The 43,146-nt window shown below is 65.8% G+C and carries 43 protein-coding genes and 2 riboswitches; of the genes, 19 read left to right on the top strand and 24 right to left on the bottom strand.

Features of this window, described 5'->3' with window-relative positions; genetic code table 11:
* A partial coding sequence (locus tag PSV33_RS05305; protein WP_300559608.1) for a putative zinc-binding metallopeptidase occupies positions 1–566 on the top strand: 566 nt, incomplete at its 5' end.
* A gap of 77 nt (positions 567–643) precedes the next feature.
* Here PSV33_RS05305 and PSV33_RS05300 read toward each other — a convergent pair.
* The 7 genes from PSV33_RS05300 to PSV33_RS05270 all read right to left on the bottom strand — a co-directional run bounded on the left by PSV33_RS05300 (position 644) and on the right by PSV33_RS05270 (position 9,926).
* Positions 644–922, bottom strand: a complete 279-nt coding sequence (locus PSV33_RS05300; RefSeq protein ID WP_300559606.1) for a hypothetical protein — start codon at positions 920–922, stop codon at positions 644–646.
* Positions 923–1,217: 295 nt separating this feature from the next.
* A complete protein-coding gene (locus PSV33_RS05295) occupies positions 1,218–1,988 on the bottom strand; it encodes a transferase (RefSeq protein WP_300559605.1) in 771 nt (256 codons plus the stop codon).
* Positions 1,985–2,737 (bottom strand): YoaK family protein, encoded by a 753-nt coding sequence (locus tag PSV33_RS05290; protein ID WP_300559604.1) that lies wholly within the window; start codon positions 2,735–2,737, stop codon positions 1,985–1,987. The genes PSV33_RS05295 and PSV33_RS05290 overlap by 4 nt, the downstream gene beginning before the upstream one ends.
* 126 nt (positions 2,738–2,863) lie before the next feature.
* Positions 2,864–5,452 (bottom strand): DUF1631 family protein, encoded by a 2,589-nt coding sequence (locus tag PSV33_RS05285; protein ID WP_300559602.1) that lies wholly within the window; start codon positions 5,450–5,452, stop codon positions 2,864–2,866.
* A gap of 515 nt (positions 5,453–5,967) precedes the next feature.
* Entirely contained in the window at positions 5,968–6,537 is a 570-nt protein-coding gene (locus PSV33_RS05280; RefSeq protein ID WP_300559600.1) for a fasciclin domain-containing protein, read from the bottom strand.
* 377 nt (positions 6,538–6,914) lie between these two features.
* Complete coding sequence (locus PSV33_RS05275) at positions 6,915–9,140, bottom strand: malate synthase G (RefSeq protein WP_300559598.1); 2,226 nt, start codon at positions 9,138–9,140, stop codon at positions 6,915–6,917.
* A 78-nt stretch (positions 9,141–9,218) separates the two neighbouring features.
* Positions 9,219–9,926 (bottom strand): haloacid dehalogenase type II, encoded by a 708-nt coding sequence (locus tag PSV33_RS05270; RefSeq protein ID WP_300559597.1) that lies wholly within the window; start codon positions 9,924–9,926, stop codon positions 9,219–9,221.
* A 159-nt stretch (positions 9,927–10,085) separates the two neighbouring features.
* Between PSV33_RS05270 and PSV33_RS05265 the strand changes: the two genes are divergently transcribed.
* The 3 genes from PSV33_RS05265 (at position 10,086) to PSV33_RS05255 (ending at position 12,835) form a co-directional block, all read left to right on the top strand.
* Positions 10,086–11,306 (top strand): CaiB/BaiF CoA-transferase family protein, encoded by a 1,221-nt coding sequence (locus PSV33_RS05265; protein ID WP_300559594.1) that lies wholly within the window; start codon positions 10,086–10,088, stop codon positions 11,304–11,306.
* A gap of 78 nt (positions 11,307–11,384) precedes the next feature.
* Positions 11,385–12,368 carry a LysR family transcriptional regulator gene (locus PSV33_RS05260; protein ID WP_300559591.1) on the top strand — a complete coding sequence of 328 codons (984 nt, stop codon included), beginning with the start codon at positions 11,385–11,387 and terminating at the stop codon, positions 12,366–12,368.
* 17 nt (positions 12,369–12,385) lie between these two features.
* Positions 12,386–12,835, top strand: coding sequence for a DUF2214 family protein (locus PSV33_RS05255; protein ID WP_300559588.1), 450 nt, complete (start codon positions 12,386–12,388; stop codon positions 12,833–12,835).
* 8 nt (positions 12,836–12,843) lie between these two features.
* Here the strand turns inward: PSV33_RS05255 and PSV33_RS05250 are convergent, their stop codons facing one another.
* Positions 12,844–14,151 (bottom strand): D-amino acid dehydrogenase, encoded by a 1,308-nt coding sequence (locus PSV33_RS05250; RefSeq protein ID WP_300559586.1) that lies wholly within the window; start codon positions 14,149–14,151, stop codon positions 12,844–12,846.
* A 110-nt stretch (positions 14,152–14,261) separates the two neighbouring features.
* A riboswitch (glycine riboswitch) is annotated at positions 14,262–14,360 on the bottom strand.
* 7 nt (positions 14,361–14,367) lie between these two features.
* A riboswitch (glycine riboswitch) is annotated at positions 14,368–14,460 on the bottom strand.
* Between the two features lie 60 nt (positions 14,461–14,520).
* On the opposite strand from PSV33_RS05250, the gene argS reads away from it, so the two are divergent.
* The 8 genes from argS (at position 14,521) to PSV33_RS05210 (ending at position 22,906) form a co-directional block, all read left to right on the top strand.
* The gene (argS, locus tag PSV33_RS05245) at positions 14,521–16,197 is read left to right on the top strand and encodes an arginine--tRNA ligase (protein WP_300559583.1); all 1,677 of its coding nucleotides are present in this window, start codon (positions 14,521–14,523) and stop codon (positions 16,195–16,197) included.
* A gap of 55 nt (positions 16,198–16,252) precedes the next feature.
* Entirely contained in the window at positions 16,253–16,876 is a 624-nt protein-coding gene (locus PSV33_RS05240; RefSeq protein WP_300559581.1) for an SPOR domain-containing protein, read from the top strand.
* 63 nt (positions 16,877–16,939) lie between these two features.
* Positions 16,940–17,593: a thiol:disulfide interchange protein DsbA/DsbL gene (locus PSV33_RS05235; protein ID WP_300559578.1), complete on the top strand. Its 654-nt coding sequence runs from the start codon at positions 16,940–16,942 to the stop codon at positions 17,591–17,593.
* A gap of 271 nt (positions 17,594–17,864) precedes the next feature.
* Positions 17,865–18,491 carry a lipopolysaccharide transport periplasmic protein LptA gene (gene lptA, locus PSV33_RS05230; protein ID WP_300559575.1) on the top strand — a complete coding sequence of 209 codons (627 nt, stop codon included), beginning with the start codon at positions 17,865–17,867 and terminating at the stop codon, positions 18,489–18,491.
* A 10-nt stretch (positions 18,492–18,501) separates the two neighbouring features.
* Complete coding sequence (lptB, locus tag PSV33_RS05225) at positions 18,502–19,269, top strand: LPS export ABC transporter ATP-binding protein (protein ID WP_300559572.1); 768 nt, start codon at positions 18,502–18,504, stop codon at positions 19,267–19,269.
* A gap of 124 nt (positions 19,270–19,393) precedes the next feature.
* Positions 19,394–20,932, top strand: a complete 1,539-nt coding sequence (locus PSV33_RS05220; RefSeq protein WP_300559569.1) for an RNA polymerase factor sigma-54 — start codon at positions 19,394–19,396, stop codon at positions 20,930–20,932.
* A 118-nt stretch (positions 20,933–21,050) separates the two neighbouring features.
* Positions 21,051–22,454, top strand: a complete 1,404-nt coding sequence (locus PSV33_RS05215; protein WP_300559566.1) for a THUMP domain-containing protein — start codon at positions 21,051–21,053, stop codon at positions 22,452–22,454.
* Between the two features lie 11 nt (positions 22,455–22,465).
* The gene (locus PSV33_RS05210) at positions 22,466–22,906 is read left to right on the top strand and encodes a putative toxin-antitoxin system toxin component, PIN family (RefSeq protein ID WP_300559564.1); all 441 of its coding nucleotides are present in this window, start codon (positions 22,466–22,468) and stop codon (positions 22,904–22,906) included.
* A gap of 12 nt (positions 22,907–22,918) precedes the next feature.
* On the opposite strand, the gene PSV33_RS05205 is transcribed toward PSV33_RS05210, so the two are convergent.
* Entirely contained in the window at positions 22,919–24,502 is a 1,584-nt protein-coding gene (locus PSV33_RS05205) for an FMN-binding glutamate synthase family protein (protein WP_300559610.1), read from the bottom strand.
* Between the two features lie 183 nt (positions 24,503–24,685).
* On the opposite strand from PSV33_RS05205, the gene PSV33_RS05200 reads away from it, so the two are divergent.
* Positions 24,686–25,513 carry a UPF0149 family protein gene (locus tag PSV33_RS05200; protein WP_300559561.1) on the top strand — a complete coding sequence of 276 codons (828 nt, stop codon included), beginning with the start codon at positions 24,686–24,688 and terminating at the stop codon, positions 25,511–25,513.
* A gap of 48 nt (positions 25,514–25,561) precedes the next feature.
* Here PSV33_RS05200 and PSV33_RS05195 read toward each other — a convergent pair whose 3' ends face one another.
* The 7 genes from PSV33_RS05195 to PSV33_RS05165 form a co-directional block, all read right to left on the bottom strand.
* Positions 25,562–25,951, bottom strand: a complete 390-nt coding sequence (locus PSV33_RS05195) for a hypothetical protein (RefSeq protein WP_300559559.1) — start codon at positions 25,949–25,951, stop codon at positions 25,562–25,564.
* Positions 25,952–26,209: 258 nt separating this feature from the next.
* Positions 26,210–26,554 (bottom strand): hypothetical protein, encoded by a 345-nt coding sequence (locus tag PSV33_RS05190; protein ID WP_300559556.1) that lies wholly within the window; start codon positions 26,552–26,554, stop codon positions 26,210–26,212.
* A 299-nt stretch (positions 26,555–26,853) separates the two neighbouring features.
* Complete coding sequence (locus PSV33_RS05185; protein WP_300559609.1) at positions 26,854–27,315, bottom strand: GNAT family N-acetyltransferase; 462 nt, start codon at positions 27,313–27,315, stop codon at positions 26,854–26,856.
* A gap of 20 nt (positions 27,316–27,335) precedes the next feature.
* Positions 27,336–28,352: a hypothetical protein gene (locus tag PSV33_RS05180; protein WP_300559554.1), complete on the bottom strand. Its 1,017-nt coding sequence runs from the start codon at positions 28,350–28,352 to the stop codon at positions 27,336–27,338.
* A complete protein-coding gene (locus PSV33_RS05175) occupies positions 28,349–28,825 on the bottom strand; it encodes an OsmC family protein (RefSeq protein ID WP_300559552.1) in 477 nt (158 codons plus the stop codon). The genes PSV33_RS05180 and PSV33_RS05175 overlap by 4 nt, the downstream gene beginning before the upstream one ends.
* 5 nt (positions 28,826–28,830) lie before the next feature.
* Positions 28,831–29,742 (bottom strand): alpha/beta hydrolase, encoded by a 912-nt coding sequence (locus PSV33_RS05170; protein ID WP_300559549.1) that lies wholly within the window; start codon positions 29,740–29,742, stop codon positions 28,831–28,833.
* 2 nt (positions 29,743–29,744) lie between these two features.
* Positions 29,745–30,245 (bottom strand): nuclear transport factor 2 family protein, encoded by a 501-nt coding sequence (locus tag PSV33_RS05165; RefSeq protein ID WP_300559546.1) that lies wholly within the window; start codon positions 30,243–30,245, stop codon positions 29,745–29,747.
* A gap of 108 nt (positions 30,246–30,353) precedes the next feature.
* On the opposite strand from PSV33_RS05165, the gene PSV33_RS05160 reads away from it, so the two are divergent.
* Positions 30,354–31,337, top strand: coding sequence for an LLM class flavin-dependent oxidoreductase (locus PSV33_RS05160; RefSeq protein ID WP_300559544.1), 984 nt, complete (start codon positions 30,354–30,356; stop codon positions 31,335–31,337).
* A gap of 69 nt (positions 31,338–31,406) precedes the next feature.
* On the opposite strand, the gene PSV33_RS05155 is transcribed toward PSV33_RS05160, so the two are convergent.
* Both PSV33_RS05155 and PSV33_RS05150 read right to left on the bottom strand, forming a co-directional pair.
* Entirely contained in the window at positions 31,407–31,844 is a 438-nt protein-coding gene (locus PSV33_RS05155; protein ID WP_300559542.1) for an FKBP-type peptidyl-prolyl cis-trans isomerase, read from the bottom strand.
* A gap of 172 nt (positions 31,845–32,016) precedes the next feature.
* Positions 32,017–32,757: a hypothetical protein gene (locus tag PSV33_RS05150; RefSeq protein ID WP_300559539.1), complete on the bottom strand. Its 741-nt coding sequence runs from the start codon at positions 32,755–32,757 to the stop codon at positions 32,017–32,019.
* A gap of 279 nt (positions 32,758–33,036) precedes the next feature.
* Here PSV33_RS05150 and arsA point away from each other — a divergent pair, with 279 nt between their 5' ends.
* Complete coding sequence (arsA, locus tag PSV33_RS05145; protein WP_300559536.1) at positions 33,037–34,848, top strand: arsenical pump-driving ATPase; 1,812 nt, start codon at positions 33,037–33,039, stop codon at positions 34,846–34,848.
* Here arsA and PSV33_RS05140 read toward each other — a convergent pair.
* Positions 34,845–35,729 carry a LysR family transcriptional regulator gene (locus PSV33_RS05140; RefSeq protein ID WP_300559534.1) on the bottom strand — a complete coding sequence of 295 codons (885 nt, stop codon included), beginning with the start codon at positions 35,727–35,729 and terminating at the stop codon, positions 34,845–34,847. The genes arsA and PSV33_RS05140 overlap by 4 nt on opposite strands.
* 96 nt (positions 35,730–35,825) lie before the next feature.
* Here PSV33_RS05140 and PSV33_RS05135 point away from each other — a divergent pair, with 96 nt between their 5' ends.
* Both PSV33_RS05135 and PSV33_RS05130 read left to right on the top strand, forming a co-directional pair.
* Entirely contained in the window at positions 35,826–36,866 is a 1,041-nt protein-coding gene (locus tag PSV33_RS05135) for an epimerase (protein WP_300559532.1), read from the top strand.
* A complete protein-coding gene (locus tag PSV33_RS05130; protein ID WP_300559529.1) occupies positions 36,863–38,023 on the top strand; it encodes a nitroreductase family protein in 1,161 nt (386 codons plus the stop codon). The genes PSV33_RS05135 and PSV33_RS05130 overlap by 4 nt, the downstream gene beginning before the upstream one ends.
* 9 nt (positions 38,024–38,032) lie before the next feature.
* On the opposite strand, the gene PSV33_RS05125 is transcribed toward PSV33_RS05130, so the two are convergent.
* From PSV33_RS05125 to PSV33_RS05110, 4 genes are all read right to left on the bottom strand, one after another.
* Entirely contained in the window at positions 38,033–38,548 is a 516-nt protein-coding gene (locus tag PSV33_RS05125; protein WP_300559527.1) for a CinA family protein, read from the bottom strand.
* Between the two features lie 5 nt (positions 38,549–38,553).
* The gene (locus PSV33_RS05120) at positions 38,554–39,102 is read right to left on the bottom strand and encodes a phosphatidylglycerophosphatase A (RefSeq protein WP_300559525.1); all 549 of its coding nucleotides are present in this window, start codon (positions 39,100–39,102) and stop codon (positions 38,554–38,556) included.
* A gap of 107 nt (positions 39,103–39,209) precedes the next feature.
* Entirely contained in the window at positions 39,210–40,097 is an 888-nt protein-coding gene (locus PSV33_RS05115; RefSeq protein WP_300559523.1) for an alpha/beta fold hydrolase, read from the bottom strand.
* Positions 40,097–41,026, bottom strand: coding sequence for a LysR family transcriptional regulator (locus tag PSV33_RS05110; RefSeq protein WP_300559521.1), 930 nt, complete (start codon positions 41,024–41,026; stop codon positions 40,097–40,099). Before PSV33_RS05110 ends, PSV33_RS05115 begins: the two co-directional genes overlap by 1 nt.
* Before the next feature lie 137 nt (positions 41,027–41,163).
* On the opposite strand from PSV33_RS05110, the gene PSV33_RS05105 reads away from it, so the two are divergent.
* Together PSV33_RS05105 and PSV33_RS05100 are read left to right on the top strand one after the other, a co-directional pair.
* Positions 41,164–41,334: a hypothetical protein gene (locus tag PSV33_RS05105; protein WP_300559518.1), complete on the top strand. Its 171-nt coding sequence runs from the start codon at positions 41,164–41,166 to the stop codon at positions 41,332–41,334.
* A 1-nt stretch (position 41,335) separates the two neighbouring features.
* Positions 41,336–41,740: a tautomerase family protein gene (locus tag PSV33_RS05100; protein ID WP_300559515.1), complete on the top strand. Its 405-nt coding sequence runs from the start codon at positions 41,336–41,338 to the stop codon at positions 41,738–41,740.
* Here the strand turns inward: PSV33_RS05100 and thiL are convergent.
* Entirely contained in the window at positions 41,728–42,702 is a 975-nt protein-coding gene (gene thiL / locus PSV33_RS05095; protein ID WP_300559512.1) for a thiamine-phosphate kinase, read from the bottom strand. The genes PSV33_RS05100 and thiL overlap by 13 nt on opposite strands.
* Between the last annotated feature and the right edge of the window lie 444 nt (positions 42,703–43,146).

The raw sequence follows: 43,146 nt of genomic DNA, 5'->3' as shown, positions 1-43,146 counted from the left end.
CCTTGCTGGGCCACTTCCGCCACGAGGTCGGCCACTACTACTGGGACCGCCTGGTCGCGGGCACACCGTGGCAGCAGGGTTTCCGCGAGCTGTTCGGCGATGAAAGCCAGGACTACCTGGCCAGCCTGCAGACCAACTACGAGCAGGGGCCGCGGCCGGACTGGGCCCTGCACTACGTGAGCGCCTACGCCAGCGTGCACCCGTGGGAAGACTGGGCCGAGTGCTGGGCCCATTACCTGCACATGCGCGACACCGTCGATACGGCCCTGAGTTTTGGCCTGTCGGCCGAAAGCGCCCAGCTGGAATTCACGCCTTTTACACTGGATGCCTTGTACCAGCCGGACTACCCCGAGGCACAGGTGTTCCTGGACTTCCTGAACCAGTGGACGCGGCTGACCACGCTGCTCAACGAAATGTCGCGCGCCATGGGTCAGCCCGATTTTTACCCCTTTGTGCTGCCACGCGAAGTTGTGGCCAAGCTGCATTTCATCCATCTGGTGGTGACTGCCGTCCGTGACGGGGCGGGTCAGGAGCCGGAGCAGCACCCGTCCCAACGCCCGTTCTGATCAAAAAACGGTCCCAGCCCAAGAGCGGCGGGCGCCAGCAGCTCCTGATTCAGTAGCGTCTTGCGAACCACAGCCTCTTATTCGAGCGCCTGCACGGACAGCCCGTGTTGTTCGGAAAACGCCTTCAGGATGGCGGCAATTTCCATGTCCGGCAAGGTGGTCACCAGCTCGACGATCTTGTGGCCGCTGCCCTTGTGGCTGTCGCTGACGACCACCGTGGCCGCGCTGTCGCCAGCGGCAAACAGCGCCTGCAAGGTCGGGCCCAGCGAGGCCATCAGCTGCGTGCGTTGGGCCTCCGGCACGCCGGCAAGCGCCGGGTAGTGCAGCTCAAAGGAAAAATTGGTTTTCGGGCTCATTCTTGTCTTCCATGTTTGTCGGAAAACGTCCAGTGTGGCCGGGCGGCGGGTGTGCTGGCGTCGGACAGGGGCGCGCGATACCGTGGGCGGCCTGGCCCCGCTTGGCCCAGGAATGCTGACTTGACCGTTCGGGCTGAGCCTGGCCTGCCCTGAGACTGTCGAAGGGGCGCAGCTTGTTCGCGGTTTGCAGTTTGCAGTTTGCAGTTTGCAGTTTGCAGTTTGCAGTGTGCAGTGTGCGAGCCTTCGACAAGCGCAGGGCAACCGGGTGGCGACGCTCCAATGAACCGTATGGCTCCTAGACATCCCCGGCGAGGTCCTTCATTTCCCAGGCGATGCGCGCGAGCTCGGCTTTGAGCTGCAGACGCGCCGCGTCGTCCAGCCCGGCCAGGCTTCTGGCCAGGTTCAGCTTGCGCGGTGAAATCGCCGGGCCGCGGCAGGCAAACACAATCGCGTTGCTTTTTTCGGCGGACATGACTTCGACCGCGTTGCCGCTGAAACTGCGGTGGATACGGTCGGCCAGCAGCGGGTAGTCGGGGTGGTCGTGGTGCAGGTTGACCACCAGCACGCCGCGCTCGCCCAGGGCGGCGAAGCAGTCGTCATAAAAACGCTGCGAACACAGCGCTGCGGGCTGGCCGTCCTGGTCAAAGCCGTCGACCAGCAACACATCGAAGACCGGCGCTGCGGTCTGCAGGTAGCGTGCGCCGTCGGCGGCGATCACCGCAAACCGCGCGTCGTCGTCGGGAATCTGGAACTCGCGTCGCAGGGCGATCACATGCGGGTTGATCTCGAGCACCGTCATGCGCGAGGCCGGCAACTGCCGGTAGCAGAACTTGGCCAGCGAGCCGCCGCCCAGGCCGATCATGCCGATGTGGGCCGGCGCGGGCTGGAACAGCAAAAAACCCATCATGGTTCGGGTGTAGTCCACGTCCAGCCGCCAGGGCTGGTGCAAAAGCATGCGGCTTTGCAGTTCGCCCAGCGTGAAATGCAGCGACCTGGATGCGCCGTCTTCCCGCACAAAGGGCACGGTGTACTGCAGCGACTGAAAATCGCCGGGTGCCAGTGTCACGGCGACCTCGCGAGCTTGCGCAGGTCCAGCACGACGGCGGGCAAGGCCATGGCCACCAGCAGCAGGGCGATCGGCAGCGTGGCGCTGAAGCCCAGGGCCTTGAAGGCGACGGCGCCAAAAATGCCGCCGGAGAAAAACAGCCCCAGCAGGGTGGCATGGATGAACAGCTTGTCGGTGTTGGCCTCGACAAACTGGATGCTGTTGGCCTTCTTCGACTGGTTCCAGTAGATCAGCCGGCCCAGCTCGATGCCCAGGTCGGTGATGACCCCGGTCATGTGGGTGGTGCGGATCTCGGCGTGCGAGATCTTGGTGATGATGGCGTTTTGCAGGCCCATGATGAAACACAGCAGCAGCACCGCCGTCGGCACCAGCAGGGTGGCAAAAGACTTCAGGTTGGCGCCCACCAGACCGAACAGCAGCAGCAGCAGGGCCTCCAGCAACAGGGCCAGCGCGTACTTGCTGCGCAGTTCCTGGCGCCTGGCCCAGCTGATGAGTAAGGTGGTGGTGATGGCCCCGCCGATAAACGCGGCCAGGCTGACCAGGCCGGCCAGCGCCAGGCCGATGCTGCCCACCACCAGGTCATCGGCGATGGCCGAGACGATGCCCGTCATGTGCGAGGTGTAGCGCTGCACCGCCAGAAAGCCGCCGGCATTGATGGCGCCCGCCACAAAAGCCAGGATGCCGCCAAACTGCCGGTTGCTGCGGCGCGTGCGTTCCCTGGCGGTGAGTCGAAGCAGAAATTTGAACAAGAGGGTCCTCTGCCAGGCAAGAAGCATGACACAGGACATTATGGTGCCGGGAAACGGGCGTGCCGTTGCCGCCATCAAAATTCGTGATGACATCGGCTGTAGCCCGCCAACGGTGGGCGCAAGACGCTATTGAAGTTGTAGCGACCCGGTGTGGTGTCCGGATGGCGTCTGCCGCCCGGACTCGGGGGCGGTGCTGCCCTGCGGGTCCTGCGGTGCGGCCCGATTGACGAGGTGGTCCAGCGCGTGGGCCACCACGTCGTGCGTCTCGACCGGACGCAGCAGACCCTGCGTGATCAGGCGCACGCAGCTGCGTTTGGTCATGGAGTGCGGCTGGCCGCCGTGGCTGACGAACATGAAGAGTGTGCCGCGGGTGCTGGCCCAGATCAGCTGCGCGCGCAACCAGTGGCGCCGTGAATAAAGATCGACCCAGCTGCCTTCGCGCAGGCCCATCAGGATGTCTTCGGGCTGACGGACATCTTCCCCGGCGTTGTCTGGCGGCGTGTCATCAGCGCCGCAGGCGGGCGCTTCGCCCACCGGTGCGGCCTCCTGCGGCGTGGCGTCCAGCGCCGCGGGTCCGGACGGCAGGGTGTCTTCAAAACCGGCCCTGTCCAGCTCCCCCTGCGCCAGCCAGGGCTGGCCGGCGGCCTTGGCCTTGCGCTGTTCGGGCGTGGCGGGCAGGAGGTCGCTCAGGTCGGAGAGGTCGGTTTCGACCGTGGCCACTTCCAGCGGGGCATTGTCCGATTCGACGGCGTCGCGCCGGCTGCGCACGCGCCGCAGTTTGAGCACCGGGCGGTGCAGCCTTTCCATGGCGTTGAAAAAAGCCTCGGTCTCGCCCGGCTCCAGCCCCAGCGATGTCAGGCCGGCCTGCAGCTTGGCCAGCAGGCCGGGAATCATGGCGATGAGTTTGCCCGGCCGCCTGAGCGTGGCCTGGCGCTTGACGCTCCACAGCAGGTCGGTGACCAGTGATCCGTAACCCTGGGGGTCGATCTGGTGCGCGGTGTCGGTGAGCCGGGCGTGCGCCATCACCAGCGCCCAGGGGCCGAACAGGAAGTCCAGCACCACGCCGGGCACATGGTCCAGGTCGGCGCGCAGGCTCATGTCCAGGGCAATCTGGTCGGCCTGTGCCTGCCGCTCTTCGGCAAACTGCATGGTCTGGCGCATGTTGCCGCGCACATTTTTCTCGTGCCGGTCCTGCTCGTCCCACAGTGCCTGCAACTCGCCCAGGGCGGCGTCAAAAGGCCGGGCGTCCTCGATCTCCAGGGCGTTGAGCCCGTTGAAGGCCTCGGTCAGTGAATGGAAAAAAACGTCGAACGCCGGGCTGCGCTCGTCGTTGTACTTGAAACTGCGCTGCGCCACGCGCTCCATCAGGCGGCGTGCGGGGTGACCTTCCTCGCTGAAAAAGCGCGAGTCCACCATGGCCAGGCGCAGCAGCGAAGGCTCCAGCGCCACAATCGCCTCGCGCACCGGCACCAGCAGGCGTGGGTCCTGCGCGACCTGGTTGACCAGTTTCTTCACCACCTCCATGCCCAGCACCTGGCCGACGCGGGTGGCGTCTTTCTTCAGCTGCGTGCGCACCAGCGCCCGTTCGCGGGCGCGGCCGTAGACACCCCAGACCTGCGAGCTGAGCTGGCTGAGCACGTCCACAATGCGCGACGGGTGGCCGGGCCCTTCTTCGGCGTCCTGCGCCGGCAGGGCCGGCCGCCGCGGGTCGCTGCGCGTGCCGTGGTAGCTGTGATCCTCAGAGTCAGCGCCGGCGCCGGCGCCAGGCTCGGCGTGCAGCGCCGCCTGCGCCGAGTCGGGCGTGCCCTTGAGCGCGATCAGTTCTTCTTCAATGGTGGCGTAGTAGGCCGGCGCCAGGCCGTGGTCGGCGTTGCTGCTGCCGCGAAGCAGGAAGTCCTGAAACAGCGCGTCCTTGACTTCATGGTTGGACAGGTCGGCGTAGTGCGACGGCACCGGCGTGAAGGGTTCGTCCGAGGCGTAGCCGATGCCGACCGGGCCGCCCTGGGCGCCCGGCTCGCCGCCTGCTGAGCCGCTGCCCGGTTTTTTGCCGGCGCTGACGGGGTTCTGCAGCACCCGGTAGCTGGCGGCCCGCACCTGGGCCAGTTCCATCACATTGATCAGCCGCTCATAGATACGTTTGAGTTCGCGCCCCAGGGGCTCGCCAAGGTGTTTGATCCACAGCGCGCTGGTCGTGGGCGCGACCGGCGCGCCCAGCAGCAGGGTGCGCAAGGTCTGCGTGTAGACTTCCGGCCGAACCGGGTTGGCCTCGGCGCGCACGTTGACCAGGCCCTGCGCCGCACTCATCAGGCCGTCGAGCTCGGCCAGCGCCTGCTCGACCACGGGCGCGACCTGCTGCAGCAGCCGTGAGGACTCGATGCCCTCCTCGACCTGGGTGTCGTCGACCAGCGAGAACATGTCGGCGCCCGCCAGCGAAGGCAGGGCCGTGCGCGCCGCGACCGGCTGCACAGCAGGTTTTGCGGGCTGGCTGAAGGCGGCCATCAGCAGCCCCGGGTACTGCGCACACCAGCCGTCGCGGTGACGCAGCAGTTCGCGCCAGGCCCGTGCGAGGTCATCGCGCTCGGAGACTTTCAGGCTTTGCGTCTCTGCCACCTGCAGCGCCGCCACCGCGTGGTCGATACAACGTTCAAGCGCCGGCCTGGCGGCCTGGGCGGCCTCCTGCAGACAGCGGGATAAAACGTCGGCTTGCGATGCCATGGTGAAGGGCGATGGGGCTAACAGCGAAAATGCAGAGGAGTGGACGGGATAGGTGTCAAGTCAATCGTTTGGGAAAAAATACCGGCTCGACCCGACCCCGCAGTGTGGGCTGAACTGGGGGGCTGCTGCCGAAAATCGCGAAGTATCTTGTAACGATTTCTAACCTGTCGCACAGCAAAGAGACGCTGCTTACATTCCACTCAGGCGGCCACCACCGAACGCATTGCCCGGCGACGGCTTTCTGCGCGCCTGGCCCCTGCAACGGAATGGTCTGGATGAATAGGGCGCGAGCCCAACAGCAACAGGCACCTGCAGCTATCTTTTGCATAGCAAATCCGAAGGGCTGGGGCGGGTGCTGCCGCGTGGCTGGAGGCGCGCGCGGGGTGTCCTTTGCGCGGCCCGAAGGGACAAAGCCACAACAAACCGTTGCAGTTTGTTGTGGCTTTGTTGTCGCTTGGCCCGGGGCGGCGTTGCCAGTCTGGCAGCGGCACCACACGGGTTGGCTCAAGTGGGGATCAGTTGGGCACCAGCACCTTGTTGACCACGTGGATCACGCCGTTGGACTGGTAGACGTTGGCAATGCTGACCATCGCCGTGCCGCCTTTTTCGTCGGTGACCATCACATTGGAGCCGCTGGCCGTGACCACCAGGCTGTCGCCGCTGGCGGTGGTCAGGGTGGCCCGGCCATTGCCGGCCATCACGCGCTGGCTCAGGGCGGCGGCGTCGAGTTTGCCGGGCACCACGTGGGCCGTCAGGATTTTTGTCAGCAGGGCCTTGTTCTCGGGCTTGAGCAACGTGGCCACGGTGCCGGCGGGCAGAGCGTCAAACGCGGCATTGGTCGGTGCAAACACGGTGAACGGGCCGGGGCTCTTGAGCGTGTCAACCAGACCCGCAGCCTTGACCGCGGCCACCAGGGTGGTGTGGTCCTTGGAGTTGACGGCGTTGTCAATGATGTCCTTGGTCGGGAACATGGCGGCGCCGCCGACCATGACCGACGGGCTGCCGGACATCTGGCTGCCGGACATGCCACCGGCACAAGCGCTGAGCAAAACGGCAACGCCGGCTGCAATGAGTAGTTTTTTCATAGTGAGACTCCTGTTGAAGGTTGTTGGTCTGTGTGATCCGCCACAGCGCGTCAGCGTGGTGTCCGCCTGGAGGGAGTACGCGCGAAATACTCCACTGGATTCAAGGGGCAATCTTCACGCGTCCCGAGGCCTGACCCCAGGGAACACAGCCGGCCCAGCCGAGCTTGAGTTTCCTGCAGCAGGCTCCGTTTTCCCCGCCGCCATCGGCGCCGCCGCATCGTGCCATGGCGGCGGGAGGGCGTTGGCCGGACGGTTGCGGCCCTCTGCGCGGAAAAACAAAAACGGCGCCAGAAGGCGCCGTAGAGGGAAAATCATGCATCAAATCCGGCTTCAGCCCTCATGGGGTGGGCGGAAGCAGCTATGAATTTAGAAGTAAATCAGGCGCTGCCGGCCTTGACCTTCAGGCGCCAGGCATGCAGCAGCGGCTCGGTGTAGCCGCTCGGCTGCTCCAGGCCCTTGAACACCAGGTCGCAGGCCGCCTTGTAGGCCGCGGAAGTGTCAAAGTGGCCGGCCATGGGTTGGTACAGCGGGTCGCCGGCGTTCTGTTTGTCCACCACGGCGGCCATGCGTTCAAAGGTCTCCTTCACCTGCGCTTTTGTCACCACGCCATGCAGCAGCCAGTTGGCCATGTGCTGGCTGGAGATGCGCAGGGTGGCGCGGTCTTCCATCAGGCCGACGTTGTGGATGTCGGGCACCTTGGAGCAGCCCACGCCCTGGTCGATCCAGCGCACCACATAACCGAGGATGCCCTGGGCGTTGTTGTCGAGTTCCTGCTGTTTCGCCTCGGCGCTCCAGTCGGGTGTGGCCGTGACGGGCACCTGCAGCAGGCCGTTCAGCAGGGCAGGGCGCTCCTTGTTGGCGTCGATCTTTTCCAGGTCTTTCTGCACCTTGCTGACCTTGACCTGGTGGTAGTGCAGTGCATGCAGCGTCGCGCCGGTCGGGCTGGGCACCCAGGCGGTGTTGGCGCCGGCTTTGGGGTGGGCGATTTTCTGCTCCATCATGGCTTTCATCAGGTCGGGCATCGCCCACATGCCCTTGCCGATCTGTGCCTTGCCGCGCAGGCCGCAGGACAGGCCGACCAGCACGTTGTTCTTTTCGTAAGCCGCGATCCAGGCGCTGCTTTTCATGTCGCCCTTGCGGATCATGGGGCCGGCGTGCATGGCGGTGTGCATCTCGTCGCCGGTGCGGTCCAGGAAACCGGTGTTGATGAAGGCGACGCGGCTTCTGGCCGCGGCGATGCAGGCTTTCAGGTTGACGCTGGTGCGGCGCTCTTCATCCATGATGCCGAGCTTGACGGTGCTGTCGGGCAGGCCCAGCATTTTTTCGACCCGGCTGAACAGCTCGGCGGCAAAGGCGACTTCGGCCGGGCCGTGCATCTTGGGCTTGACGATGTAGACCGAGCCCTTGCGTGAGTTCCTGATGCCTTTTTTGCCCTTGCGCTTGAGGTCATGAATCGCGATCGTCGTGGTGACGACGGCGTCCAGAATGCCCTCGGGAATTTCTTTCGTCGAGCCATCGGCAGCGGTGTAGAGAATGGCCGGGTTGGTCATCAGGTGGCCGACATTGCGCACAAACATCAGCGAGCGGCCGTGCAGGGTGACCGGTTTGCCCTTGCTGCCTTTGGGCGAGGTGTACTCGCGGTCCGGGTTCAGGCCGCGGGTGAAGGTCTTGCCGTCCTTGGTGACGCTTTCGGTCAGCGTGCCCTGCAAAATACCCAGCCAGTTGCTGTAGGCCAGCACCTTGTCGTCGGCATCGACCACGGCCACCGAATCTTCCAGGTCGAGGATGGTGGACAGCGCTGCTTCCACCACCAGGTCGCTGACACCGGCCGCATCACTTTTGCCGATGGGCGTGCTGCGGTCGATGCGGATGTCGATGTGCAGGCCGTTGTGCTGCAACAGCACTGATGACGGTGCCGAAGCCTTGCCCTGGTAACCCATGAACTGGCTCGCATCGGCCAGCGTGGTGTTTTTGCCGCCCTGCAGCGTGACGACCAGCTTGCCGCCCTTGACCGCGTAGCCGGTCGAATCGATGTGCGAGCCCTTGACCAGCGGCGCGGTGCGGTCCAGTACATACCGCGCGTACTCAATGACTTTGGCGCCGCGCACCGGGTTGTAGCTCTTGCCCTTTTCAGCGCCGTTGTCTTCGGACAGCACGTCGGTGCCGTACAGCGCGTCGTACAGCGAGCCCCAGCGCGCATTGGCCGCATTCAGCGCATAACGCGCGTTCAGGATGGGCACCACCAGTTGCGGGCCGGCCTGCTTGGCGAGTTCGGCGTCCACGTTGGCGGTGGTGATGGTGACGTTTTTTGGCGAGGGCACGAGGTAGCCGGTTTTCTCCAGAAAGGCGCGGTAGGCCTTCATGTCGGCAATCGGGCCGGGGTTGGCTTTGTGCCAGCGGTCCATCTCGGTCTGCAGGCGGTCGCGCTCAGCCAGCAGGGCGATGTTTTTCGGGGCCAGGTCCGCCACGATGGCGTCAAAACCTTTCCAGAAGGTGGCGCTGTCCACGCCGGTGCCGGGCAGGACCTGGTCATCGACAAAGCGTTGCAGAACCGTGGCCACCTGCAGGCCGTGGAGCGATGTGCGTGGAGTGGTTGTCGTCATGGGGGAACCTCAAAAAAGGGCAAAAAAGAAGGAAAGGGAAGGAAAGCAAAAAAAGGAAGGTCGAAACAGTGAAACGGATTATCCCGCCGGGAAGAAACCCAGCACGTCGCGCAGATTGCTGCCGGTGCGCGACGGCTGTGTGCCCAGCTCCTCGAAGGGCAGGGCATATCGGTTGACCCAGAGTGTCTGGTAGCCGTACCAGGTCGCGGCCAGTGCGTCCCAGCTGTTGCAGCTGACAAAGGCAATCTGCGCCGCGGGCAGCCCCGTGGCCTGCGGCCCGAGCGCATAGGCCTCGGGGTGGGTCTTGTATTTGCGGATGCCGTCGACACTGAGCACATGGTCGAGCAGGTCGCCAAGCCCGGCGGACTTGACGGCTACCTCCAGCATCGACGGGTCGCCGTTGGACAGAATGCCGGTGACGATGCCGCGTTTTTTCAAAGCCTGCAGCACCTCGCGGTTTTCCGGAAAGGCCGACAGATGCCGGTACTGGTTCATCAGCCGCTCTTCGCGGTCGGCCGTCAGGTCCAGGCCCAGGCGTTTGCACGCGTAACGCAGGCCGGCGCGTGTCAGCTCCCAGAACGGCCGGTAGTGCGCACCGCCATTGCTGGTGGTGACCAGCCGGGTGTATTCAATCTGCTTGTCGCGCCAGAGCACGCCCAGCGCCTGCCCCTGGCCCGGAAACAGCTGCTCGGCCAGCAGGCCCACGCTGTACACGTCGAACAGCGTGCCGTAAGCATCAAAAAGAACAGCCCGTGGCGACACGTGCCCGGTTTTGGGTTTTTCCATGGCTAGACTGTATTTGATACTTTGACAAAGATTAATCGATTGAAAAGCGATTTATCCATGACATATTTGGATGTAATGCTCGCATCCAGCCCGCGCCGCATAATTTGGAGGTCATGAGCCGAGTGGTCGGCCAACCACCGTTTTTCCAAGGATTCCACCGTGTCCGAGCCCTCTTCGCCGCCCCCAACGGTTTCCAGCCCCGCCGCGCCCCTGCCGCTGGCAGGCCTGCGCGTGATCGAATTCACCCACATGGTGATGGGCCCCACCTGCGGCATGGTGCTGGCTGACCTGGGCGCGGAGGTCATCAAGGTCGAGCCTCTGGGCGGCGACAACACGCGCCGCCTGCTGGGCTCGGGCGCTGGATTTTTTGCGCTTTTCAACCGCAACAAGAAAAGCATCGCCCTGGACCTGCAGACACCCCAGGGCCGGGAGATTGCGCTCAGGCTGGTGGCGAGCGCCGACATCGTCAGCGAGAACTTCAAGCCCGGCACCATGCAGAAGCTGGGGCTGGACTACGCCAGCCTGTCGAAACTGAACCAGGGCCTGATTTACGTCAGCCACAAGGGTTTTCTGCCGGGCCCCTATGACCACCGCACCGCACTCGACGAGGTGGTGCAGATGATGGGCGGCCTGGCCTACATGACGGGCCGGCCCGGCGACCCGCTGCGCGCCGGCACCAGCGTCAACGACATCATGGGCGGCATGTTTGGTGCCATCGGCGCCATGGCTGCGCTGGCCGCGCGCGCGAAAACCGGCAAGGGCCAGGAGGTGCAGGCGGCCCTGTTTGAAAACAATGTGTTCCTGGTGGCCCAGCACATGATGCAGTTTGCCGTGACCGGGCAGCCGGCTGCGCCCATGCCGGGCCGCATCTCGGCCTGGGGCATTTACGACGTGTTTACCGTGCGGGACGGCGCGCAGATTTTTCTGGCTGTGGTCAGCGACACCCAGTGGCAGCTGTTTTGTGATGCCTTCGGTTTTGCCGACCTGCGCGCCGATCGCCGGCTGGACAGCAACAACGACCGCGTGCGGGCACGCGAGTGGCTGCTGCCGCAGCTGCGCGAACGGCTGGCGCCGCGAAGCGCGGCCGAACTCAGCGCGCTCTTCGAGCAACACGGCCTGCCGTTTGCGCCCATCACACGGCCGGAAGACTTGTTTGAGGACCCGCATCTGCAGCAGACCGGCGGCCTGGCGCCCTTGCGGCTCCCCGACGGGCGCGAGACCCACGTGCCGCTGCTCCCCCTGACCCTGGGTGGCGAGCGCCCCGGTGTGCGCCTGAACCCGCCCCGGCTGGGTGAACATACGCAGCAAGTGCTGCGGGAGCTCGGTTATGGCGAAGCGGACATCGAGGCCCTGGAGGCCGGGAAGATTGTTGCCGGCTGACCGTTGCAGGCGCGGCCGGCGACGCAATAAAGACCTTCCGCGCCCCATTTCCACCTTTTGTGCCCATAATCGCCGGCCATGAGCAAACTCAAACAGATGGAGTCCTTCGTCTCGGTGGCCACGCGCGGCAGCCTGACGGCGGCGGCCAACGCCGAGGGCGTGGCGCCGGCCATCATGGGGCGCCGGCTGGATGCGCTGGAAGAACGGCTGGGCGTAAAGCTGCTGGTACGCACCACGCGGCGAATCTCGCTGACCCACGAGGGCAGCGCCTTTCTGGAAGACTGCCAGCGTCTGCTGATCGACGTGGCCAATGCCGAGGCCAGCGTGTCGGCTGGCGGGGTCAAGGCCAGCGGTCATTTGCGCATCACCGCGCCGGCCGGGTTCGGGCGCCGCCATGTCGCGCCGCTGGTGCCGCTGTTTCGCCAATCACATGCCGACGTCACGATTTCGCTGAACCTCAGCGACCGCGTGGTCGATCTGGCGGGCGAGGGCTTTGACTGTGCGGTGCGTGTCGGTGACCTGCCCGATTCCTCGCTGGTCAGCGTGCGCATGGCCGACAACCGGCGCCTGTGTGTGGCCACGCCGGGCTATCTGCAGCGCCACGGCACACCGCAGCACCCCACCGAACTCGCAAAATTTGACTGCCTGACGCTGTCCAGCGACGCGTCGCAGACGCGGGGCTGGGCCTTTCGCATTCCCCGCAACGCCCCGGGGCGACCCCAGGAAGCTGCGCTGGCGGACGCGGCAGGTGAGGGCGACTACGAGGTCATTCATCTCAAACCGGGTGGCCCGCTCGACTGCTCCGACGGCCAGGTGCTGCACGACTGGTGCATGGCCGGCTACGGCATTGCCTGGCGCAGCACCTGGGAAGTCGAGGCCGAAATTGCCGCCGGCAAACTGGTAGCGGTGCTGCAGGACTTTGACGCGCCGCCCAACGGGATTTACGCGGTGTTTCCGCAGCGCAAGCACCTGCCGCTGCGCGTGCGGCTGTGGATAGACTTCCTCAAGCACAATTACGGCGAGCCCGCGTTCTGGACCGGCCAGCGCACAGCGCACCCCTGAAAGCACCGCGAGAACCCATGACCCTTGAAGCCCTGCTCGCCTACGCCCACATCCTGGCCATCCTGACCATGGTGGTCTTTCTTGCCAGCGAGGCCGCCCTGTGCCGCAGCGAGTGGCTCAATGCCGCCGTGGTCGAGCGTCTGGGCAAGATCGACCTGATCTACGCCGTGTCGGCGGGTGCCGTCTTGCTGACGGGCTTGCTGCGCGTGTTCCTGGGCGTCAAGGGTGCGGGCTGGTACGGCAGCAACCCGCTGCTCTACGTCAAGCTGGGCCTGTTCGTCGTCATTGCACTGCTGTCCATCCAGCCCACGCGGCTGTTTGCCCGCTGGCGCCGGGAGTTGCGCGCCACCGGCCGCCTGCCCGACGCGAGCCAGGTCACGCAGGCGCGCAAGCTGGTGATGGTGCAGGCCCATCTGCTGCCGCTGATCCCGCTGGCCGCGGTGTTTCTGGCGCGCGGTTTCGGTTAAGCGCCCTCTCAGGTCCGCACGGCCGCTGGCCTGCCCAGCGACACCCGCCTGCGCGGCTGCGCCAGGCCTGTGAAGGCAAAGTCCACCTCGGGTTCCCGTCCGCTGACGATGTCGGCAATCGCCGCACCCGAGCCACAGGCATGGGTCCAGCCCAGGGTGCCGTGTCCGGTATTGAGGAACAGGTTGCGGGTGTTCGAGGCGCCGATGTAGGGCACGTTGGACGGCGTGGCCGGCCGCAGCCCGGTCCAGTACTGCGCATTTTTCCCGTCTGTCATGTCCGGAAACAGCTGGCGCACACGCCGCACAATCGCTTCGCAGCGCACCAGGTTCAGGTCGGTGTTGTAACCGCCCAGCTCGGCCGTGCCGGCGATCCGCAGCCGGTTGCCCAGGCGCGAAAACACCAGCTTGTACTCGTCGTCGGTCAGTGAAACGTTGAACGACGCGGCTTCATTGATCACCGGCAAGGTGACCGAATAACCCTTGGCCGGATAGATGCGCAGCGTCTGCCCGAGCAGCCGCGCCCACTGCGGGCTGTACGCGCCCAGGCACATCACATAGGCGTCGGATGGGACCTCACTCACCATGCCGTCGGCATTGGCGATCTGGACACCGAGCAGGGCGTCGCCTTCCCTGCGCGCGCCGACGATGCGGGTGTTGTACAGAAACTCCACCCCGGCCGAGGCGCACAGGGCCGCCAGTCTGGCCGTGAACAGGTGGGCATCGCCCGACTCGTCGCTGGACGTCATGCTGCCGCCCACCAGCTGGCCGCGGCTGGCGGCCAGCGCGGGTTCGATGGCCACGCATTCGTCCGGCGTCTTCATGTCCAGCTCGCAGCCGTATTCGCGCATCAGCGCGGCGGGCGCCTGCGCATCGGCATACTCTTTCTCACTGGTGTAGAAGTGCAGGATGCCTTCGGTTTTCTGCTGGTAGTCGATGCCGGTGGCGGCCCGCAGCTGCTGCAGCGTGGCGCGGCTGTACAGGCCCAGGTTCACCATCTGTTTGATGTTGTGCCGGGTGCGGCCCGGTGTGCACTGGCGCAGGAAGTCCAGTCCCCATAACCATTGGTTCAGGTCAGGGCGCAGGCGAAACAGCAGCGGCGCGTCTTCACGCATCAACCACTTCAATACCTTCAACGGTGCGCCGGGGTTGGCCCAGGGTTCGGCATGGCTGACCGAGACCTGGCCGCCGTTGGCAAAACTGGTTTCCAGCCCGGCGCCGGGCTGGCGGTCGATGACGGTGACATCGTGGCCGGCCTGTCGCAGAAACCAGGCCGAAGCAATACCGGTGACGCCGGCACCCAAAACAGTGACTTTCATGAAAGATCCAAGGAAAAAAGGTCGCAAGCCCTTGCCGGGTGTGCGCGAGCAGCTATGAAATAGATAGCATTTCAAGGCGGCAGCAAACACCCGTCAAGGTGCCGCTCCCACTGTCCTTGGTACCTGAGAGATTCAACCTGCAGCGCATTCGGCGCTGGGCAGGTTTTGCTCCTTCGGTGGTCACCGCGTTGCGCGGCGACTCTCTCCAGATTCGGCATGTTTCATTCAATACGGGAGCCTGAGCGATCATGGGAGATTGCGCCTTCGGCGGCCTGCGTCGGAACGCAAACACTCTCTTGAATGAAACCACATTTTGCCACGACTCGGGACGAATGCGGCAACGATGGCGCGCGCCCTTAAAATCAGTCCATGCTCCTAGTCAAACAAGAATTGCTCGCGGTCCTGGCCGCTGAGCTGGACAAGCTGTCCCCCGGTGCCGGCCAGAAGGCTGCTTTCGAGTCGCCCAAGGTCGCCGCCCACGGCGACTTCGCCTCCACCGCAGCCATGCAGCTGGCCAAACCCCTCAAGCTCAACCCGCGCCAGCTCGCCGAGAACCTGCGTGAGTCCCTGCTGGCGGCGCCGGCTTACCAGCGCTGGGTCGATACGGTGGAAATCGCCGGGCCGGGCTTCATCAACTTCCGCCTCAAGCCGGCGGCCAAGCAGGAAACCGTGCGCGAGGTGCTGACCGCGGCCGGGCAGTTCGGCGTCAAGCCGGTGGACAAGGCGCGCCGCGTGGTGGTCGAGTTTGTCTCGGCCAACCCGACCGGGCCGCTGCACGTGGGCCATGGCCGGCAGGCGGCGCTGGGCGACGCGATCTGCAACCTGTTTGCGACCCAGGGCTGGGACGTGTACCGCGAGTTCTATTACAACGATGCCGGTGTGCAGATCCACACGCTGGCCACCAGCACGCAGGCACGCGCCAAGGGCCTCAAGCCCGGCGATGCACTCTGGCCCGAGCCGGCTTACAACGGCGACTACATCGACGACATCGCCCGTGATTTCATCGCTAAAAAGACGGTGCGTTCCGACGACCGTGAGTTCACCGCTTCGGGCGACATCGAGGACCTGGACGCGATCCGCCAGTTCGCCGTGGCCTACCTGCGCCACGAGCAGGACCTGGACCTCAAGGCCTTTGCCGTCGGCTTCGACAACTACTACCTCGAGTCCAGCCTGTACAGCTCGGGCCGGGTCGAGGCGACCGTGGCCAGGCTGAAGGAAGCCGGAAAAACCTACGAGCAGGACGGCGCGCTCTGGCTGAAGTCCACCGACTACGGTGACGACAAAGACCGCGTGATGAAAAAAAGCGACGGCAGCTACACCTACTTCGTGCCCGACGTGGCCTACCACCTGGCCAAGTGGGAGCGCGGTTTTACGCGCGCCATCAACATCCAGGGCATGGACCACCACGGCACCATCGCCCGCGTGCGTGCCGGCCTGCAGGCCGCCGGCGCCGGTATTCCTCCCGGTTATCCGGACTACGTGCTGCACACCATGGTGCGTGTGATGCGCCACGGCGAGGAAGTGAAAATTTCCAAACGTGCCGGCAGTTATGTCACCTTGCGCGACCTGATCGAGTGGACCAGCAAGGACGCGGTGCGCTTTTTCCTGCTCAGCCGCAAGCCCGACACCGAATATGTGTTTGACATCGATCTGGCCCTGGCCAAGAACAACGAAAACCCGGTGTATTACGTGCAATACGCGCACGCCCGCATCTGCTCCGTGCTGGCGGCCTGGGGCGGCGATGTCGCCACGCTCAGGGGCATGGACCTGTCAGCACTCGACAGCCCGCAGGCGCAGGCCCTGATGCTGCTGATGGCCAAGTACCCCGACATGCTGGCCAATGCCGCCACCGGCTTTGCACCGCATGACGTGGCCTTTTACCTGCGCGAGCTCGCGGCCAGCTACCACAGCTACTACGATGCCGAGCGTATTCTGGTCGACGATGAAGTGGTCAAGCTGGCCCGCCTGGCTCTTGTCGCCGCGACCGCTCAGGTGTTGCACAATGGCCTCAAGGTGCTGGGCGTTGACGCCCCGCAGAAGATGTAAACCAGAGCCTGACACCATGACGCGTAACCCTTTCATCAAGCAACCCGGCCAAGGCATGAACACACAAAGAGGCGGGACCCTGCTGGGGCTCATTATTGGTGCGCTGATCGGCCTCGCGGCTGCCCTGGCGGTGGCGGTCTACATCACCAAGGTGCCTGTGCCCTTCATGAACAAGGGCCAGTCGCGCAGCCCCGACCATGACGCTGCCGAAGCCAAGAAGAACCGCGACTGGGATCCCAATGCTCCCCTGTATGGCAAAAACCCCGCCAAGCCGTCGGCGGCTTCGGGCGGGCCGGTGACCGACGTCACCCCGCAGAAGCCGGCGGCGGCGCCTGTCGCGCCGGCCGAGCCGGCCGCCAAGACTGCAAAACCCGCCGCCGACCCGATTGGGGACCTGGCCAAGGCCAGGCTGGCCGCGCCCGCCGCAACCCCGGGGGCTGACCCTTTCAATTATTTTGTGCAAGTCGGTGCTTTTCGCACCCCCGAAGACGCCGAGCAGCAGCGCGCCAAGATTTCGCTGATGGGTCTGGAAGCCAGGGTGACCGAGCGTGAGCAGTCCGGCCGCACCGTCTACCGGGTGCGCCTCGGGCCTTTCGACAGGAAGGACGATGCCGACAAGGCCAAGGAACGGCTTGACGGCAGCGGCATCGAAACCGCCCTGGTTCGCGTCCAGCGCTGAACTTTCTGCCGCCAGGGTATCCAACCTTCTCGCACCTCGCCAGAACCAACGGAGAAAAAACTGATGCAACGACGTGAATTTTCGATAGCCACCGCTTCGGTGGCGGCTGCCGCCTCGCTGGGCGCCCTGAGTACCCCGGCACTGGCCCAGGCGCTGGCGCCGCGCGCAGGTACCGACTTTCTGGTCCTGGACAAACCGGCCCCGGTCGAGGCGCCAGCAGGCAAGGTCGAGGTGGTGGAGTTTTTCTGGTACAGCTGCCCGCACTGCAACAGTTTTGAGCCGGCACTGGACGAGTGGATGAAGAAAACGCCGAAAGACGTGGCCGTCCGCCGCGTGCCGATCGCTTTCCGCCCCGATTTCGAGCCGCAGCAGCGCCTTTACTACGTGCTCGAGGCCATGAACAAGGTCGACGAACTGCACAAAAAGGTGTTTTACGCCATCCATGTCGAAAAACAGATGCTCAATACGCCGGACCTGATTGCGGCCTGGGTTGAAAAGCAGGGCATCAACAAGGCGAAGTTTCTCGAGACCTACAACTCGTTTTCTGTGGCGACCAAGGCGCGCAAGGCGACCCAGCTGCAGGATGCCTACAAGATCGACGGCGTTCCCGCGCTGGGCGTGGCCGGTCGCTATTTCACTTCCGGGTCGATGGCACAGACCATGGCGCGCGCGCTGCTGGTCACCGACTACCTGATTGCCCAAGTCAGGAAGGGGTAGCCCCCACGGTTGCTCACTGCGTATAGCGCCCTGCCCCCTGGGGGCGCTGCGCCTGCGGCCCGGCAGAGCCGGTTCCGCGGCCCCGGCTGGTGGGAAAGAAGCAGACCCGCGTTTGTTGCTTCCCATCCCGTTCGTCCTGGGCCGAGGCATGTCCCTCGGTGGCTGTCGAGCGCTACCCCGAATGGGAGCTTTTTTAGGGGCGGGGCGGATTCCCTGGAGTTGCGTCGCTACAATGGGTCAATCCCACCAAAGCAGCAAGATTCGTGCCTTTATGAATAAACCCGCCTGTGTACTGATGCTGGCCGCCGCCCTGGCGGCTTTTCCGGTTGCGGCTGAAAAGGCCGACCGCGACAAGCCCATGAACGCCGAGGCCGACGCGCTGCGTTACGACGACCTCAAACAAACCAGTGTTTTCACCGGCAACGTGGTCATCACCAAGGGGACCATCATTGTTCGTGGTGCCCGCGTGGATGTCCAGCAGGACCCCGAGGGCTACCAGACCGCGATCGTGATTGCGGGGCCCGACAAGCTGGCCTACTACCGCAAAAAGCGTGATGGCGTCGACGAATACATCGAGGGTGAAGGCGAAAGAATCGAATACGACAGCCGCGCCGACACCGTCAAGTTCATCCGGCGCGCCGTGTTGCGCCGTTACGTGGGCGCGACCCTGGCCGACGAAACCACCGGCGAGCTGATTGTTTACGACAACCCGACCGATGTCTTCACGGTGGATGCCGGCGCGCAAACCAAGACCCCGGGCAACCCGACCGGGCGCGTCCGCGCCCTGCTGGCCCCGCGCAACACGGTCTCCGGGGCCGGTGCCCCCGCAACGCCCGCGCCCGCCGGGCCTTCTCCCTCCCTGCGACCCAGCACCACGCTGGGCAATGACAAGAAGTAAGCAAACCCCCATGGATGTGTCCCCGGAAACCGCTCCCGTCAGTCGCCTGGTTGCCACCGGCCTGCAGAAATCGTACGGAAGCCGCCAGGTCGTCAGGGATGTTTCCCTCGCGGTGAAAAAAGGTGAAGTGGTGGGTCTGCTCGGTCCCAACGGGGCCGGCAAGACAACTTCGTTTTACATGATCGTCGGGCTGGTGCGTGCCGACGCTGGCGAGATCACCATCGACGGCGATTCGATCGAGCACATGCCGATCCACAAACGCTCGCGCCTGGGCCTGAGTTATCTGCCGCAGGAAGCCTCGATTTTCCGCAAACTCACCGTCGAGCAGAATGTGCGCGCCGTGCTGGAACTGCAGACCGATGACGCCGGCAAACCGCTGGTTGCCGAGGTGCTCAACAAGCGCCTGGACGGTCTGCTGCAGGATCTGCGGGTCGACCACCTGCGCGACTCGCCGGCACCGGCGTTGTCCGGCGGCGAGCGTCGCCGCGTCGAGATCGCCCGCGCACTGGCCACGCAACCGCGCTTCATCCTGCTCGACGAGCCGTTTGCCGGCATTGACCCGATCGCGGTGATCGAGATCCAGCGCATCATCGGTTTTCTCAAGTCGCGCGGCATTGGCGTGCTGATCACCGACCACAATGTGCGCGAAACGCTGGGCATCTGCGACCACGCCTACATCATCAGCGACGGCCATGTGCTGGCCATGGGAACCCCTTCTGAAATTGTGAACAATGCTGACGTGCGCCGGGTCTACCTTGGTGAGCACTTCAAGATGTGATGGCTCCCCCCTGTTGCGGACTCACTTCGTGTAGCCGCCTCTCCCCCCAGGGGGACGGCGCCTGCGGACTGGCAAAGCCAGATCCGCGGCCCCTGCTGAAAAAATCCGGATCCCTGGACGTCTCGTGAAACAAGGCCTGTCCCTTCGCGTCTCGCAGCATCTGGCGCTCACGCCCCAGCTGCAGCAGTCGATCCGCCTGCTGCAGCTGTCTACGCTGGAGCTGAGCCAGGAAGTCGAGCAGATGCTCGACGAGAACCCGTTTCTGGAAGTGGCCGAGGAGGCCGCCCCGCGTGAGGATTTCGGCCTCGGTGCCGTCGACACGCCGGTCAGCCAGGAAACCCGCGAGTTTGAGTCCACTACGGATTCCATAGCAGTCGGCGCAGACGATTCGGGGGCTGCGGCCCAAAATGATTCAGAACCTGGCAGCGAGGCCAAACTCGAGGAAAGCTGGGAGGGCGACGGCAGTGTCGAGACTGCCCCCGACGACAACGAATGGGGCGGCGACGCCACGCCGCGCAAGAACAACAACAACGACGACAGCGATGTCGACGCCACGGAACTGGCGCGCAGCCAGGAGTCGCTGCAGGACCATCTGCACCGCCAGGCCCTGTCGCTGCGCCTGTCGCCGGAGGGCAAGGCCGCACTGCATTTCCTGATCGAGTCGCTCAACGACGACGGTTACCTGGAAGACAGCCTGACTTCGCTGGCGGCCGGCCTGGCCGGCGACGACGTGGAGCAGCTTGAAGCGGTGGAACATGAGTTCGCGGTCGCGCTCAAGCTGCTGCAACACATGGAGCCGGCCGGCGTCGGCGCGCGCAACCTCGCCGAGTGCCTGAGCCTGCAGCTGCTCGACTGCAGGAACAATGACGAGACCCGTGCCGCCATCGCGATCTGCCAGCAACCGATGGAGCTGCTGGCCAAGCGCGATGTGAAACGCCTCTCGCATCTCTGCGGCTTTCCCGATGCGGTGATCAAGGTCGCGATCGGCCTGATCGGCCGGCTCGACCCCAAGCCGGGCCGGCGTTTTGTCAACGTCGAGCGCAACCTGATCGTGCCCGACGTGCTGGTGGTCAAGTCGGGCCGCGGCTTCAAGGTGTCGCTCAACAGCGAGGTGATGCCGCGCCTGCGCGTGCACGACATCTACGCCAACGCCCTCAAGCAGAACAAGGGCCAGGGCGGGCCGGCGCTGCAGCAGCGCCTGCAGGAGGCGCGCTGGTTCATCAAGAACATCCAGCAGCGTTTTGACACCATCCTGCGCGTCAGCAGCGCAATTGTCGAGCGGCAGAAGAACTTTTTCACCCACGGCGAGCTGGCCATGCGGCCGCTGGTGCTGCGCGAGATCGCCGACGAGCTGGGCCTGCACGAATCGACGATCTCACGCGTGACCACCGCCAAATACATGAGCACGCCCTTCGGCACTTTTGAGCTGAAGTACTTCTTTGGTTCGGCGCTGGGTACCGAGACCGGCGGCAATGCATCCAGCACCGCGGTGCGCGCGCTGATCAAGCAGTTTGTCGCGTCCGAGAGCCTGAAAAAGCCGCTCAGTGACAACCAGATTTCCGAGATGCTCAAGGAGCAGGGCATCGAGTGCGCGCGCCGCACGGTCGCCAAGTATCGCGAAGCCCTGCGCATTGCGCCGGCCAACCTCCGAAAATCTTTGTGAATATGGCCCCCACGCTCTCGCACTTCGTGTCGTTCGCTGCCCCCCGCGGGGGCCGCTGCGCCTTGCGGCCGGCGGAGCCGGACCGCGGCCCCTGTTTGTATGGCGCGCCAGTTAATTTATGAACCAACTACAACTGTTTTTACCCTGCGCCGCCGGCGTCGAGGAGCTTCTTGCCGCTGAAGTCAAGCGCATCACCGGTGCGCAGGGCAAGGCCTGGCGCGCCGGCGTGCAGGTGACCGGCTCCTGGCGCGATGCGCTGCAGCTCAACCTGCACAGCCGGCTGGCCCAGCGTGTGCTGATCGAGCTGCAGCACAACAGCTACCGCAGCGAGCAGGACCTGTACAACGCCGCAGCGGCTGTGGCCTGGGAAATCTGGTTCACGCCCAAACAGACTTTCAAGGTCGAGATCACTGCGCAGCACAGCCCGCTCACCAGCCTGAACTTTGCCGCGCTCAAGATCAAGGACGCGATCGCCGACCGCTTCCGCGACAAATACGATGTGCGCCCCGACGTCGACACCCGCTGGCCCGATGTGCGCGTCTACGTCCACCTGACCACCGACACCGTGACGCTGTACATCGACACCTCGGGCGAGCCGCTGTTCAAGCGCGGCTGGCGCGAGGACAAGGGCGATGCGCCGCTCAAGGAAACCCTGGCCGCCGCCATGCTGGCCGCCAGCGGCTGGAGCGGCGAGAACGGCCTGTGCAGGCAGGGCGTGCCGCTGTACGACCCCTGCTGCGGCTCGGGCACCATCGTCATCGAGGCGGCGCAGATTGCCTGCAACATCGCGGCCGGCATGGGCCGGCATTTTGCGTTTGAAAAATTCGTGCCCTTCCAGCCCCACGTCTGGGAAGGCCTGCTGGACCAGGCCGAGCAGGCCATCACGGCGCCAACCGCACCTGTCTTCGGCAGCGACGTCTCCTTCCGCATGGTGGACTTTGCCGAGCGCAATGCCGAACGTGCCGGTGTCGCGCACGCGGTGCAGGTGCGCGGCGGCGACGCCCTGCAGCGTATGCCGCCCGCACCTTCGGGTGTGATGCTGGTGAATCCACCTTACGGCGAGCGCATTGATGTGGCCGGTGTCGCCGGCATTCCCGCCTTGCAGGGCCGCGACCAGCGCCGCCAGCAAGGCGGCCAGGCGCCACACGACCACCGCCACCAGCCCATCGACGAGTTCGGCCAGCCTCTGAACCGCGACGCCGGCGACACCCGGGACACTCGCGAAGAGCCCGCCTTCGAAACCTCGCGCGACCGCTCGGCCAACCCGGGCCGCGAGCAGGCCCTCAATGCCTGGGGCGAGGAAGCCTCCGACTTCTTTCCGCAGCTGGCCAGCCACTGGAAGAAAAACTACGCCGGCTGGACCGCCCACGTGCTCACGCCCGACATGAAGCTGCCCCAGAAAATGCGCCTCAAGGAATCGCGCCGCGTGCCGATGTGGAACGGTCCCATCGAGTGCCGGCTGTTTCGCTTCGACATGGTGGCCGGCTCCGCGCGCGAGAAAAAGCCCGCCGCCACACCTTGAACCTGGCTGCCATGGACACCCAGGCGGGGGCCGGTGACTGCGTGGTGCTTGACACCAACATCGTGCTGGACCTGTTTGTTTTTGACGACCCGGCGGCGCGGGCGCTCAAAAGCGCGGTGATCACCGGGCAGTTGCACTGGCTGGCCACCGCGGCCATGCGTGTCGAACTGGCGCGTGTGCTGGACTACCCGCAGGTCGCCAAACGCATGACGCGCGACGGACTGGTTGGCGCGCAGGTGCTGCTGGCCTTCGACACCCGTGCGCGCATCGTGGCAGCCGCCCCCAAGGCACCGGTGACCTGCAGCGACACCGACGACCAGATCTTCATCGACCTGGCGGTGGCGCACCAAGCCTGGCTGCTGAGCAAGGACCGGGCCGTGCTTTGCATGAAGAAAAGGCTGCTGGCCCTTGGTGTACGGGCGCAAGCAGCTATCAATACAGTAGCAATCTAGGGCTTTGGGGCTTCAGGCGGTTGCGGGGGCCAGCTCGCCGGTGCTGGAGACCTTGTCTTTGGGCGGGGTCACCGCAAAGCTGTGCGAACTGGCCAGCGGCCAGTACAGCTTGAAGACCTGGTGCTGGCTGTCCAGGTCGCTCAGCAGCGAGCCCTCTTTCACATGCAGCACCAGATTCGACAGCAGCCGGACCTCGGTGTCGTTGATGCGCCGCACGATGTGGTGCGCCGTGACGTCGCGGGTGTGGTGCAGCCCGGCGGCTTCCAGCAGTTCCTTGAGCGCCTTCAGCGTGCTCTGGTGAAAGCGCCAGACGCGCTCGGCCTTGTCGGGCACGATCAGCGCCTTTTGCCGCAGCGGGTCCTGCGTGGTCACGCCGGTCGGGCAGTTGCCGGTGTGACAGGTTTGCGCCTGGATGCAACCCAGTGCAAACATGAAGGCGCGCCCCGAGTTGCACCAGTCGGCGCCCAGAGCGAGCATGCGCGTGATGTCGAAGGCGCTGATCACCTTGCCGGCGCAGCCCACGCTGATCTTTTTTCGCAGTCCCGCGCCGAGCAGCGTGTTGTGCACCAGCAGCAGCCCCTCCTGCACCGGCGCGCCCACATGGTCAGTGAACTCCAGCGGCGCCGCGCCGGTGCCGCCCTCGGCACCGTCAACCACGATGAAGTCGGGCGTGATGCCGGTCTCCAGCATGGCCTTGACCATGGCAAACCATTCCCAGGGGTGGCCGAGGCAGAACTTGAAGCCGGTCGGTTTGCCGCCCGAGAGTTCGCGCAGCCGGGCGATGAAATGCATCATCTCCACCGGTGTCGAAAACGCGCTGTGGGACGACGGGGACACGCAGTCCACCCCGATCGGCACACCGCGTGCGGCGGCAATCTCGGCGGTCACCTTGGCGCCCGGCAAAATGCCGCCGTGGCCGGGCTTGGCGCCCTGGCTCAGCTTGAGCTCAATCAGCTTGACCTGCGGGTCGGCGGCGCTGGCCGCAAATTTTTCGGGGCTGAAACTGCCGTCGTTGTTGCGGCATCCGAAATAACCCGAGCCGATCTCCCAGATCAGGTCGCCGCCGTGCACCCGGTGGTGCTGCGAGATCGAGCCTTCCCCCGTGTCGTGCGCAAAGCCGCCGCGCTGGGCACCGCTGTTGAGCGCCAGGATGGCCGGCGCCGACAGCGCGCCGAAACTCATGGCCGAGATGTTGAAGATGCTCGCGCTGTAAGGCTGCGCCGTGGCCGGGCCGATGGTGATGCGAAAGTCGTGCGAGCTGATGTGTGTGGGTTGCACCGAGTGGTTGATCCACTCGTAGCCGTGCTGGCTCACGTCCAGCTGCGTGCCGAATGGCCGGTTGTCCAGCTCGCCCTTGGCGCGCTGGTAGACCAGTGAACGCTGCGCGCGGGAAAACGGCACCGCCTCCGAATCGCTCTCAATGAAATACTGGCGCATCTCCGGGCGTATGAACTCCAGCAGGAAACGCAGGTGCCCCATCACCGGGTAGTTGCGCAGGATGGAGCTTTTTGTCTGCAGCACGTCGTGGATGCCGACGCCGCAGAGAACGCCGAACAGCAGCAGAACGGCCAGGCCCCGGCCGGAGTCAAGCAGCATGAAGAGGCCCAGCAGAAAACCGGCCGCGCACAGGACCAGGGCGCTGTAACGAACGGGGTACATCGTGTTGAAACGATCAAACATGCAGGCCTTTGCAGTGGGAAGGAGGGGTGGCTGGCGCCCGCCCGCCAGGGGGCTGCGGCTACACTGCCCATCATACGAGTTAACCACCACGGACACCCCATGACAGACGCCGCCGCCCCTGCTGATTCGACCTTCCCGGGTGCCCTGAGCCCGGAGGATTTCGAGACCCTGGACACCATCCTGGACGACCTGCGCAGCCGCGAGGATGAAACGCCGCAGTGGGAGTTCTGCGAGGGTTTCATGGCCGCGCTGGCCTGCACGCGGCGCGAGATTCCGCCCGACGACTACATGGCCGTGCTGCTCGACTTCGAGGGAGCCGAAGACGAGGCTGTTGCCCGGCAGCTGTTTGCCAGCGACGCGCAGCGCGCACAGTTCATGGACCTGTGGGAACGCCGCTACCAGGACATCTGCCGCGCGCTGGATGCCGACGTGGAAAGCCTGCAGGACGAGCGCGCCTTTTACCCGCAGGTCGGCGACATGCGCGGCATGCTGGCCCGGCTGCCCGAGGAGGAGCGCAAGGACATCGACCTGGACAGCGTGCCTTCGTTTGCACAGGTCTGGGCGCTGGGCTTCATGTACGCGGTCGAGTCCTGGCCCGACGAGTGGGCACTCTCACGCCAGGAAGCCAAGGACAAGCAGGCCGTCGAGGACCTGGACGCCGCGCTGGGCGCCATCATCGAGCTGACCGACGACGACCCGGGCCCGATGGAAGTGCCCATGCTCGGTGAAGACGCCGCACCCAGCGCCAGCGAAACGCGGCTGGAACAATTCGGCGAAGCCTTGTGGGCGGTGTACGACCTGCGCGGCTTCTGGCGCAGCTTCGGCGCCAAGGTGGCGACCATTCACAAAGAGGCCACGCCCGGCCGCAATGATTTGTGCCCCTGCGGCAGCGGCAAGAAATACAAGAAATGTCACGGGGCGGGGTGAGCCCGGGCTTCACGCTTTGACATGAGGGCCTGAGCGGCGTGGCTGGACTCAGCCCTGCGCGGGCTGCTGTCGCATCAGACGGGACTTCGCCGAGGACAGGAGCGCGCGGGAATACAGCTTGTGAAAGCCAAGCAGCAAGCGAAAGGTCAAACCCAGGCTGGGTGTTTGGGCTCCGGCCCTTGGGGCGCGCGCTGGCACCACAGCGGACCCAAAGTACAAGCGCGTGCCTGCGGAGTTCTCGTCTTCCATAGGAATGACCATCAACCAGGAGCGCGTACGGCCCTGGAAGTCGCACATGAGCAACTGGTCCTCGCGCCGTTCCTCCACGCTCCACGCGGCAAACGAATCAAGCGTTCCTGAGGCCAGTTGACCGGCCTGCGCGTCCGTCGACGGTTTCGAAACCAGCCATGCAAGCAGCAGCCTTTCGACCTTGAACAAGGGGGTGGTGTAAAAGGCCTGGACATACTCGGCCGGGGAAACGTGCCGCGTTATCTCCGTGGCGTAGCAGTCCGCGTACGCTCCCCCGTTTTGATATTTGCTGAGGAGCGCTCCGGGTGGGAGTTCACATCGGTGAATGGATGGCATGTTGTAAATGCGTTGAGTTTGATGCCTGACGTGAAGATGACCGGACAACAACACCTTGCGGCGAAGCCGCAGCCTGCTGTTGTTGGTCCGTGTCGATTGACATGTTATCCATCATGTCCCGGTGCCGCCGAATACATCTCTGACAGCGAACACCAAGAATTCGTACTCGGCTCGATTCGCCGCCAGGAAATGGAGAATCTCGTCCGCCAATTGCTCGTTCGGGACACGGAGTTCTGCTGGAACGCCCCACGTACTTGAATCAGGATCGCCAAAGCCGACGGAGCATCCACGGGTGACCAACCCTGAAACGACCGCTTCGAGAGTCTCGGCGTCAGGTTTGACGTTGCCCCCTCCAAGACTACCGTTCGTGATGTTCCAGAGAAATATCAAGTCTCGCCCCGCTTCTGCAAACAGGGCGGCGACCCACTCTTGCACATCAGCGGGTGCGTGAGTCATGAGGGATAACGTAATTTAGACCGCAAAACCTGCGGTATAACTTGGCGTCTGCGGTATAACTTGGGCATCAAAATCTCCTGCAAGTGGCGTGGTTGTTGGGTTTTACAGCAATAGGCTGCAAATTCATACAGGTATAAAAAATTCCCGAAACACCGCAAACTCTCTTTTTTTCGCCTGCCGACGCGCCATACAGCAAAAGTTCAGGGCAATTTTAGCCATTGACCCAATAGGCACGGGCACCAGTAGCTATATATTTGGTAGCAAATAGACATGGTGTGCCGGACTCACTCCGGGCGTTGTCAAACCTCCTGCGAATAGACAATGAAACCCAGGTGCTGGGCCACCTTGTCATAAAGAAGCCGGCCGGCTGAATTGGTCGTGTGGGTTTGCCAGTACACCCGCTTGATGTCCGCGGCCTTCGCTTGCTCGTACACGCCTTCGATCAACGCCCGCCCGACGCCCCGGCCGCGAACCAGCGGGTCGGTGAACAGGTCCTGCAGGTAACAGGTGAGTTCGACGCGGGTGGTGCTGCGGTGGTACAGGTAGTGGGTCAGGCCGCACAGCTTGCCCTCACACTCGGCCACCAGGGCAAAGACGGGTTCTGCCGGATCAAAAAAGCGCTGCCAGGTGATCTTCGTGATTTCCGGGGCCAGCGCGGTTTTGCCCTCGCGGCCGTAGAAGGCGTTGTAGCCGTCCCAGAGCGGCGTCCATGCGCTGAAGTCGGTTTCGCGAATCGGGCGAATGTGAACGGCAGAGGCCATGGTGTTCTGAGTTGGGGTGGTCATGGGGCGGGTTTGCTTTCGTAGACGCGCGCCAGCAGCGATCCGAAAGCGGGCAGGCTCGCGGCCGGCGTTGGGCGAAGCACGCCCTGCTCCTGCAGGAGGGCGATCAGTTTTTTGGGAGCCACGCGTTTGTCGCCGACGATCTCGACATGGCCGGCCCGGACCACCACCCGCGTGGTGCGCGCATCGCTTTCGACCTGTTCCTGACGCTGCTCGTCCAGCGTGAAAATATCGTCGTCCTCGACGCAGCGTCCTCCCTCTTCGCGTCGGCAGCTGTCGCGCTCGTCGGTGTCGATTTTCAGGTAGCTGGCAACTTGTGCGTCCAGTGCGCCGGGCTCGCGAATGAAGCGCGAGGAATAGGTGATGTCTGCCCATTTCGGGCCCGTCGCCAGGTAGCAGCTCAGCGGCACGATGCCAAAGGAGAGCGGGTACAACCAGGTCCGGCCGCAGGTCCGGGCCGCCGCAATGCCGGCAAAGGGCCCCGAGATGGTCACCAGGCGCAAGTCCACAGGACGGCCCGGTGACCGCGTGCCGGGCGGTGCTGTCATGGCCTTGCGCGCAATCAGCGCACCCTGGCTGTGGCCGATCACCGTGATCTCGGGGGCGCGGGACTGAGCGGCGAGCCGGGTGACGGCGGTGCGCAGCTCATCCGCCACCTCGGAGAGCCTGGCGCGATCATCGTAGGTAAAACAGGCCGACTGCTGGCCGTGAAAAGCCAGCACCTGGGCCAGACCCCGAAACTGGCCGGACGAACCAAAACAGCCATGCACGAGGATGTGGACCGGCTGGCTGGCATCCAGGCGCAGGCTGCGGTCCGGGTTGTCCGTGCAAGGACCCAGCCCCGCAATGTTCAGCGTGATGTCCGGTGCAGGCAACTGGCCCGGCTCAAGATCTGCCGCGATGAAGGAGTCGGTGGAGGCGCAGCCGCCGATCAGGCCGCACAGCGCGATGAGCACGGCCGTGCGCTTCATGCCGGTGGTCCATTGGCTGCCGTGCCGTGCGCGGTGCCGGGTCATGTCAGCGCCCCATACACCGGCTCGCAGCGCACCTCGGTCTTGACCGAGTTGGCAATGAAGCAGGCGTCGTGCGCCTCATGGTGCAGACTGTCCAGCGCTTCGCGGGTCGGCTGGCGCGCGCCGGAAAACTCCACATCGGGCCGCAGGGTCACGACGGTCATGGCGATCTTGCCTTGGGCATTTTTTTCCATGATCCCTTCCGCGGCATCGAAGTAGCGGTCCACGCAGAATTTGCGCTTCGCCGCAATCGACAGAAACCACAACATGTGGCAGCTCGACAGCGAGGACACAAAGGCTTCCTCCGGGTCCAGCGCCGAGGCGTCGGACATCGGCAGCGGCACCACATGCGGTGACGATGAGCCGGGTACTTCCAGGCCACCGTCAAAACGCAGCAGGTGCCGGCGGCTGTAGCGGTTGCCCGCAAAGTCGCCTTCGTTGCGCAGCCATAAAACCTCAGCGGTGTAGTGCGCCATGATGGTTACCTGAAAAATTGGTGAAGCGCGTGCGCGGTTTCCAGCGGCAGCTCTTCGGGAATGAAATGCCCGGCCGGCAGGGCCTGGCCGCTGACGACGCCGGCGCATTGCGCCTGCCACAGGTCCAGCGGCTGGAACAGCTGCTGCACCACACCGCGCTCACCCCACAGCACATGGGTGTCGCAGGTGATCTTTTCGCCGCGCGCCCGGCTTTCCCGGTCGTGCACCAGGTCAATGCCGGCGCTGGCGCGGTAGTCCTCGCAGGCGGCGTGAATCGCCTCGGGCGTGCAGAAACAGCGTTCGTACTCGATCAGCGCCTCGGGCTCGATGTAGCTCAAACCCCGGCTGCCCCAGCCGCCCAGCTTGGCGTGCAGGTAGGCGACAGCGTTGCCGCCAATCATGGTTTCGGGCAGAGGGTTGGGCTGGATCAGGTGGAACCAGTGGTAATACGCGGTGGCAAAACGCATGTCGGTGGCGTTGTACATGTCCAGCGTGGGTGCAATGTCGATCAGGCACAGCCTGTCCACGCGGGCGGGGTGGTCCACCGCCAGGCGGTGCGCCACGCGCCCGCCGCGATCGTGGCCGCACAGGTAGAAGCTGCCGCGGCCCAGCGCGTCTATCACGGCCACGGCGTCCTGCGCCATGTTGCGTTTGCTGTAGTTGCTGTGGTCGGGCAGGCCGGCCACCTTGGACGAATCGCCGTAGCCGCGCAGGTCGGGCAGGACCAGGAAAAAGTGCGCCTGCAGCGCCAGCGCCACGCGGTGCCACATCACATGGCTTTGCGGAAAGCCGTGCAGCAGCAGCAGGGTCGGGCCGGCCGCATTGCCACCGTAGCGGGCGAAGATGGAGGTACCGTTGACCTCGAAGTCGCGCGCTTCAAAGCCTTCAAACCAGGCCTCGGGCAGGGTCGATGCCATGCTCAGTGCCCGCCCTGTTTGCTGCGCGCCAGGTAGGTGTGCAGGTTGGCTGCCGCCGTTTTGCGCACCTTGCTGCGCAGGAAAGGCGTCCAGCCCAGCAGCAGGCCCGGTGTGCCCAGCGCCTGGCGCGCCCAGGCCCAGAAGTCGAAGCGGTCGCGGTGGGTGGCGATCAGTCCCTGCGGGGTGAAGGTGAAGCGCCCGTCGATCACGTTGTGCACCATGCGCCCGGTGGCGCTGAAGCGGTAGTGGGCCTCCCAGTGCGCCCGGCCGGTGGCCGCGTCGGCCTGGATGCCGCTGTAGTCGAGTTTCCACACATCCCGCCCCCTGGCCCGGGTGGCGTCGCACAGCATGTGCCACATGCCCGTGACGTGCTCATGCCCACGCAGCGAAAAAGCCTCGTCGTCGAAGGACGCGTCGGGCGCATAACACTGCGCCATGGTGTCCGGGTCCAGTCGCGCAAAGGCGCTGTAGAACTTCTCCAGGGTTTGCTCATTGGGGTGCATGGGCGCTTTCGGAAGGGAAGGAAATCGTACACCGTCCGGGTGCGCCTGTGCAGCGAGCTGTCACAGACGGGGCATTGATAATGCGCCAACGCGACCCATCTGCCACCCATGATCCCTTTTTCCGTTCTGGACCTCTCCCCCATCGTGGAGGGCAGCGATGCCGCGCAGTCCCTGCGCAACACCCTGGACCTGGCGCAACACGCCGAACGCTGGGGCTTCCAGCGCTACTGGCTGGCCGAGCACCACGGCATGGCCGGTATCGCCAGCGCGGCCACAGCCGTTGTCATGGCGCATGTGGCCGGTGGCACCTCGCGCATCCGTGTCGGTGCGGGTGGCATCATGCTGCCCAACCATTCGCCGCTGGTGATTGCCGAGCAGTTCGGCACCTTGGAATCGCTGTTTCCCGGCCGCATCGACCTCGGGCTTGGCCGGGCGCCGGGCTCCGACCAGGCAACGGCACGCGCGCTGCGGCGCGACCTGAACGCCGACCCCAACGAGTTTCCGCAGGACGTGGTGGAGCTCATGCATTACTTCGATCCGGTGTCCGAGGGCCAGCGCGTGCGCGCCGTGCCCGGTGCCGGCCTGAAGGTGCCGCTCTGGATTCTGGGCTCCAGCCTGTTCGGCGCGCAGCTCGCGGCCCAGCTCGGCCTGCCGTTTGCCTTTGCCTCGCACTTTGCGCCGGCGCAGATGATGCAGGCCATCGAGGTTTACCGCAGTCGCTTCCGGCCGTCGGAACAACTGGCACGCCCTTACGTGATGCTGGGTTTCAATGTGTTTGCAGCCGACAGCGACGAGCAGGCGCAACTGCTGTCGTCGTCGATGCAGCAGGCCTTTGTCAACCTGCGCAGCGGTCGGCCTTCGCGCCTGCAGCCGCCGGTGGCCGGTTACGAGGAGCGCCTGACACCGCCCGAGCGCGCCATTCTGGAGCAGACCCTGTCATGCTCGGCCATCGGTGCCCCAACGACGGTGCGCCATGCGCTGGAGGCCTTTGTGGCCCGCACCGGCGCCGACGAACTGATGATCACCTCCCAGATCTTCGACCACAAGGCGCGCCTGCGCTCTTACGAGATCACGTCCGGCTTGCTGGGCTGAGGCGCGTCGGGGGGGAATCCTTCGCCAGGCTCAGGACGAACGGATCTTGTTGCAAGTGACCGTGGGGGCTTATTTCCTGACTTCCAGCAGCTCAATCTCGAACTGCAAGGTCGCGTTGGGCGGAATCACGCCGCCCGCGCCGCGTGAGCCGTAGGCAATCGCCGCCGGGCAGGTCAGCTTGGCCTTGCCGCCCACCTTCATTTTCTGCACACCTTCGGTCCAGCAGGGGATCACGCGGTTCAGCGGAAACTCGGTGGGCTCATTGCGTTTGTAGGAGCTGTCGAACTCCTTGCCGTCCGGAAAGCTGCCGCGGTAGTGCACCTTGACGGTGTCGGTGGCGGCCGGGCTGGCGCCGCTGCCGTCTTTCAGCGAGCGGTAGACCAGCCCGCTGGCCGTGACGGACGCGCCGGCTTCCTTGGCGGCCGCCGCCGCAGCCGCATCGGCTTGCGCCCAGGCGGTGGGCAACACCAACAATGACAAAACGCTGGCACAGAGAATGGATCGCATGAGAATTCCTTGGGTGATGGTCAGAAAGGCCGATACGCCATGTTAGCGCGCTGCAAGCAGTGACACGAAACGAGCAACGGTAGGAAGTCTTCAGACCAGCCAGGGCCGCAGGCGCAGCGGCCCCCTCGGGGGGCAGGGCGCTACACGCAGTGAGCAACCGTGGGGGCCACATTCACCGCGGCGCATCCCGCAGCAGGTCCCGGTTGTCGTTCCACCACGGGTCGTTGACGCCCTCCAGCAGTTTGTCAAAAGCAAAAGCCTTCTGGCTGATCACCAGCCGGGCCGCGCAACGCCGCACTGCGTGAAAGGACTCGTCCGTGGCGTCCAGCGGTGGGCAGCGGGCGCTGAGCCTCTGGAAATAGTAGGGTGGCCAGGTGCCGGTGGTGTTGACCTCCGGCCCGGACAGCCAGTACACCCCCGGGGTGCGGCTGGCCATCCAGCGACCGTAAACCGACGCGGGCAGGCCCTGCTTGAAAAGGTAGGTGCGCAGCCGGTCGGTGGGCCCCCTGTCCGGCGCGGAACCCGGCTGTTGTTGCAGGCCAATCCGCCCTTCGGGCAACAGCCGCCAGGCGCCTGCCAGCCAGACGATGGCACAGGCGCCCGCGCAGTCGGCGGTGGTGACCGTGTGCGGATACAGTGCGGCCAGGGTGTCGGCCAGCAGCACGGCTTCCGTGGTGTCGCCGCCTGAAATGGCCAGCTCGACCCGCCCCAGGGCGTGCCAGGCGTCGGCGGGTTTGCGCCGCACCAGTTCGGTCAGGCGGGCCGTGTCGCCCGGCACCAGCTCCCCGCTGATCCGCAAGCTGCGGGCCACACCGGCCAACGGGCCATCGGGGAAGGGGTTGCCGTAGCTGAACTCCAGCGCGTGGGCGCAAGGCAGGGCCAGCAGGGCCCCCAGCAGGGGCAGCAGCAACATCTTTGCGGGGCCTTGCCCGCGGCCCGCCGCGCGGGGGCGGTGCCCAGGCGTCTGGAGCCAGCGTGGTATCAGCATTCAATCCTTGTCAAACCCGTCAGCCGCGCCGGGGGTGCTTGGCCAAAAAACAAAACAACTTTACACGCCCTGCCAAGGCGGTGCTGCAGGGCAATGCCTACTTTACACAGCCCGGAGAACCCCGTTGCCGAAAAAGCCTGGCGCGACCGGCCGGGCGTTGATCTGCGGCAAGCCCGCCGGACATCGGTGTGCCATGGTGTGACCATGAACACACGCACCGATGCCCCGGGTTTTCTTTCTGCCGCCACGCGTTTTCTTTTTTTCACCGGCAAGGGCGGCGTAGGCAAGACCTCCCTGTCGGCCGCGGCGGCCATCGCTCTGGCTGACGCGGGCCGGCGCGTGTTGCTGGTCAGCACCGATGCCGCCTCCAACCTCGACGAAATGCTGGGCGTGCCGCTGCGCAACCAGCCGGTGGATGTGCCCGGTGTGCCGGGACTGGCGGTTCTCAACATCGACCCCGATGCGGCCGCCGAAGCCTACCGCCTGCGCGTGCTGGCGCAGCTCGATGCCGGCGCGAGCGAGGACGAACGCGCCACCGTACGCGAGCAGCTGTCCGGCGCCTGCACCACCGAGATTGCTGCGTTCGACGAGTTCGCCGCGCTGCTGGCCCAGGAGGGCGCCGGCTGGGACCACGTCATCTTCGACACCGCGCCCACCGGCCACACCTTGCGCCTGCTCAGTCTGCCCAAGGCCTGGAGCGGGTTTCTGGCCGGCAACGACCGCGGCGCCTCCTGCCTGGGACCGCACTCGGGCCTGAAGATGCAGGAAGCGCGCTTCAATGCCGCGCTGGCCGCGCTCAGCAATGAGGTCACCACCACCGTGGTGCTGGTGACGCGGCCCGACCCACGCCCGATGCAGGAAGCCGCGCGCACCGCCGATGAGCTGCGCACCCTGGGACTGTCCAACCAGCGCCTGGTGGTCAACGGCGTGTTTCACGCCACCGTGCAGAAGGGCGGCCAGGTCGACCCCACCGCCCGCGCCATGGAGGCGCTGGGCCTGCGGGCCATCACGCAGATGCCCGAGGCGCTGGCGCGCCTGCCGTGTGACGAGGTGCCGCTGCGCGCCTTCGACACCGTGGGCTTGCCGGCGCTGCGTGCCTTGCTGGCGGGGCCAGGGCGAGAGTCTGCGCCCGCCGCCGTGCCGGCCGCGCCAGCCGGCGCGGAGCTGCCGGCCGAACCGTTGTCCCGCCTGGCCGATGAACTGGCGGCCCTGGGCCACGGCCTGATCATGGTGATGGGCAAGGGCGGCGTCGGCAAAACCACCATTGCTGCAGCGCTGGCCGTGGGGCTGGTCCGACGTGGCCACAGCGTGCACCTGACCACCACCGACCCGGCGGCCCATGTGGCGGGCACGCTCAACGGCAGCCTGCCGAACCTGAAGGTCGGCCGCATCGACCCGAAAGCCGAGACCGAGGCCTACATCACCAAAATCATGGCCACGCGTGGCAAGGCGCTCGACGAACAGGGCCGGGCCCTGCTGCTGGAGGACCTGCAGTCGCCCTGCACCGAAGAGGTGGCGGTGTTTCATGCCTTCAGCCGCGTCGTCAACGAGGCGCGCAGCGCCTTTGTGGTGCTGGACACCGCGCCCACCGGTCACTCGCTGCTGCTGATGGACGCCACCGGCGCCTACCACCGGCAGATGATGCAGCAGTACGAGGGTGGCAACCATGGGGTACACATCATCACGCCGTTGATGCGCCTGCAGGATGCGTCCACGACGCATGTCCTTCTGGTGACCCTGCCCGAGTTCACGCCGGTGAGTCAGGCCGCGGCACTGCAGGACGATTTGCGCCGCGCAAAAATCGAACCCTGGGCCTGGATCATCCACAAAAGCGTGGCCGCCACCGGCACCACCGACCCGTTGCTGCAGGCCCGCCTGGCCGGAGAACACCGCCAGACCGCACGTATCGCCGGCGGCCTGGCGCGCCGCACTTTTGTGCTGCCCTGGCTGGCCGAGCCGCCGGTGGGGGTGGCGGCCCTGGGTGCGCTGGCGGCACCTGCCGCCCAGGCCGCCTAAAGCGCCTTCGGCACCGCCTGGCTCAGGAAGTCATACACGGCGCGAATGCGGCGGCTGGTGCGGATTTCGCGGTGCACCGTGAGCCAGATCGGCAACGGCGGCACCTTGACCATGGGCAACACGGCGACGACGTCCCTGTCGGTGGCGGCGAGGTAGTCGGCAATGAAACCGATGCCCAGGCCGGCGCGCACGGCCTCCCAGTAGGCGATCAGGTCGTCGCAGCGAAACGCGAACGACTCGCGTGTCACCGGCAGGCCAAAACCCGTCATGCCCTTGAGGATGGCCTCGTCGCGGTCATTGCCGACCAGCTCGTGGTTCAGCAGCTCCTGCGGTTGCCTGGGCATGCCGCGCCGGCGCAGGTAGTCGCGATGTGCGTAGCAGCCCAGCGTGACTTTGGCGATGCGTTTGACCACCAGACTCGCCTGCGCGGGCTGCACCATGCGCAGCGCGATGTCGGCCTCGCGCCGCAACAGGTTGCTGACCGCATTGCTGGCCACCAGCTCGACCTGGATGTCGGGCAGGGCCAGGCGCATCTGCGCCAGGATGGGCGGCAGCACATAACACGCCACCGGCTGGCTGGCGGTGATGCGCACTGTGCCCGAAATGCCCGGCTCCAGGCCCGACACGTTGCGTGCGAGCTCGTTGGCCGCACTGTCCATGGCGCGGGCCGACGCTGCCAGCTGCAGTGCGGTGGGCGTGGGCAACAGGCCCCGGCCGGTGCGCTCGAACAGCAACACGCCGAGCTGCGCCTCCAGTTCGGCGACGTGTCGGCCGATGGTGGGCTGGGTGGTGGACAGGACACGTGCCGCGCCCAGCAGGCTGCCCTGGTCCAGTGCCGCCAGGAAGGAGCGCACCAGGCGCCAGTCGAAGTTGTTATTCATTGATGAATACCTGATGTGAGGTGTCAGGGGATTGTCGAACAGCTGGCAGGTTTCCACAATCACGCCATGTCCACCGCTTTTCTTCAGGAGAATTTCATGACCCAGCCTGCCACTGTTCTCATCCTCGGCGCCCGTGGGCGATTTGGCCTGGCGGCCACGCACGCCTTTGCCCAGGCGGGCTGGCGGGTGTTCGCCCAGCTGCGCCCGGGTGCCAGCGGCCCGGTGATTCCCGGTGTGGTGTGGCTGCCAGCGCAGCCGGGCGACACCGCCCTGCTTGCATCGGCTGCACACGGCGCTGCGGTGGTGGTGCAGGGGCTGAGTCCGGTCTACACCCACCGGGCCTGGCGCCGCGATCTGCCCGGGCTGACGCAGGCGGCCATCGACGTGACACGGGAGCTCGGGGCCTTGCTGATGCTGCCGGCCAGCGTCTACAACTTTGGCGCGACCATGCCGCCGCTGCTGCGCGAAGACACGGCGCAGGCGGCCAGCACCTTCAAGGGACACATGCGCATGGACAGCGAGGCGCAGGTGCGCGCAGCCACGCAGGACGGCCGCATGAAGGCGGTGGTGATTCGCGGCGGCGACTTTTTTGGCAGCGGCAGCGGTTCGTGGCTGGACGAAGTGATGGTCAAGGACATCCGGCGCGGCAGGTTCACCTACCCCGGTCCCCTGAACGTGCCGACGGCCTGGGCCTGGCTGCCCGACATGGCGCGCAGTTTTGTGACGGTGGCCGGACAGCGGCACCGGCTGCCGGCCTTCGAGACCCTGCACTTTGCCGGCTACAGCCTCACCGGCCAGGACTGGACCGATGCACTGACCGATATCGCCTGGGAGCGCGGCTGGCTGCCCGCCGGCGGAAAGCTGCACACCGGCTCCCTGTCCTGGCCCATGATGCGGGCGCTGGGCCTGGTGTTGCCGAAAATCGCGGCGCTGTGTGAAATGCGTTACCAGTGGCACACGCCGCACGCGTTGGTCAACACCCGCATGGCGGCCCTGACCGGGGCCGAGCCGCACACGCCGTTTGCCGAGGCGTTGCGAGCGGCGCTGGCCGAGCTGGGCCTGTTGACTTTGCGCAAGGCGGTTCCTGCGAAAGAGCTTACGGTCTCAAGGCAGGCTTTTGAAAGGACCGCTTCATGAACCGCAGAAACTTTGTGCGCCTGGCCGGCGGCGGCGCGGTGCTGGGCGCCAGCGCCAGTCTGGCCGGCTGCTCATCCGAGCTGCCGCCCGAGGCGATTGCGCCTTGGCGCGGCCCTGCGGCCGACACTGCCGACGTGCGCCACTGGATCCTCAGCCATGCGATTCTGGCGCCGCATTCGCACAACCTGCAGTCCTGGCTGGTGGACCTGCGCCAGTCCGGCGAGATCACGCTGTACTGCGACCTCACGCGCCTCCTGCCCGAGACCGACCCGCTGTCGCGTCAGATCATGATGAGCCACGGCACCTTTCTGGAACTGCTGGACATCGCCGCAAGGCAGAAGGGCCTGCGCGCCGACATCACGCTGTTTCCGCAAGGCGAGTTTGGCCCGGTTGCGCTGGACCAACGTCCGGTGGCCCGCATCCGCCTGAGCGCAGATGCCGCCGTGCAGCCGGACCCGCTGTTTGCGCAGATCCTCAGACGGCACACCAACCGCGAAGCCTATGCGATGCGCGAGCCGTCCCCGGAGGCGCTGCGGGCGATAGCCGCCAGCGTTGCGCCGCACCCGGTGCGCACCGGTTTTGTCGGAACCGGCCAGCCAGAGCTGATGCAGCGGCATCGCGCCATCGCCATGCAGGCCTGGCGCATCGAGCTGGTGACGCCGCGCACCATCATGGAATCCTTCAAAGTGCTGCGTGTCGGCCCGCGCGAAATTGCCGAGCACCGCGACGGCCTCACCATCAACACGCCCATGGTGCGTGCGCTGGCGGCGCTGGGCCTGTTCGACCGCAGCAAGGCGCCGGCGCCGGACGACACGGCCACCACCGGTCAGATCAAGGACTTCAATGCGAAGATCGCTGCAACGCCGGCGTTTTTCTGGATGGTGACCGAAGGCAACGGACGCGCGACGCAGGTCAACGCCGGCCGGGCCTATGTGCGTGCGCAGCTGGCGGCAACGGCGCTGGGCCTGGCCATGCAGCCGCTGTCGCAGGCGCTGCAGGAGTACCCCGAACAGGCCAGGCCCTATGCCGACATTCACGCCCTGCTGGAGGCACCGCCGCCGCGGTACACGGTGCAGATGTGGGCCAGGTTGGGGTTTGCGCCGCAGGTGGGTCCCTCGCCGCGGCGTGGGGTGCAGGCCCACCTCATCAAGACATGAGGGGCAGCTTTATGGCGCGTCGGCCGGCGGTTGCATCAGTTGCAGCAGCCGCTGCAGCGCATGGTGCACGGTGGCCGACCGCACGGCCGCGCGGTCGCCGCCGAAGTGGCTCATCTCGCTGCTGAGCCGGCCGTCCACCATGAAACCGAACCACACGGTGCCTACCGGTTTGGCGCGGCTGCCGCCGGTGGGGCCGGCCACACCGGTCACCGCCACAGCGACCTGCGCTTTTGAATGCCCGATGGCGCCCAGCGCCATGGCGCGTGCGACTTCTTCGCTGACCGCGCCGTGCGCCGTGATCAGTGCCGCGTCCACGCCCAGCATGTCGGTCTTGGCCTCGTTGGAGTAGGTGACAAAGCCGCGCTCAAACCAGTTGCTGGAACCCGCCAGGTCGGTGCAGGCGGCGCTGATCAAACCGCCGGTGCAGCTTTCGGCGCTGGCCAGCCGCCAGCCGTTTTTGACAAGCAAATCTGCCAGCAGCCCCACAAGGGCGGGCGCAGGCAGCTCCTGTTTTGGTAGTGACACGGGGTTCACCAGAACCTCCACGCGGCCATCACCAGCAGCGTGCAGAACGCCGCCGCGAAGTCGTCGAACATGATGCCGAAACCGCCACGCCAGCCAAACCCCTTGAAGGTCCGGTCGGCCCAGGCCATGGGGCCGAACTTCACTGCGTCAAAAAAGCGGAACAGCACAAAGGCCGCGAGCTGGGCCCACAGCCCCGCCGGCATCACCAGCCAGAGGACGAGCCAGAAGGCCACGACTTCGTCCCAGACGATGCTGCCGGGGTCGGCCACGCCCATGTTTCTGGCCGTCACCGTGCTGGCCCACCAGCCCAGCAGCGTGGCCACGGCAATCAGCAGCCCCATCTGCGGCGCTGTGAGCCAGGGCGCGATCGCCAGCCAGGCCAGCCAGGCCCACAAGGTGCCGGCCGTGCCGGGCGCCACCGGGCTCAGGCCCGAGCCGAAGCCCAGCGCCAGCAGGTGCGCCGGGTGCGCCAGCATGAAGCGGGCCGTGGGCCGGCGCGGCGGCGCCGGGTTCGGCACGCCCGGAAAGGCAGGGGTTTCGTTGAGTGGGGGCATGGTGTGTGGAGCGGGTGCGCTGGGGGCACAGCGATTTTATTTCATGCGTAAAAATGGCACGCAGCCCAATGCGGATGTGCGCAACCAGCTATGTTTTTCATAGCGTTTCAAGGGGTGAGGCTTTCTTCCAGCACCGCCCGCAGCACGGCATCAAAGGCCTGCGCCTGCTCGAACTGCACCCAGTGCCCCGCGTTGTCTATCCAGTGCAGGCCGCGAAAGTGGGGCGCCGACTGCAGGGCCAGCGCCAGTGCTTCCTGCCGTTCGCGGTACAGCGCGTCTTCGCGGCCGTAAATCGCGTCCACCGGACAGCGCACCCCAGCGAGTGTGCGCGCCAGCACGTCGGTGTAGGCCAGGCGGCGGCCCTTCATGCGGTCGCGCAGCGTGTTGTCGCTGTGCACCCGCAGCGCCAGGGTGGTGATGGCTTCGGGGCGGTAGAGCATCAGCGCGGCGAGGTTCTTGCGGTGCACGGCCTCGCGTTCGGCCAGGTCGGGCAGGTGCCGCCAGGCCGTGAGTGTGACGGTGTTTCTCGACGCCACGCCCAGGCCGGGGGAGCCGACCAGCACCAGCCGCGCCACGCGGGCCGGCCACTGTGCCGCCAGAAAACCGGCGACCATGCCGCCGAAGGAAAACGCCACCAGGTCGCAGGCACCATCACCCAGCAGTACTTGCAGACCCGCCTGCAGCGGGGCGGCCAGCGCGTCGGCGTCGTTGCCGGTGGCGGGCAGCGCCGAGTCGCCAAAACCCGGCAGGTCGGCGGCCAGCACCTGACGGCCGCTGCCCACCAGCGCGTCGATGTTGCGCAGCCAGTGGGTCCAGCTGCCGCTGCCGCCGTGCAACAGCACCACCGGCAGGTGTGTCGCGCCAGACGCAGCCGGTGCGGGCTGCCAGCAGTGCCAGACCATGCTGCCGCTGCCGCAGGGGGTTTCGAGGCGGGTGGCGCTGGCCAGCAGGCGCTCAACTTCGGGGGGCGGGGCGAGGGGTGTGTCGGCTTGCATCAGGGGGTTATACCCGCAGCGGGCTGCGCGCCCCCGGCCTGGGCAAACCAGCCGGCCCAGTGGTCGAGGCAGGCCCTGATTTTGGGCAGGCGGTGCCGGCTTGTCAGCGTGACGGCGTAAATCGGGCTGGGCTGTTCATCGACAAATTCGGGCAGCACCGGCACCAGCAAGCCGCGCCGCACCAGGGGCTCGGCCACCACGGTGGCAAAACGCGAGATGCCGAGGCCGTGCAGCGCCAGCTGCGCGGTGATGCCGGTGCTGCCCGAACGCCACTGCCCTTCGGCCACCACCACACTGGGTTCACCCTTGACGATGAAAGGCCAGCGGTTGAGCATGGTCACCGTGCTGTTGGTGATCAGGCGGTGCTGGTGCAGCTCGTCCGGATGGCGGGGTGTGCCGTGGGCCTGCAGGTAGCCCGGCGTGGCGTACAGCTTGCGGCCCAGCGTGCCGAGCTGCCGCGCCACCACCGTGTCGGTCGTCGGCGTGCCGGTGCGGATGGCAATGTCGATGCCGTCGTGCGCCATGTCGACCAGCCTGTCTTCAACCTGCAGTTCCACACACAGCCTGGGGTGGCGCGCGTGCAGGCTCTCGAAGCTGGGGATCAGCAGGTACTCGGCCACCACCGTGCTGGCCGCCACCCGCACCCAGCCGCTGGCCTGGCGCGACTGGCTGGCAAACTCGCCCTCCAGCTCGTCCAGCGTACCGGTCAGGCGGCGGCAGTATTGCAAAAAGGTGTGGCCTTCGGCGGTCGGAGTCAGGCCGTGGGTGGAGCGGTGGATCAGCCGCGCGCCGCAGGCCTTTTCGATGCGCGCCAGTGTGCGCGAGACCTGGCTCACCGGGACATCGCGCTCGCGCGCCACCGCCGAGAGTGTGCCGAGCTCGGCCACGCGGGCAAACAGGTGCATGTCGTCGAAGCTGAGGTCGCGCATGGCGCCATGGTAACCAGCCGCGGCTGTCCCTGCCTTTGCAGCGCATGCAAAACCCAATTGCCTGTCACGCTGTTTCCCGCAGGCGAGGCCTTGCCTACAGTTGCCAGCACCCGCTACACGTAACGAAAGGACCCGCCATGTACAGCGATCTCCACCACGACAGCTACCAGCGTCTGCACGATGCAGCGAAGCGCCAGGCCGAGGCCTTGCGCCGGCAGGCGATCAACGATTTCTTTCGCTATGTCATCCGGCGCAGCCTTCAGGCCCTGCGCCGCCCGGCAAGGCTGCAACTTCCCCGGGAGGCCTGAGATGCCCACCTTGACACTGAAAGTGGCGCCGCCGCAAACCCCGGCCCGTTACCGGCAAATGGCCCAGGCGCTGACCACGCTGACCGCGCAGCTGCTCGGCAAGCGGCGCGAGGTGACGGCGGTCATCTTCGAAGGCCTGCCGGCCGCACAGTGGTATGTCGGTGGCGACGAGCTGCAGCGGCCCACCGCGCTGCTTGAGGTCAGCATCACGGCCGGCACCAACACGGTGGCGGAAAAAGCCGCATTTGTCAGCGCGGCGTTTGCCGAACTGCAGCACCAGCTCGCGGAGGGCGGCGCCCTGGAAGAAGCCAGTTACGTGGTGGTGCGGGAGCTGCCAGCCACCGATTGGGGGTATGGCGGACGCACGCAGCAGGCCCGCAAGCGCACACCGGTTCAGGCGAAGTGATCGAAGGACGCGTAGCGGCCCGGTACGGCATGGCCCGAGGCGTCGATCAGCCGCAGGCCGGGCGGGTGTTCGACGACACCGATGCGCGTCACCGCTGTCTGCGCCTGCAGCGCCGCGGACTGCACCGCCGCGCGGGCTGACACCGGGGCGGTGAAGACCAGTTCGTAGTCGTCGCCGCCGGCCAGCACGCAGCGCAGCCGGGTTTCATGGGAAAAATGGCCCTCAGCCCTTGCCGGATCTGCGCCAATAGCTAGCAAATTTATAGCAATCGAGGTGTCGATGCGGGCGCCGGTGCCGGACGCCTCCAGGATGTGGGCCAGGTCGCCGAGCAGGCCATCGCTCACGTCGATGGCTGCCGTCGCAATGCCGCGCAACGCCAGGCCCAGCGCCACACGCGGCGTGGGCTGCTCCAGCCGATCGCGCGCTGCGGCCAGCCGTTCATGCGGCAAGACGATGCTGCCGCGCAGTGCTTCCAGTGCCAGCCGCGCCTCGCCGAGCGTGCCGCTGACGTACACATCGTCGCCGTCGCGCGCACCCGAACGCAGCAGCGCCTGCCCGCGCGGCACCTCGCCGAACACGGTGATGCAGATGGTCAAAGGCCCTTGCGTCGTGTCGCCGCCGACCAGTTCGCAGCCGTGCGCATCGGCCAATGCGAACAGGCCCCGCGAAAACGCCGCGAGCCAGGCTTCGTCGGCCCGCGGCAGGGCCAGCGCCAGCGTGAAGGCCAGCGGCCGCGCACCGCAGGCCGCGAGGTCGCTGAGGTTGACCGCCAGCGCCTTGTGGCCCAGCGTGAATGGGTCCACATCCGGAAAAAAATGCCGGCCCTCGACCAGCATGTCGCAGGAAATGGCCATCTGCATGCCGGCGGCCGGCTGCAGCAGGGCGCAGTCGTCACCGACGCCCAGCACGGCGCGGGTCGTGGGACGTGTGAAATAACGCGCGATCAGGTCGAATTCACCCATGGGGGGAGCATAACGGGTGGCAGGGGGATCGGGTCGCGGATTGATTCACTTTTATAGCTTGCCAGCAAGCCGGGACTCGCCCCGGCGGGCGACTTACTTTTCTTTGCTTCGCCAAAGAAACCTAAGGAAAAGAAAGGCGACCCGATGGTCTGGGTCCCTCCGCTTCGCTACGGGCAGCCTGCGGTGCTCGGCAAAAGCGGGGTCTCGCTCGAACTCGGCTTCGCCTCAGACAATCGCGAGCCCTGATCCGCTTTTACCTGCGCTCCTCGGCCCAGCCCGACGGGTAGGGGAAGAAAAATCCAATACGGGTACGGGGAGACATGACGCGCGTAGCGCCTCATGTCGGAGCCAAGCGGCGGAGATGTTTGCACGCGAGTGCAGCACACGTTGCCAAATGAAGCTCCCCGCCATCGCCCAGCGGGGCGAGGGAGGGGCGGGGGGAGG

It is taken from the genome of Polaromonas sp., assembly GCF_029945895.1.
In the GTDB taxonomy this organism is placed as follows: Bacteria; Pseudomonadota; Gammaproteobacteria; order Burkholderiales; family Burkholderiaceae_C; genus Polaromonas.
Note: the sequence above shows the minus strand (reverse complement) of the source record. Positions and strands in the feature narration are given on the sequence as shown.

Excerpts from the sequence above, each read along its gene's own strand:
- PSV33_RS05110 (WP_300559521.1), bottom strand. The coding sequence starts at position 41,026 with ATGCGCGACCTCAGCTTCGACGACATGCACCTGTTTGCCCGCGTGGCC.
- thiL (WP_300559512.1), bottom strand. The coding sequence starts at position 42,702 with ATGGGTGAATTCGACCTGATCGCGCGTTATTTCACACGTCCCACGACC.
- PSV33_RS05280 (WP_300559600.1), bottom strand. The coding sequence starts at position 6,537 with ATGAAAAAACTACTCATTGCAGCCGGCGTTGCCGTTTTGCTCAGCGCT.
- PSV33_RS05285 (WP_300559602.1), bottom strand. The coding sequence starts at position 5,452 with ATGGCATCGCAAGCCGACGTTTTATCCCGCTGTCTGCAGGAGGCCGCC.
- PSV33_RS05255 (WP_300559588.1), top strand. The coding sequence starts at position 12,386 with ATGACCCTTGAAGCCCTGCTCGCCTACGCCCACATCCTGGCCATCCTG.
- PSV33_RS05235 (WP_300559578.1), top strand. The coding sequence starts at position 16,940 with ATGCAACGACGTGAATTTTCGATAGCCACCGCTTCGGTGGCGGCTGCC.
- PSV33_RS05165 (WP_300559546.1), bottom strand. The coding sequence starts at position 30,245 with ATGCACCCCAATGAGCAAACCCTGGAGAAGTTCTACAGCGCCTTTGCG.
- PSV33_RS05100 (WP_300559515.1), top strand. The coding sequence starts at position 41,336 with ATGCCCACCTTGACACTGAAAGTGGCGCCGCCGCAAACCCCGGCCCGT.
- PSV33_RS05240 (WP_300559581.1), top strand. The coding sequence starts at position 16,253 with ATGAACACACAAAGAGGCGGGACCCTGCTGGGGCTCATTATTGGTGCG.
- lptA (WP_300559575.1), top strand. The coding sequence starts at position 17,865 with ATGAATAAACCCGCCTGTGTACTGATGCTGGCCGCCGCCCTGGCGGCT.
- PSV33_RS05185 (WP_300559609.1), bottom strand. The coding sequence starts at position 27,315 with ATGGCCTCTGCCGTTCACATTCGCCCGATTCGCGAAACCGACTTCAGC.
- PSV33_RS05260 (WP_300559591.1), top strand. The coding sequence starts at position 11,385 with ATGAGCAAACTCAAACAGATGGAGTCCTTCGTCTCGGTGGCCACGCGC.
- PSV33_RS05140 (WP_300559534.1), bottom strand. The coding sequence starts at position 35,729 with ATGAATAACAACTTCGACTGGCGCCTGGTGCGCTCCTTCCTGGCGGCA.
- arsA (WP_300559536.1), top strand. The coding sequence starts at position 33,037 with ATGAACACACGCACCGATGCCCCGGGTTTTCTTTCTGCCGCCACGCGT.
- PSV33_RS05130 (WP_300559529.1), top strand. The coding sequence starts at position 36,863 with ATGAACCGCAGAAACTTTGTGCGCCTGGCCGGCGGCGGCGCGGTGCTG.
- PSV33_RS05210 (WP_300559564.1), top strand. The coding sequence starts at position 22,466 with ATGGACACCCAGGCGGGGGCCGGTGACTGCGTGGTGCTTGACACCAAC.
- PSV33_RS05275 (WP_300559598.1), bottom strand. The coding sequence starts at position 9,140 with ATGACGACAACCACTCCACGCACATCGCTCCACGGCCTGCAGGTGGCC.
- argS (WP_300559583.1), top strand. The coding sequence starts at position 14,521 with ATGCTCCTAGTCAAACAAGAATTGCTCGCGGTCCTGGCCGCTGAGCTG.
- PSV33_RS05160 (WP_300559544.1), top strand. The coding sequence starts at position 30,354 with ATGATCCCTTTTTCCGTTCTGGACCTCTCCCCCATCGTGGAGGGCAGC.
- PSV33_RS05105 (WP_300559518.1), top strand. The coding sequence starts at position 41,164 with ATGTACAGCGATCTCCACCACGACAGCTACCAGCGTCTGCACGATGCA.
- PSV33_RS05300 (WP_300559606.1), bottom strand. The coding sequence starts at position 922 with ATGAGCCCGAAAACCAATTTTTCCTTTGAGCTGCACTACCCGGCGCTT.
- PSV33_RS05175 (WP_300559552.1), bottom strand. The coding sequence starts at position 28,825 with ATGGCGCACTACACCGCTGAGGTTTTATGGCTGCGCAACGAAGGCGAC.
- PSV33_RS05215 (WP_300559566.1), top strand. The coding sequence starts at position 21,051 with ATGAACCAACTACAACTGTTTTTACCCTGCGCCGCCGGCGTCGAGGAG.
- PSV33_RS05180 (WP_300559554.1), bottom strand. The coding sequence starts at position 28,352 with ATGACCCGGCACCGCGCACGGCACGGCAGCCAATGGACCACCGGCATG.
- PSV33_RS05135 (WP_300559532.1), top strand. The coding sequence starts at position 35,826 with ATGACCCAGCCTGCCACTGTTCTCATCCTCGGCGCCCGTGGGCGATTT.
- lptB (WP_300559572.1), top strand. The coding sequence starts at position 18,502 with ATGGATGTGTCCCCGGAAACCGCTCCCGTCAGTCGCCTGGTTGCCACC.
- PSV33_RS05205 (WP_300559610.1), bottom strand. The coding sequence starts at position 24,502 with ATGCTGCTTGACTCCGGCCGGGGCCTGGCCGTTCTGCTGCTGTTCGGC.
- PSV33_RS05120 (WP_300559525.1), bottom strand. The coding sequence starts at position 39,102 with ATGCCCCCACTCAACGAAACCCCTGCCTTTCCGGGCGTGCCGAACCCG.
- PSV33_RS05115 (WP_300559523.1), bottom strand. The coding sequence starts at position 40,097 with ATGCAAGCCGACACACCCCTCGCCCCGCCCCCCGAAGTTGAGCGCCTG.
- PSV33_RS05190 (WP_300559556.1), bottom strand. The coding sequence starts at position 26,554 with ATGACTCACGCACCCGCTGATGTGCAAGAGTGGGTCGCCGCCCTGTTT.
- PSV33_RS05270 (WP_300559597.1), bottom strand. The coding sequence starts at position 9,926 with ATGGAAAAACCCAAAACCGGGCACGTGTCGCCACGGGCTGTTCTTTTT.
- PSV33_RS05200 (WP_300559561.1), top strand. The coding sequence starts at position 24,686 with ATGACAGACGCCGCCGCCCCTGCTGATTCGACCTTCCCGGGTGCCCTG.
- PSV33_RS05170 (WP_300559549.1), bottom strand. The coding sequence starts at position 29,742 with ATGGCATCGACCCTGCCCGAGGCCTGGTTTGAAGGCTTTGAAGCGCGC.
- PSV33_RS05250 (WP_300559586.1), bottom strand. The coding sequence starts at position 14,151 with ATGAAAGTCACTGTTTTGGGTGCCGGCGTCACCGGTATTGCTTCGGCC.
- PSV33_RS05150 (WP_300559539.1), bottom strand. The coding sequence starts at position 32,757 with ATGTTGCTGCTGCCCCTGCTGGGGGCCCTGCTGGCCCTGCCTTGCGCC.
- PSV33_RS05155 (WP_300559542.1), bottom strand. The coding sequence starts at position 31,844 with ATGCGATCCATTCTCTGTGCCAGCGTTTTGTCATTGTTGGTGTTGCCC.